The organism is Vibrio sp. Vb1127 (genome assembly GCF_033338735.1).
Lineage (GTDB): Bacteria > Pseudomonadota > Gammaproteobacteria > Enterobacterales > Vibrionaceae > Vibrio > Vibrio alginolyticus.
The window spans coordinates 1-57102 of sequence record NZ_JAWOTF010000003.1; the positions used below are offsets into that span (position 1 = coordinate 1).

A 57102-nucleotide genomic window follows, 5' to 3' on the forward strand; every position below is an offset into this window, starting at 1 on the left:
TGGTGCCGACTACCGGAATCGAACTGGTGACCTACTGATTACAAGTCAGTTGCTCTACCTACTGAGCTAAGTCGGCACACTTTATTCTTTTGTCCGTGTTATAACATTTCGTTAAGACACCAACAAATCAAATTGTGGTGCCCGGAGGCGGAATCGAACCACCGACACGAGGATTTTCAATCCTCTGCTCTACCGACTGAGCTATCCGGGCAACGGAGCGCTATTAAACGGATTTTCCCGCGTTGCGTCAACCACTTTTTTTAAATAATTTCAAAAAAGTGGTTGTTCGAACGCTTTTTATTCAACTATCACTACAAAGTTTGCTTCGAGTTAAATTCCTTTTTGAAATTTGTAACTTTTTCTAGGTAGCGACGCGCTTCTGCGTTCGGGTGTTTCTTGGTTAACGCCCAATAAACTTGGTTGGGTTGCAATGAATTAAGATCTTGCATTGCGCGTTTGCGATCACTGCGATGAAATGTGTTTAAAACTCCTCCAGTACCGCCATTGTAAGCTGAAATCATGCTGTACTCGAGAGAGGTAGGGTGGCGGACTTCTCTTAAATAACGATTTTTTAAGATATAGAAATACGCAGTACCAGTATCTATGTTGTTTTCTGGATTAAACAAATATTCAGGGCTTGGTTGGCCTGAGCGCTTTTTCACGAGTTTGAACACATCTCGTCCCGCGGTTTTAGGTACAACTTGCATTAGGCCATATGCATTTGCCCAACTTACCGCGTATGGGTTGAAACTGCTCTCGGTTTTAATAATGGCGTATATCAAGTCTTCTGGAATGTCGTATTTCTTGGAAGCTCGACGCACGATATCAGCGTATTGGTAGCTGCGTGTTGAAAAGTGGTCTTCAACCATGGGAATTTCGACATAATACGCTTTCTTGAAATCTACATTTTTGGTTTTTATTTTATTTGCGATGAGGTATTCCGCAAATCGGTTTGCCCGCCAAGACCATTGAATTGGCTTATTGTCTTGGTCGACAACTTGTTTATACAGGAATGGTTGCCCCTCTAACGTGATACCTTTAGAGGAGAACAAGTCGACGTGCGCGGGATCGTCTGGTGTTAACAAGGTGGTGACAATCGCGTCTTTTAGGTGTTTTTGGGGCTCGGTCGGTGATACAGTCTCTATCGTGATCACGCCTTTGCGAAAGTCGACCTCGGCGCGGCTAAGGTAGTTATCGATGTACTTAACGTAATTACTCTTGCCAGCGTACTTGATTTCTTTTTTACCCCAGCGCTTTTGAATATTGCCTGAAAAGCTATTGATTAAGGCATCTAGCGCCGCAGTATCTTTTTCAAATTGTCCTGGTAGCTCAGCTAAGTTATTGGCAAAACGGTTTGTTGGCTCGTAGTTGACGTCATAAATCTTTTCGACGAATTCACGGCTACAGCCTGCCATTAAAAGTGCGGCAGCAATAAAGACAATTTTTTTCATAAGTATCAGAGTTATTGAAGGTAATAGAAAAATGACACCACAAATGGTTGTGATGTCATTGTTTAACTCAAGCGACTTTATTCGCTCGGAGGTGTGTAACCTTCGATATGAACGTCTTTTCCTTCAAAGAGGAAATTTACCATTTCTGTTTCGATCAGTTTGCGGTGTTCTGGATCCATCATGTTGAGTTTCTTCTCGTTGATCAACATGGTTTGTTTGTGTTGCCACTGAGCCCACGCTTCTTTCGAGATGTTGTCGAAAATGCGTTTACCTAGTTCACCAGGGTAAAGTTGAAAGTCTAGACCTTCGCCTTCTTTCTTTAGTCGAGCACAAAATACAGTGCGGCTCATAATGACTCCTTGTATTCAATTAACGAAGTTCGTGGGGTAGCGTTTCCAGCAATAGTTTTACTGGCGCGGCTAAACCGACTTCTTCAGGTTTAGATAAGTTATACCAAAGACCTTTGTTGCCTTCCATTATCACGTCCGGTTGCTTTGATAAATCAATCAAAATTGGCGTGATATCTAGGTGGTAATGGCTGAATGTATGACGAAAGGTAATCAGTGTTTGCTTCTGTTTGATATTGCTGGCTTGAATGCCGCGTTGATCCAGTAGCAATTCAATGTCGCTTTCTGCATCCACATGTTCGGTTTGTGGGAAGCAGAATAAGCCACCCCAAATGCCTGTTTGTGGTCTTTGCTCCAACCACACCTCATGACCATTTTCGGTGTTGTGGTGAAGCATCACGAAACGAGTTTGCTTGATTGGTTTATCTTTCTTCGGTTTTTTGCCCGGGTAGTCGAGCACATTACCTTGTTGTTTTGCCACACACAGGTCAGCAACAGGGCAGAGGCTACATTTGGGTTTGCTGCGAGTGCAGACCATTGCGCCCATGTCCATCATTGCCTGGTTATACTTATCTACATCCGTTTGTGGGGTATGCGTTTCGGCAATTTCCCACAGCTGGTTTTCAACCTTTTTTTGTCCTGGCCATCCTGCAACTGCGAAACAGCGGGATAGGGTGCGCTTCACGTTACCATCAAGAATCGCGTGTGGTTGTTTATACACAGACGATAAAATGGCGGCAGCAGTAGAGCGACCAATCCCCGGTAGGGCGTTCATTTTCTCTATATCAAGAGGAAACTCACCATTGTATGTAGAGGCGACCTCTTGTGCTGCTTTGTGAAGGTTACGGGCTCGGGCGTAATACCCTAAGCCAGTCCAAAGGTGTAGGACTTCATCTTGCTCAGCATTGGCAAGATCGATTACGGTTGGAAAGCGCTCCAAGAAACGTTGGTAATACGGAATAACCGTAGTGACCTGAGTTTGCTGAAGCATAATTTCAGACAACCAGACACTGTATGCGGTCTTATTTTGTTGCCACGGAAGATCTTTTCTTCCATATGCGTCATACCATTCTAGGATGGCACTGGCGAAAGGTGTCACGACTTGCTCTGTATTCTATTATTGGTTAGGTGCAAAATTGCACCACATAATGGGCAAGAAGTACAACGGATAAACAGTAGGGATATAAAGAGGTGTTTCGTTGCTTTTGGGTTGCCATAGACCAAGAGCTCAACAAATACTTGCACCTAAGTAAATTCTTTGGATAATCCCCGCTTTGATTAATCAATGTGCAGGCAAAATCAATGAGTGAAGTAACCACTAACGAATACAACGAAGACGGAAAGCTGATCCGCAAAATCCGCAGCTTTGTACGCCGTGAAGGGCGTTTGACTAAAGGTCAAGAGAGCGCGATGAATGAATGCTGGCCTACGATGGGTATTGACTTCAAAGCTGAACTTCTCGATTGGAAAGAGGTGTTTGGCAACGATAACCCAGTAGTGCTTGAGATCGGTTTTGGTATGGGTGCTTCATTGGTTGAAATGGCAAAGAACGCGCCAGAGAAAAACTTCATCGGTATCGAAGTTCATAGCCCAGGCGTTGGTGCTTGTCTTGCCGATGCTCGCGAAGCGGGAATTACTAACCTGCGTGTAATGTGTCACGATGCGGTAGAAGTATTCGAACACATGATCCCAAATGGCAGCTTATCGACACTGCAATTGTTCTTCCCAGACCCTTGGCATAAGAAGCGTCACCACAAGCGTCGTATTGTTCAATTAGGTTTTGCGGAAATGGTGCGTGAGAAGCTTATCCCTAATGAAGGTATTTTCCACATGGCGACCGACTGGGAAAACTACGCAGAGCACATGATTGAAGTGATGAACCAAGCGCCAGGTTTCGAAAACATTGCTAAAGATGGTGATTTCGTTCCTCGTCCAGACGATCGCCCGCTAACGAAGTTTGAAGCTCGTGGTCACCGTCTTGGTCACGGTGTTTGGGATATCAAATATAAGCGTATTGCGTAACCAGAGGAGTTCATGGGATGTACCATTACGCGATATTAGCGAATCCGGGTCATAACCGAATTTACTTTGATAGCGCAATGACCATTGCCTGTTCTGAGCTAAAAGCAATTTTAGCTTCACAAGGCGTGGATGTGACAGAAATTGGTAGTAAAGACGTTGGCTTACCTGCTGCGTTGGTGTTTTCTTGTCAGGAAGCGCTAACCGATGAGCAGGCGCGAAGAATCGCAGCCTCTTCGATTTACTATGCGCTATTTGAAGTGCGCGAAGATGGTTTACTTCGACCAGTTCAAGCGCCCGTATTTAACACTTTCCCGGAAAGTATGAGCCAGATTTTGCGCTACACCGGGAAAACAAACGAACAGTTTACCCGTTTGATGGTGAATATCGGCATTAGTGCGTCCAATACGGGAAGTGAACAACTGACCTTAATGGATCCAATGTGTGGTAAAGGTACAACCTTATTTGAAGGCTTGATCCACGGTTTGAACGTGGTAGGGGTTGAGATCAACGCCAAGTGGGTGCAAGAGATCCAGACCTTTATTGTTAAGTTCATGAAGAATGGCCGCTTTAAGCACAAAGTGAGCAAAGAAAAGCGCACTGCGGGTGGCAAGAAAGTGGCGGATGGTTTCGTGGTTGAAACTGCAGCAAATAAAGAAGATTACAACCAAGGCAATCTTCAGTTTATGAAGCTGTATTCGGCTGATACTCGTATCGCTGATCAAGTCGTGAAAAAGAACTCAGTTGATGTGATGGTGTCTGACTTGCCTTACGGCGTGCAGCACGGCAGCAAAAATGCCAAGGACAGCAAACTGAACCGTAGTCCACTAGAGCTTTTAAAAGAGGCTCTGCCTGCATGGAAAGTGGTATTGAAAAAGCAAGGTTCAGTGGTGTTGTCTTTCAATGAATTCACATTGAAATGGAAAGATGTCGCGGCATTATTTGAAGAGCAAGGTTGGAAGGTACTTTCAGAAGAGCCTTACATCGGTTATCTTCACCGTGTTGATCAATCTATCAACCGCAATATTATTGTGGCAGTAAAACCATAATCGACTTGAGTCGAACGAACCCTATGGAAAAGCCAACGACACGTTGGCTTTTTTTACCTCTGAGCTCAACGAGTTCTCTTGTAAATAGAAGGTAGAGAATGAAACCGACAGTGGAAATTTTGACAGATATTTTGGCGGAAGTACGCCCTTTAATCGGCCAAGGTAAAGTGGCTGATTACATTCCTGCTCTGGCAAAAGTACCCAGCAACAAGTTAGGTATTGCGGTATACACCAACGAAGGTGAGGTTATTAAGGCGGGTGATGCCGATGAACCTTTCTCTATCCAATCTATTTCAAAAGCATTGAGCTTGACGTTAGCGATGTGCTTGTACAAGCAAGAAGAAATTTGGTCTCGAGTGGGAAAAGAGCCTTCGGGGCAGGCATTTAATTCGCTAATCCAGCTAGAAATGGAGCAAGGTATTCCTCGTAATCCATTTATAAATGCTGGAGCGATAGTAGTGGCGGATTTGTTACAAACTCGCTTATCTGCGCCTCGTCAGCGCCTGTTGGAGTTTGTGCGTCAGCTTTCTGGTGATACCCATATTGTGTATGACAAAGTCGTTGCGGCATCCGAAATGATGCATGGTGATCGTAATGCGGCGATTGCATATCTCATGCGTTCGTTTGGCAACTTCGAAAATGAAGTGATTCCAGTACTACAAAACTACTTCCACGCTTGTGCGCTGAAGATGAGTTGCGTCGATTTGGCTAAAACGTTTAGCTATTTAGCAAACAAGGGCACATCGGTACAAACGGGTAAGCCTGTAGTTTCTCCTGTGCAAACCAAACAACTTAATGCACTGTTAGCAACGTGTGGCTTGTATGATGGCGCGGGCGAGTTTGCTTATCGCGTTGGAATGCCTGGTAAGTCTGGTGTTGGTGGTGGCATTATCGCGGTAGTACCTGGTGAAATGACCATTTCAGTATGGTCTCCAGAGCTTGATCCTTCAGGTAACTCGCTTGCTGGTACTAAGGCGCTTGAGCTGCTCTCAGAGCGAATTGGCCGTTCAATTTTCTAAGGTTGGAAATGTGTCAACCTTATTTAGGGTGGTACTGTTTCTAAATAAAAAGCCTCTCAATTGAGAGGCTTTTTTGTTTTGGGGTTGCGTTACTCTTCGCTTTCTTCGGCCATAAAGGCTTCGAGCAAATCATTAAGGAAGAGCTTCCCTTTTTCAGTAATTTGCCAGTGGGTAGGCGTTTCACTCAGGTAGCCCATTTCTATCGCCCAGTTGATGGTTTCTTGAATCGTACTGAGCGGTAAGCCCGTGGTGTCCACGTAATCTTGCTTCGGACAGGCTTCAATTAAGCGGAATCGGTTCATAAAGAACTCGAATGGACGATCTTCATCCGCGACGACATGTTCCGTATGCAGATAAGGTTTGACCATATTTTGATAAGCCGCTAAATAGCCTCGCGGGTGTTTTACCTTTGTCGTTCGAATAATACGTCCGTCGGTAAAACTGAGTTTGCCATGAGAGCCACAACCGATACCAAGGTAATCACCAAAGCGCCAGTAGTTGAGGTTGTGCTGACACTGATAGCCCGGCTTACTGTAACCGGAGATTTCATATTGCACATAACCCGCGGCTGCAAGTTTTTGGTGTCCGAGCTCGAAAATATCCCACAAGTCATCATCGTCAGGTAGCGTTGGTGGCTTGTAGTAGAACATGGTGTTTGGTTCGATGGTCAGCTGATACCAAGACAAGTGCGGCGGTGCCAACTCAATCGCTTTGTCCAAATCTGCCAAGGCTTGTTCGATGCTTTGATCAGGTAAGCCGTGCATGAGATCGAGGTTAAAGCTGTTCAAACCGATTTGGTGCGCCAGCTGAGCAGCGTTGACGGCTTCGTCTTGGCCGTGAATACGCCCCAAACGCTCAAGCTTTTGTTGCTCAAAGCTTTGCACGCCGATAGAGATACGCGTTACCCCGGCTTTACGGTAGCCAACAAAACGCTCTGCTTCGATGGTGCCTGGGTTCGCTTCCATGGTTATTTCGATTTCAGGCTTGAACGGAATACGCGCTTCAATGCCCTTAAGTAGACGCTCGATGCCTTCTGCCGAAATCAAACTCGGCGTACCACCACCAATGAAGATTGAATACAGTGGACGTGGCGCTTCGTTAAGTCGGTATTTCTCAATGTCGGTATCCAAATCTTCTAAAAGGGCACTGATGTACTCTTCTTCTGGAATCTCGGTTTTGAGCGCGTGAGAGTTAAAGTCGCAATACGGGCACTTTTGCACACACCAAGGGATGTGTACATACAAGCTGAGTGCTGGGGGCGTTAACATGGTCTAATTCGCTCGTGATTACTGAGACACTTGCTCAGACAGTTGAGCAAACAACGACTTGAGCGCTTTACCGCGGTGAGACAGTTGTTTCTTACGTGCAGGTTCAAGTTCGGCTGACGCACAGTTGTCTTCAGGAACAAAGAAGATTGGGTCGTAGCCAAAGCCATTTTCACCGTGTGCTTCAGTTAGAATTCGGCCTTCCCATTTACCGTGACAGACGATAGGCGTTGGGTCGTTCTCGTGACGCATGAGGACTAATACACAGTGGAAACGTGCTGTACGCTCTGCTTCTGGTACGCCTTCCATTGCCGCTAGCAATTTTTCTAGATTCTCTTGATCAGATGCGCTCTCGCCTGCGTAACGTGCAGAGTAAATGCCCGGAGCGCCTTTTAAGAAATCGACTTCTAATCCAGAGTCGTCTGCAATGGCAGGAAGCCCTGTTTCTTGTGCGGCATGGCGAGCTTTAATGATTGCGTTTTCAATGAAAGTTGTACCCGTTTCAGGCACTTCCGATACATTGAATTCACTTTGCGCTAATACTTCAAAGCCGAAGTCAGACAACAAATCTGCCATTTCACGAACTTTGCCTTGGTTACCAGTTGCTAGCACAATTTTTTTCATGGGAATCTCTTTTAATAGTGATAGAGGAGAACAAATCGTTCTCCTCTAGATATTCTTTAACTAATAAGTGGTTTTTAGCCTGCTTAGATCCAAAAGCTTTTGGAACATCACAACCCAATTACTCTTCAACATAAAACTTCTGGGTGAATTTAAGCTTACCTGAGCCTTTGTTTCCAGCTTTTACGTCAATATCGAAAGTAAAAGTTTCTTCGTGGGTAATTGGTAGTTCGGCTAAATAGTATATCGCATTGCCTTCTTTGACTTCACGAAAGGTCAAGGTCTGAGTTTGGCCGATAAGGTTCTTCGCGCGTCCAGCAATTTTTGCTTCTAATGCTGGCTTACCCAATGAAGCTCTATCTAACACGCTAATATTAACCACAGCGAGGTATCCATTACGTTTGATATCGTAGCTACGTGCGACTTTGGGTGTTAGGAATGTTGAGTTAAACGCGACATAGTGTACTTCGATATCTTTCATATTTTTAAACTGATCGGCGAAGCTTGGTAACGACAACAGGCTAATCAGTAATGCGGTAATCCATTTGCTCATTGTTACTTCCTCAAAGCACTTGTTATAAAACAACCATAGCTGCAATTTTACCTTGGTCAGGGGGTAAAAAATGCGTACTCAGTCGTTGGTATTAGTAAGTGTGGTACAAAATCGTAAATAAAAAGCCATCATATGATGGCTTTAATTTCTGTCGGTATCTGGGTAGGCGATTCTATCCGAATTTGTTTGTGCCGTCCTAATTCACCTTTTTCTATGTGAACCAAGCCCTTAGCGATTTTAAACTGCTTGGCTAAGAACTTAGTTAGGTGTGCATTAGCTTTGCCATCGACAGGTGGAGCAGTAATGGCGATTTTTAGCTCTTCACCATGCAAGCCAACGATTTTATCGCGGCTAGCTTTAGGTTGAATATAGAGCTTCAGGATGATGTCCTCACCATCTTGCCAAACTGCAGCTGACATTATAGCTGGAACCAAATTGGACCAATGATATCGCCCATTAAGAAGTTCGCGAACTGCAAGCCGATAAATAACACCAGTACGCTTAAATCAAGACCACCAATAGCCGGAAGAATACGACGGATTGGAGCGCACATTGGCTCGGTCAGTTGATGGAATACGTACTCGATAGGGCTGCGGCCTTGGCTTACCCAGCTCAAAATTGCACGGATCAATAGTACCCAGAACAATAGGCCACCTGCGGCTTTGATTAATGATAATAAGCCCAAGAATAAGAAGTCAGCGCTGAAAGAGACGGAACCGTTCGAAGCTATTAGGATAAGCACGACAAATTTAAGCACACACAACACGTAGGCAAACAACACGGTTGCTAGGTCAATATTCCCCACGGAAGGGATAACGCGGCGCAATGGACCAATGACCGGCTGAGTCGCTTTTACTATGAATTGCGAGAATGGGTTGTAGAAGTCTGCGCGCGCAGCTTGCAACCAAATTCGCAAAATTACGACCATGATGTACAGGTCAAATAGGGTTGAGATGAGAAAACTCATTGAATTCATAAGGTACCCTTAACAAGTGATGGATGATACTAAACGGAGTTCATCCAAATAATTAAAACAGTTTTTCCATTTCTTCCGCGCGAGCCACAGCAGCTTGCATGGCTTTAGCGACAATATCTGAAAGTTGATGTTCGTTGAATGTACGCAGTGCTTCTGCCGTTGTCCCACCTTTCGATGTCACGTTCTCACGCAGGGTCGATAGCTCAGTTTCTGGGTTGCTAACCACCATACTGGCCGCGCCCAATGCAGCTTGTTGAACCAATAGTCGAGCAGTCTCTTTATCAAAGCCTTGCGCAATCGCTTCTGCTTGCATCGCTTCCATAAACAGGAAGAAGTATGCTGGAGCACTGCCCGCTGCGGCAATCACATTATTGATGCCAGACTCTTGCTCAACCCAACATACTTTACCGACCGCTTCCATTAACTCTGCGGCAAAAGCTTTGTCGTGCTCGGTTACATGAGTTGGTGCGAATAACCCACTCATACCCAACCCAAGTTGTGATGGCGTATTTGGCATAACACGAACCAAGTTCAATTTGGTGGCTAGCATATCATCCAATCGTGAACAGTTGATGCCTGCGGCAATAGAAATCACCAGTTTATTAGTGAAATCGATCGATTGCAGTGGTTTACAGACATCAGCCATCATTTGCGGTTTTACAGACAATACCACCACATCCGCCTCGGTCGCAGCTTGGATGTTATCGCTGGTGGTACGGATGCCAAAATCTTGTTCTAGCAGAAGGCGGCGAGCCTCTGAAGGAGCTGTCGCGGTAATGTTTTGCGCTGGGTATCCGTTAGCAACCAAGCCTGAAACAATGGCTCTCACCATGTTGCCAGCACCAATGAAGGCGATTTTTTTATGTTCCATTTGTCTGATTTCCATCATGATATTTAGAATTTGTTGTGCGCCCAGGTGTATAATGGCGCCGCTGTTACTTACTGCTCCTATTGGCGAGTAAGATGATTGCGCATTTACGCTCTAACGATTGACGACATAACTTATGTCGCGAGTGAGCGTTTTGTTGATTTAGCTGTAGTCTCGTGCGCCGAAAATAGCGGTTCCAATACGAACCATTGTACTACCAGCTTCGATTGCAGCGGTCATATCACCACTCATTCCCATTGATAATGTATCGATTTCTGGGAACTGTGCTTCGAGTGTTTGCTTCAACGTAGCCAACTTCTGAAATTCACGGAGTTGTGATTCGTAGTCAGACACGTTGGCAGGAATCGACATCAACCCTCTTAAAGTGAGGTTGGGTAGGCGAGAAATCAACTCCGCCAGCTCGAATACTTCCGCTTCAGTGACACCAGACTTAGATGCCTCACCACTGGTGTTAACCTGAATCAGAACTTGTAGCGGTTTAAGTTCGCTTGGCCGCTGATCATTCAGGCGTTGAGCAATCTTGGTTCGATCGATGGTGTGAACCCAATCGAAATGTTCAGCAACAAGTCGCGATTTATTGGATTGAATCGGACCAATGAAGTGCCATTCGATTCGATTATCTGGATAATGCTCGGCAAAGTGCTGAACTTTACTGACGCCCTCTTGAACGTAGTTTTCACCAAAGGCGGTTTGTCCCGCTTGGTAGGCTTCGAGAATTGCCTCGACAGGTTTAGTTTTGCTTACCGCTAGAAGTTGCACTGACTCTGGAGTTCGACCACATTTTTGCTCGTCATATCGAATTTGAGAGGTGATATGTTCAATATTTTGTTGAATACTACTCATAGCTGTACTTTAGACTTAAGGATTTTAAATGGATATCACTGAGTTACTGGATTTTAGTGTAAAACATAATGCCTCGGATCTACATCTTTCTGCAGGTGTCCCACCAATGGTTCGTATTGATGGGGATGTGAGAAAACTAGGCATTCCAGCGTTTACACACCAAGAAGTGCATCGTTTGGTTTTCGAAATCATGAACGATGCCCAACGCAGTGAGTTCGAAGAAAAACTCGAAGTCGATTTCTCTTTTGAGTTGCATAACGTTGGCCGTTTCCGTGTCAACGCTTTCAACCAATCTCGCGGTTGTGCGGCAGTATTCCGTACCATTCCAAGTAGCATTCCAACTCTGGAAGAGCTAGAAGCGCCAGAGATCTTCAAAAAAATTGCGAACGCTGAAAAAGGCTTAGTTCTGGTCACTGGCCCAACAGGTTCAGGTAAATCGACGACCTTAGCAGCCATTGTTGACTACATTAACTGTAATCACAACAAGCACGTACTCACAATTGAAGATCCGATTGAATTTGTTCACAACAACAATAAATGTTTGATCAACCAGCGTGAAGTTCACCGTGACACCCATAGTTTCCAAAATGCTTTGCGTAGTGCATTGCGCGAAGACCCAGACGTTATTCTGGTTGGTGAGATGCGTGACAAAGAAACCATCAGCCTTGCCTTAACGGCGGCAGAAACGGGTCACTTAGTTTTCGGGACGTTGCACACCAGCTCGGCGGCAAAAACCATTGACCGTATTATCGATGTGTTTCCTGGTAGTGATAAAGATATGGTTCGCTCGATGCTATCTGAGTCTCTTCGTTCGGTTATCGCGCAAAAGCTTCTGAAGCGTAATGGTGGTGGACGTATTGCATGCCATGAAATTATGATGGCAACGCCTGCGATTCGTAACTTGATCCGCGAAGACAAAGTCGCGCAGATGTATTCGATCATTCAAACAGGTGCGGCTCACGGCATGCAAACCATGGAGCAAAATGCTCGTCAGTTAATGGCGCAAGGCATGGTTGCTCGTGAAGAGGTCGATAGTAAGATCGGATTAGAAGTGCAGCAATTCTCGTAACGTTCATACAGATAATGGTGAATACGGAAGATGGATCTAGATAAATTTCTCGAAGGCATGCTGGCGCTGAAAGCGTCGGATCTTTACATCACGGTTGGAGCGCCAATTCTATTTCGTGTGGATGGCGAATTGCGTCCGCAAGGGGAAAAACTTACCGAGAGCGATGTGGCTGCATTACTCGACAGCGCTATGGAACCAGATCGGCGTCAGGAATTTCGTAAAAGTCGCGAGTCGAATTTTGCCATTGTGAGAGATTGTGGTCGCTTCCGTGTGAGTGCCTTTTTTCAACGCGAGTTACCAGGCGCAGTGATTCGTCGTATTGAAACTAATATTCCTACTTTTGAGCAGTTAAAGTTACCGTTAGTGTTGCAAGATTTGGCGATAGCTAAGCGTGGTTTGGTGCTGGTGGTCGGTGCTACTGGTTCGGGTAAATCGACCACTATGGCGGCGATGACAGGTTATCGAAACAGCAATAAAACCGGGCACATTTTGACGGTCGAAGATCCGATCGAGTTCGTGCATGAACACAAGCGCTGTATCGTGACTCAACGTGAAGTTGGGTTAGATACGGAAAGCTATGAAGTTGCGCTTAAAAACTCGCTGCGCCAAGCACCAGATATGATTTTGATTGGTGAGATCCGTAGCCGTGAAACAATGGAATACGCGATGACCTTCGCCGAAACGGGTCACCTGTGTATGGCAACGTTGCACGCCAATAATGCCAACCAAGCTTTAGAGCGCATTCTTCACTTGGTACCGAAAGATCAAAAAGAACAATTCTTGTTCGATTTGTCGATGAACCTAAAAGGCGTGGTTGGTCAGCAGTTGATCCGAGATAAAAATGGGCAGGGACGTCATGGTGTATTTGAGATCTTGCTAAATAGCCCACGTGTGTCGGATTTGATTCGTCGCGGAGATTTACATGAGTTGAAGTCAACCATGGCTCGCTCAAATGAGTTTGGTATGCTGACGTTCGATCAATCTCTCTATAAGTTAGTGATGCAAGGTAAGATCAGCGAAGAGGATGCACTACATAGTGCCGACTCGGCAAATGATCTGCGCTTGATGTTGAAAACGCAGCGTGGTGAAGCATTCTCTACGGGCAGTTTGGCGAACGTTAAGATCGATATGGATTAATCCAATCCAGAAACAAAAAAGGTTGGCAGGAGCCAACCTTTTTTCATTGTGCTTGAAGTGTTTACTCACCCCAAAGGGCTTCAAACCAGCTTTCTAGAATCACCACTGCCGACTGGCAGTCAACATTACCTTTCGATAGGGCTTTGTAGCCGCCCATGCTGAACAACTCCGCACGAGCTTCTGCAGTAGATAAACGCTCATCATGCAGTTCAACAGGCAACCCGTATCGGCCTTGCAGACGCTTAGCAAATTTTCGTGCACGAGGGGTTATGGTCTCAAGGTCTTTACCATGCAGATCGGTCGGTAAACCGACCACTAGCAAATCTGGTTGCCACTCTTTGATTTGCTTTTCGATATCGTCCCAGTTTGGAATACCGTCATTGGCTTTAAAGGCTTTTAATGGGGAAGCTGTACCAGTAATTTCTTGGCCAATAGCGCTACCAATGCTTTTGGTTCCAAAGTCAAAAGCCATAATTGTGCGTGACATAAGGTGTCTCTATCTAATGTAACTGTATATTTGGACTAAGCATGTCCAGAGTCTGCTGAAAGGTGACTTGGGTCGATGCCCAGCTTTTCGACCGCTTTCTTCCAACGCTCGTTGATTGGTGTATTAAAGATAATTTCAGGCGTCGCTTCAATGGTGAGCCAAGAGTTTTCGACCAGCTCACTTTCTAATTGGCCTGCACTCCAACCGGAGTAGCCAAGTGCCACTAGGTAATCACTTGGTTCTGCTTCTGTTCCTAACACCGAAAGAATATCTCGCGAAGTGGTTACCGCGAGGTCGTCGGTCATTTGGACGCTGGACTCGTAGTAATCTTTGGGTTTATGCAAAATAAAACCACGATCTTCCGAGATTGGGCCGCCATTGTAGACTGGTCTATCTAGACTGGCTTCAAATAGGCGCGGGTGTACTGGCTGAACTTCCACCTGCTTGAGCATGTTGCCGACGGTGATATCAACAGGAGCATTGATCATCAGCCCCATAGCGCCGTCTTCGTTGTGCTCACAAACGTAGATCACGCTGTTTTGAAAGTACGGATCTTTCATCCCAGGCATGGCAACCAAAAAGTGATTTTTGAGATTCATACTCATATTGACCCTTAACTCTCGTAAATGCCCTTAAGCAAACATCATACAGTTTACCATCTAGGTATGTGCATGAGTTTGCTTAAGTTAATGTACTACGCTCTCTATTAACTGTAATACAGTTTGAGTTATTCGCCTTTTACTCGACGCTCAATCGCATTCATCAGCTTGCCTGTGATTGAGATATCAAAAGCCGCTTCAATTTCGCGAATACAGGTTGGGCTGGTGACGTTGATTTCTGTTAGCTTGTCGCCAATTACGTCAAGGCCAACAAAGATAAGGCCTTTTTCTTTCAGTGTCGGAGCAACGGTTTGCGCAATTTTGAGGTCGGTTTCGCTTAGCGGACGAGCTTCACCAGTACCACCAGCGGCTAGGTTGCCGCGCGTTTCGCCTTTAGCAGGAATGCGTGCTAGACAGTAAGGCATAGGTTCGCCATCTACCACTAAGATACGTTTGTCACCGTTGCTGATGTCTGGCACGAAGGTTTGCGCCATTGCGTAGTTTTGACCGTGGTTAGTCAATGTCTCGATGATCACAGAGACGTTTGGATCGTTTTCTTTCACACGGAAGATGGACGCGCCACCCATACCATCAAGCGGTTTCAGGATGACATCACCATGTTTTTCACGAAATTCTTTAATTTTTTCTGCTTTTCGCGTCACGATCGTTGTAGGTGTCAGCTCTGGGAACCATGCTGTAAACAGCTTTTCGTTACAATCACGTAAGCTTTGAGGCTTGTTAACGATCAGTGCACCTTGTTCTTCTGCACGCTCAAGGATGTACGTCGCGTAGATGTATTCAGTATCAAACGGAGGATCTTTACGCATTAGCACCGCGTCTAGCTCAGACAGTTCGATAGTTTGCTCTGATTTGAACTCGTACCAACCGTTTGGATCTTCTTTTAGTTCCACCACTTTAGTATCTGCAATGGCAACGCCTTGATCGAGATGCAGATCATTCATTTCCATGTAGTGGATTTCATAGCCGCGTCGTTGCGCTTCAAGCATCATGGCAAAGCTAGAGTCTTTTTTGATGTTAATGGACGAGATTGGGTCCATTACGATACCGAGTTTGATCATTATTTTTCTCCGTTTAACCAAGATCGCCGAAACGAACTTGTAAGGCTGTAATTGCTGTCAGAGCCGCTGTTTCGGTGCGCAGAACGCGAGGGCCGAGTAGCGTTTCTTCAAATTGGTATTCTCGAGTCATCTCGATTTCTTCAGACGATAAACCGCCTTCAGGACCGATCAGTAGGCGCACTTTTTCAACCGGGGTTGGCAAAGTGTTGATTGAGTATTTAGCACGAGGGTGAAGGTTAAGCTTTAAACCATCGTACTCTTCTTTACACCACTCTTCCAAGCTCATAATTGGACGAATTTCGGGCACGACATTACGCCCACATTGCTCACAGGCACTGATGGCGATTTTCTGCCATTGCGCGAGTTTTTTCTCAAAACGCTTTTGGTCAAGCTTGACACCACAACGTTCAGAAATCAGAGGAGTGATGGTATTGACGCCAAGTTCAACAGACTTTTGGATGGTGAACTCCATCTTATCGCCACGTGAAATGACTTGACCAAGGTGCAGATCTAAAGGGGATTCAATACTGCTTTCTACACGCTCGGTGATGTTAACCAAAACTGATTTCTTGCTGACTTCACTGATAACCGCTGGGAACTCTGCGCCACTGCCGTCAAAAAGGAGAACGTCTTGGCCTTCTTTCATGCGCAAAACACGACCGATATGGCCTGCTGCGTCGTCACTTAAAGCAAGTGAGCCAAGTTGATGAATAGTTTCTGGATGATAAATTCGAGGGGTACGCATGAGATTTCCAGCAAGAGAATAAACTTAAACCCTAACATGGATGCTTTGCACCGAAAAAACAAGGGGCAAGAAGCGTTTCAATATCAGTAATTGAAACGCTTCGAGGTCGGAGGTTACAGTGCGCGGCAGGCTTCTTGAACAAATGGGTTGTGATTGCCCTGTACTTTTGCAATGCGCTCGTCACGCTCACATTCCCATTTATCGGCAGGATAGGTTTTGTTCCAAGCACTCATTAATTGCGTTTGCTGCTTCGACAGTTTGAAACCGTACTCTTTGCTCATGTATAGATAGGTACGAGCAATTGAACCACGCGCACGGTCTGGTGGCATGACTTTACGCTGCTTAAAGTTCACTTGCATTTCACAGCGACCATAACTCACGCCATCCATACCGTTCCATTGGCTGAAGTTGTAGTTCGAACGGTCACCGTTTACTTCACCAATAGCAGGAGTTAGGTTGTGCAAGTCTGCTTCCATCAAACGAAAAGTTTTGTCTTTTTTCTTACAGTTTTTACGTCCGCCATCTTGCCAGCATTGACGCTGGTGGCCAAATTGCCACGCAGGAACCACATGCTCCCATTCGATTCGTGCAGCCCGTTTTTCTTGTTTACGGACTTGGTAACCGCAAGAGGCTAAATCGGGTAAGCCTTTCTTGCCTTGCCATTGAATGTTACAGCCACAGTAAAAGCTTGTTGGGTGGTCTTGATAAATTTTGACCGCCTCACGTTTGGCTGCAGAGAATGAGCTCGGTGGCGCGGCAATCGCAGTGCTAGAAAGCGCGATAAGCAACAGAGAGAATAAGTATTTCATGATAAAAGTCTTTATAAAGTATGACTTTATTCATGATAACACGCATAAAATAGCTTTAGTGATGAGTAAGTTAACAATAGTTGGCGAAGGGAAGGTTTTGATCAACTCGATCTTTATTTTGGGAACGCAATTAACACTATGAGGTAAGGGCTACGATAATTGAATGCCGGTGAAGTTAAGTGGTTGGCGGCATTTTTGACAAGAGTACGTCGCCTCTTTGCGCAGCACTTTATTATGACGGTGAATCGATAGAGGGTAGGTCATACAACCACAACGATACTCAAAGGTTTTACCTTGAACGGATTTTACTTCAAAGCTGTGAGTGGTTTTGGCTGGTACGTTAAATACGGCTTCCATGACGCCTTTCCATTCTTTACCGTGAGGCCTAACTCGCCCGTAAACCTGATAAGTAATCAGGTGTGCTACTTCATGAGGAATGACTTCATCTAAGAATGCTTGGGTGTTTTCGCGAAATAAAACAGGGTTTAGGCGTACTTGATTTAATTGAAGGTAGGCTTTTCCTGCCGCTTTCCCACGGACGTCGAAGGTGATTGTTGGAATCGGGAAAGAACGTTTGAAAGCTTGTTCCGCCATCGCGATACATCCCGCCATCACTTGCTTGGCTTTATAGCTGAGTTCTATATCCACAATTCACCTCGATAAATCAAATAAAAAAGCCCCCGCATTGCGAGGGCCAGATCATAGCATCAGTTAATTATGGTGTGTGTTTTTTCTTGATGGTGGCATGGTAAGCGTGCCATGTACCGTAGCCTAGAATTGGCATGGTAAACAACATTCCGATCCCGTAGGTCGCAAAGCCGATAAGAATACCGCCACAGATGATCGCTGCCCAAACAATCATTGCTGGAATGTTGGATTTCACGGCATTAAAGCTGGTAAACACAGCGGTCATCATGTCTACGCGACGCTCCATCATGAGCGGAATAGAAAAGGCTGAAATGCTAAACACCACACAAGCCAAAACAAAGCCAACTAAAGAGCCGATGACAAGGAAGGGTAGGAACTCACTTAAAGGTGCCCCTTGAACAGAAGGGTAGAGTGCATGAAGTAGAGCGGCAATGCGCATCCAAAATATCATACACACTGCGAGTAACACGGCGAACGCCCATTGAGATGTTGAGTTACGACCGATCGCTTTCATTGAATGGAACAAGCTTGCTTTGTGTCCGCGCTCTCTCTCCCAACTGGCATCATACAAGCCCAGCGCGAGAAACGGACCGATTAACATGTAAACAATCAAACTGGGCATGACGACTAAGTGTGTGCCTTGCCACTGTACGAGCAAAACAATGCCTATCGCAGCAGCCATAAAACAGATGCCATAGAAAGCACTAATAAGCGGCATTCGCACGAAATCATGCAGACCTAATGCGAGCCAATGAAAAGGTGCAGAAAGATTGACCGTATTGCACGGTATGGTTCTGGCGTATTCGTTGTCTGGCACTTCCTTTCGTTTGTTGTGGAAGTCCGATGGATTAACAGTTCGAGGCATAACTCCTCCTTGATTTATTCCCACATTATCCGCTTATACCAACTGACAGCGGTTTTTGTTCAGTCAAACTTGAAGCGACTTTTTCAAGTTTACATCTGAGCATTGGCTTAGTTTGGTATCGGCCATAAAGATGCCTGACTCATGTCTTTACTTAAGTGTTGCTTCCACAGTCGCCAGCATCCGACGTCTCTATTTAAATTGGAGTTAACAATATTTTAACTATTGGCGGAGATGGGATAATTTACAAATAATTGCTTAAAATTTATTCGGTATAAAAATGAGGGAGAAACAGGACTGCTTTGTGGGGCAGGGCGGTATGAGCCGAAATGGCTGGATAAAAGTTGCTGAAAATAAAAAGCCCCCGCCATAGGCGAGGGCTTGATTGATTCTTGCTTGGCTTGATTATTTGATGCCAGCGAAATCGCGTAGAAGTGCAGCTTTGTCTGTCGCTTCCCACGGGAATTCTTCACGACCGAAGTGACCGTAAGCCGCTGTCTTCTTGTAGATAGGTTGAAGAAGGTTAAGCATTTCTTGTAGACCGTATGGACGTAGGTCGAAGAATTGACGAACCGCTTCAATGATGATGTCGTGAGATACTTTCTCAGTACCGAACGTTTCCACCATGATAGACGTTGGATCAGCAACACCGATTGCGTAAGAAAGTTGGATCTCACAACGGTCAGCCATGCCTGCCGCTACGATGTTTTTCGCTACGTAGCGTGCTGCGTATGCTGCACTACGGTCAACTTTTGATGGATCTTTACCAGAAAACGCACCGCCACCGTGACGAGCTGCGCCGCCGTAGGTATCTACGATGATCTTACGACCAGTTAGGCCACAGTCACCCATAGGACCACCGATTACGAAGCGACCGGTTGGGTTAATGAAGAAGTTTGTTTCTTTGTTTATCCACTCAGAAGGTAGCACTGGCTTAATGATCTCTTCCATTACCGCTTCACGCAGGTCTGAAGTTGAGATTGAGTCACAGTGTTGAGTTGAAAGAACAACCGCGTCGATACCAACGATGTTACCTTGATCGTATTGGAATGTTACCTGAGATTTTGCATCAGGACGCAACCAAGGTAGTGTGCCGTTTTTACGAACTTCTGCTTGCTTTTGAACAAGACGGTGAGAGTAAGTAATTGGCGCTGGCATTAGTACTTCAGTTTCGTTACAAGCGTAACCAAACATGATGCCTTGGTCGCCTGCACCTTGTTCTTTAGGGTCAGCTTTATCAACACCTTGGTTGATATCTGGCGACTGTTTACCGATTGTGTTTAGTACCGCACAAGAATCTGCGTCAAAGCCCATATCTGAATGTACGTAGCCGATTTCACGAACGGTTTCACGAGTTAACTCTTCGATGTCTACCCATGCTGAAGTCGTGATTTCACCACCCACCATTACCATACCGGTTTTAACGTAAGTCTCACATGCAACACGAGCCTTTGGATCTTGCTCTAGAATCGCGTCAAGAACCGCATCAGAAATCTGGTCTGCAATTTTATCTGGATGACCTTCTGATACTGACTCAGAAGTAAACAGGTGCTTAGCCATGTTAGCTCCACTATATCTGGTTTAAAACTGGGGAATGATAAACTCTCCAGCGCAAATTAATACTAATTTTTGTAGGTGTATCTACATCTAGACGTCTATTCTAAATTTGATTGCTCGAATTACAAGCTCTTTTTTGGTTTTTGTTATAACCAAACGTTTGCCTGATTTATTGATAATTTTAAGAACTTCGAACGATTTGGCGCGAAAGGTGCAATATTTGTGAGGTTTTGGACTGGAAAACGTTTGCACACCCAACAGGGCTTTGAGAGAATTATGACCTACTTTTCGTTTCGCTTAATGTACTCAGGAGCAGACATGTCGTCTCGTAAACATCTTGCCAATGCAATTCGTGCTCTAAGCATGGATGGTGTTCAACAAGCTAACTCAGGCCACCCAGGCGCACCAATGGGTATGGCTGATATCGCTGAAGTTCTTTGGCGCTCTCACCTAAACCATAACCCTTCAAACCCAGAGTGGGCCGACCGCGATCGCTTTGTGCTGTCAAACGGTCATGGGTCAATGCTTATTTACTCTCTACTGCACTTAAGCGGTTACGAGCTATCTATTGACGATCTGAAAAACTTCCGTCAATTGCACTCAAAAACCCCAGGTCACCCAGAGTACGGCTACGCGCCTGGTATCGAGACAACAACGGGTCCTCTAGGTCAAGGCATCACTAACGCTGTTGGTATGGCGATCGCAGAGAAAGCACTAGCGGCACAGTTCAACAAAGAAGGTCACGATATCGTTGACCACTTTACGTATGTGTTCATGGGTGACGGCTGTCTAATGGAAGGCATCTCGCATGAAGCATGCTCTCTTGCAGGTACTCTTGGTCTAGGCAAGCTGATTGCATTCTGGGATGACAACGGCATCTCTATCGACGGTCACGTTGAAGGTTGGTTCTCTGACGATACACCTAAGCGTTTTGAAGCGTACGGCTGGCATGTAATCCCAGCAGTCGATGGTCACGACTCAGACGCGATCAACGCAGCAATTGAAGCAGCAAAAGCGGACCCACGTCCTACGCTTATCTGTACCAAAACAATTATCGGTTTCGGTTCTCCTAACAAGTCTGGTTCGCACGACTGTCACGGTGCACCACTAGGTCACGATGAAATCCAAGCGGCTCGCGAATACCTAGGTTGGGAGTACGGCCCATTTGAGATCCCGGCAGATGTTTACGCTGAGTGGGATGCAAAAGAAGCGGGCGCCGCGAAAGAAGCAGCTTGGAATGAAAAATTCGAAGCATACGCTGCAGCTTACCCTGCTGAAGCGGCAGAGCTTAAACGTCGTCTAAACGGCGAACTTCCTGCACAATGGGAAGAAAAAGCGAACCAAATCATTGCCGATCTTCAAGCAAACCCAGCGAACATTGCATCACGTAAAGCATCGCAAAATGCACTAGAAGCGTTTGGTCAAATGCTTCCTGAGTTTATGGGTGGTTCTGCTGACCTAGCGCCTTCTAACCTGACCATGTGGTCTGGTTCTAAGTCTCTAGAAACGGAGGACTTCTCTGGCAACTACATCCACTACGGTGTACGCGAATTCGGTATGACTGCTATCATCAACGGTATCGCATTGCACGGTGGTTTCGTTCCTTACGGCGCAACATTCCTAATGTTCATGGAATACGCTCGTAACGCAATGCGTATGGCTGCGCTGATGAAAATTCAGAACATCCAAGTTTACACGCATGATTCGATCGGTCTTGGCGAAGATGGCCCAACTCACCAACCTGTTGAGCAAATGGCGTCTCTACGTGTAACTCCAAACATGAGCACATGGCGCCCATGTGACCAAGTTGAGTCTGCAGTTGCATGGAAACTAGCGATTGAACGTAAAGATGCACCAACTGCACTTATCTTCTCTCGTCAAAACCTAGCGCAACAAGAGCGTACTGCTGAACAAGTCGCAGACATCGCGAAAGGTGCTTACATCCTGAAAGATAGCGAAGGTAAGCCTGAGCTAATCCTTATCGCAACAGGTTCTGAGGTTGAGCTTGCAGTGAAAGCCGCTGAGCAACTAACTTCAGAAGGCAAGAAAGTACGCGTTGTTTCAATGCCATCAACAGACGCATTCGACAAACAAGACGCTGCTTACCGTGAATCTGTACTGCCATCAGACGTAACGGCACGTATCGCTATTGAAGCGGGCATTGCGGATTTCTGGTACAAGTACGTAGGCTTCGACGGTCGCATCATCGGTATGACAACATTCGGTGAATCTGCACCTGCTGGTCAGCTATTCGAGATGTTTGGCTTCACGACTGAAAACGTAGTGAACACAGCAAAAGAATTGCTAGCGTAATTGCAGGACCGTCTAAACAGTCGAACGTAAACGACGATTGTTAAACGCTAAAGTTAGAAAGGCCATCATTATGATGGCCTTTTTATTTTTGTCAGTTTTTCCAACCTTGTGGAATGCTTTGGTGAATGCAGTCTAAAAGTACGGATAAGCGCAGTGGTGGTCGTCCTGCTGGTGTATAGCAGTTAATGGAAATAGGCTCAGAAAGCCAACCTTCTAAGCAAGGTGTGATTCGCCCTGGGTGATGTTTCTCATAGCCGCATGCTGTCCAAGTCGGCAGCAGTCCAATACCATGACCATTCGCGATACTGTCTATTTGCATTGCTATGTTGTCGCTGTATAAGCGACTAACAAAGGGCTCTAAAAAGAACTCACCGTGTTGAGGGTGTGCTAGCATCAATCCATTTTCTTGCACTGAACCAAAATCGATCCATGGATGTGCTTCAAGTTCTTTGGGGTGCGGTATAGGCCCATGTTGTTTTAGATAATTTGGAGAGGCAAAAGGCGTATAGCGAAATACCCCCAGCACTTCTTTTCGCCAGTCTAGCTCTTTACGTTCACCGAGCCAGATGAACAAATCTGGGTCATGATGCGCCTCAGAAAAGTCACTGGTAAGTTGAACTCTAACATCGGGATTATCAGCAAGAAAACGATTGAGTACGCCGCCGAGCCAGCTTCTAACTAAGGCAGTGTGACAAACAATATGCAGTGGCCCTGAAACTTGGTTCGTTAAACCTTGAAGTGCATCATAACTCTCTTCACTTAACTCAAGAATCTGGCGGCTGTAGTGGGCAAAGATTTCTCCAGCTCTTGTCAGAACTAATCGATTACCTTGTCTGGCGGTTAGAGCCTGACCGAAGTCTTCTTCTAATTGTGCCAAGCGACGACTTAGCGTTGATTTTGGCTGATTAAGGGCTTTAGCAGCGGCTGTCAAACTTTTATGCTGATTGAGCGCATCAAAGGCTCTAATTGATGCTAAGTCGTGCATATTTCTTTTACTCCTTACTGCGTTATGTACGAGTTCCATAAATGGAAAGAACCGTTCCATAACTCTCACTATGCATCTCATTCTATTTGTGAATAATTCACTTTCGAAAATAATAATCATTATCAATTATGGAGATGTAGATGTCTACTCTTAGACTGCCAGTTATTACCGCAACTGGTATTTTAGCCTTCGTCAGTGTCCCTCATGTTTTTGCCAATGATGCAGTTTCTAAAATGGAAACAGTGGTTGTAACTGCATCAAGTTATGAGCAATCTCAAGCGGACGCGCCTGCAAGTATTAGTGTGATTTCACGTGAGGAGTTGGACTCTCGTTATTACCGCGATGTGACTGATGCACTAAAAAGTGTGCCAGGTGTCGTCGTGACAGGTGGTGGTGATACCACCGACATTAGTATCCGTGGTATGGGTTCTAAATACACTTTGATACTGGTCGACGGTAAACGTCAAAGCACGCGTGAAACTCGTCCAAATAGTGACGGTCCTGGTATCGAACAAGGTTGGTTACCTCCTCTTCAAGCGATTGAGCGAATCGAAGTTATTCGTGGCCCAATGTCGACGCTTTACGGTTCTGATGCGATTGGTGGTGTGATTAACGTCATCACACGAAAAGATGCGCTAGAGTGGACGGGTAATGTTCAACTGGGCACGGTAATACAAGAGAATAGCCGCTCAGGTGGAGAGCAGAGCGCGAATTTTTTCGTTAATGGTCCGTTGGCTGAAAATTTATCTCTCCAAGTATATGGTCAGTACACAACCAGAGAAGAAGATGACATCGAATACGGTTATGAAGATAAAGATATGCAGAGTATCTCTTCAAAGCTGACTTACCAGATTAATGAGCGCCACTCGGTGCAATTAGAAGGTGGCACCTCGGCACAAAGTCGTCGTGGTAATGTGGGCCTTTCAGTGCCGACCACTGGGTGTCGTGGTGGGTGTGAAGATTCACTGAATGAATATCGTCGTAATTACGTAACGGTAAGCCACAACGGTGATTGGGATTCGGTGGGAATTTCAGATACTTACTTACAGCGAGAAGAGAGCGAGAACAAATCTCGTGAGATGACGATCACCAACACCACGTTCAAATCGAGCTTGGTGACTGGTATTGGAAACCATACGTTGACGACGGGTGTGGACGCTACTCATGCAGAGCTTGAGGATTTCACCTCCAACAAAGCGTCATCGAAGACTGAAACATCGAATACGCAGTGGGCTGTTTTCATTGAAGATGAATGGAGAATTGCTGATCCGTTTAGCGTTACGCTTGGCGGCCGTCTAGATCATGACGAAAACTATGGCGCGCACTTTAGTCCGCGTGTCTATGGTGTATGGCGAGTTGACCCGTCTTGGACTGTGAAAGGCGGTGTGGCAACAGGTTTCCGTTCTCCGCAATTACGTGAAATTACTCCTGGTTGGGCGCAAGTCAGTGGCGGCGGTAATATCTACGGTAACCCAGACCTTGACCCTGAAACGTCGCTAAACAAAGAAATCAGTGTCTTGTATCAAGGTGACTCTGGTTTAGATGTCTCTTTGACTGCGTTCCATAATGAGTTCAAAGACAAGATCACACGTGTTGTTTGTCCAGATACCATCTGTACAGATGGACCAAACCAATGGGGTGCAGATCCAACGTACCGCATTAACGTGGACGAAGCGGTCACACAAGGTATTGAAGCGACCTTAGCATCGCCATTAACGGAAACCATTTACCTCAGCTCGAGCTACACATTTACCGACTCAGAGCAAAAAACAGGTGAATACAAAGGCATGCCGCTGCAGCAGTTACCAAAGCATCTGTTTAATGTGGATGTGACTTGGCAAACGACAACAGATCTAGAGAGCTGGGCGAAAGTCACGTACCGAGGTAAAGAAATGGATCCGGTTACTGGCCCATCAAGAAACAGTATCGTAGAGCCAGCTTATACCTTTGTGGACGCCGGTGTGACATACCAGTTAACCGACAATACTCGTATTAAAGGCGCTATCTATAACTTGCTGGACGAGGAAATCAGTTACGAAGAATACGGATATATTGAAGATGGTCGTCGCTACTGGTTAGGTTTAGACGTCGCATTTTAATTATCTATCGTTGTAATAAGGTCGAGCATAGTCTCGACCTTTTTTTAATCCTGCTTTACTTTGATTCAACAGGTGCGTTTGTCAGCCTGATCAGGTAGTATCTGTGACACGAAATTTTTGGTAGGGCGAAGGATAAATGCTAAAGGTTGCGATCAATGGATTTGGACGTATAGGTCGTAATGTTCTGCGAGCGGTGTATGAAAGCGGAAAACACCAGCAGATCAAGGTTGTGGCGGTAAACGAACTTGCACAGCCAGAGGCGATGGCACACCTACTGCAATATGACACCAGTCATGGTCGCTTTGGTAAAAAAATTTCCCATGACCAAGAACATTTGCATGTTCATCATGACAGCGGTGAATATGATTCCATTCGCATTCTCCATCTCTCCGAAATCGAATTACTTCCTTGGCGTGATTTAGAAGTTGATATCGTCTTGGATTGCACTGGCGTATTTGGTTCGCAAGCGGATGGGCAAGCGCATCTAGAAGCAGGCGCGAAGAAAGTACTGTTTTCGCACCCGGGCGCAAACGACCTAGATAATACGATTATCTATGGCGTGAACCACGAAACTCTGAAAGACGAGCACCGTGTTGTCTCCAATGGCTCTTGCACCACCAACTGTATCGTTCCCATCATTAAAGTACTAGACGAAGCCTTCGGCATAGAGTCTGGCACCATTACCACAATTCATTCGTCCATGAACGATCAACAAGTAATTGATGCGTATCATAACGACTTACGCCGTACCCGTGCTGCAAGCCAATCTATTATTCCGGTGGACACTAAGTTGCATAAGGGGATTGAAAGGATCTTCCCGAAATTTTCCAACAAATTCGAAGCAATTTCTGTTCGTGTTCCAACGGTTAACGTCACTGCAATGGATTTAAGTGTCACAATTAGTACAAATGTGAAAGTTAATGACGTAAATCAAACCATTGTTAACGCATCTCAGTGTACATTACGTAACATTGTTGACTATACTGAATCGCCACTCGTTTCCATCGACTTTAACCACGACCCCCATAGTGCGATTGTGGATGGAAGCCAGACTAGAGTGAGTAACGGGCAACTCGTAAAAATGCTCGTTTGGTGCGACAACGAATGGGGCTTTGCTAACCGGATGCTGGATACTGCCTTAGCAATGCAAGCTTCTTCGCAAGTGGAACAGTAATGACGAAGAAGTGATGGAGAATTTTTATTTCTAGCCTTGAAATAAATCCATAATATCTCCATATCTATAACCAGTTTGAAGAATTAACAGGCTTGGCAGGGTTGCCGAGTTTTCAAAAACTTTAATTATTAAATATTTGAGAGGACACATCATGTCTGTAATCAAGATGACTGACCTGGATCTTGCAGGTAAACGTGTATTTATCCGTGCTGACCTAAACGTGCCAGTAAAAGACGGTAAAGTAACTTCGGATGCACGTATCATCGCATCTCTTCCAACTATTAAGCACTGCCTAGAAGCAGGCGCTAAAGTAATGGTTACGTCTCACCTAGGTCGCCCAACTGAAGGTGAATACGCTGAAGAGTTCTCTCTACAACCAGTTGTTAACTACCTAAACGACGCACTAGATTGCGAAGTGAAGCTAGCAAAAGACTACCTAGATGGCCTAGAGCTAAATGCGGGTGAACTTGTTGTTCTTGAAAACGTTCGCTTCAACAAAGGCGAAAAGAAAAACGACGAAGAGCTATCTAAGAAATACGCAGCACTATGTGACGTATTCGTAATGGACGCATTCGGTACGGCTCACCGTGCTCAAGCATCTACTCACGGCGTTGGTATGCACGCAGACGTAGCATGTGCTGGTCCTCTACTAGCGAACGAACTAGAAGCGCTAGGCAAAGCAATGGACAAGCCAGCTCGTCCAATGGTTGCTATCGTAGGTGGTTCAAAAGTTTCTACTAAGCTAACGGTTCTTGAGTCTCTATCTAAAATCGCTGACCAACTCGTTGTTGGTGGTGGTATTGCTAACACATTCATCGCAGCTGCTGGCCACAACGTTGGTAAGTCTCTATACGAAGCAGACCTAGTTGAAACAGCTAAGAAGCTAATGGACGAGTGTGCAATTCCAGTAGCAACTGACGTTGCATGTGCGAAAGCATTCGACGAGAACGCAGAAGCTGAAATTAAGCACGTTTCTGAAGTACAAGACGACGACATGATCTTCGACCTTGGTCCAGATTCAACAGCTGAACTAGCTGAAATCCTTAAAAACGCCAAGACTATTCTATGGAATGGTCCAGTAGGCGTATTCGAATTCAAGAACTTCGAAGCAGGTACTAAAGGTATCTCTGAAGCTATCGCAGCTTCTGAAGGCTTCTCTGTTGCAGGCGGTGGTGACACGCTAGCAGCTATCGACAAGTTCGGTATCAAAGCGGATGTATCTTACATCTCTACTGGCGGCGGCGCTTTCCTTGAGTTCGTAGAAGGTAAAGTTCTTCCAGCAGTAGAAATGCTAGAAGCACGCGCTAAGTAATTAAAGCAAAGCGGGGGAGTGATTCTCCCGCTTTCTTGTTTGCTGCAACGTGTGAGGAACTCTGCTAGAATAGCCTCAGTTGTGAGCAAACGTTTGCAAGATTTTCAACTTAACAAGTTTTGTTTAAAAACGACAGATAAATAGGATTACATCCATGTCTAAGATCTTCGACTTCGTAAAACCAGGTGTTATCTCTGGCGATGACGTTCAGAAAGTATTTGAAGTTGCAAAAGAAAACAGCTTTGCACTTCCAGCAGTAAACTGTGTGGGTACTGACTCTGTAAACGCAGTACTTGAAGCAGCTGCAAAAGTTAAAGCTCCAGTTATCGTTCAGTTCTCTAACGGTGGCGCTGCTTTCTTTGCTGGTAAAGGTCTAAAACTTGAAGGTCAAGAAGCTCAAATCCTAGGTGCTGTTGCTGGTGCGAAATACGTTCACGCTGTAGCTGAAGCTTACGGTGTTCCAGTAATCCTACACACTGACCACGCAGCTAAGAAACTACTTCCTTGGATCGACGGTCTACTAGACGCTGGCGAAGAGTACTTCGCGCAAACTGGTAAGCCACTATTCTCTTCTCACATGATCGACCTTTCTGAAGAGTCTCTAGAAGAGAACATCGAAATTTCTGCTAAGTACCTAGAGCGCATGGCTAAAATGAACATGACTCTAGAAATCGAACTAGGTTGTACTGGTGGTGAAGAAGACGGCGTTGACAACTCTGATATGGATGCGTCTGAGCTATACACTTCTCCAGAAGACGTTGCATACGCATACGAGAAACTAAGCGCAATCAGCCACCGTTTCACTATCGCAGCATCTTTCGGTAACGTACACGGCGTATACAAGCCAGGTAACGTTGTACTAACTCCAACTATCCTACGTGATTCTCAAGCGCACGTTTCTGAGAAATTCGGTCTTCCAGCGAACTCTCTAAACTTCGTATTCCACGGTGGTTCAGGTTCTTCTCTAGAAGAAATCCGTGAATCTATCGGCTACGGTGTAATCAAAATGAACATCGATACTGATACACAGTGGGCTACTTGGGATGGTATCCGTAAGTTCGAAGCTGAAAACCACGATTACCTACAAGGTCAGATCGGTAACCCAACTGGTGAAGATGCACCAAACAAGAAGTACTACGATCCACGCGTATGGCTACGTGCAGGCCAAGCTTCAATGGTTACTCGTCTAGAGCAAGCATTTGCTGACCTTAACGCAGTTGACGTACTATAATCGTTACTGATTAAGTTACTTAAAAACCCGCTCTTTGAGCGGGTTTTTTTTATATCTATCATTTTCTTCCCCTCTGCTTTCTCCCGATATTTTTATGCGTTAGGTTGTATTTGCTAGTGAGATATCTCACCTTTAACGTTTTTTTTAAAGAAAACATGGGAATATCAGTCTTAAGAGTGGCGAAATCAGAGTGCATTGCGTAACCTGTAACAAGTCAGTGTCAGAAAGCTCTGATAAAGTCTTGTTTTGCATATCTTTGCGAAACTCTGACTTTGAAAAAAGTCAGAGTTGGGATATTGTGCCAAAAATCTGACACTGTTCAGTGGAGCAATAGGGATGTTGTTTTAGAAAAGAGCCTTTAAAAAAACAAGGTTCATAAATTAACGGCAATTGGATTTATATCTCTTTATTTTTGAGGATAAGAATTATGGCAGGTGAATCGGTGGGTATCGATACCACTTTAACGGATGGTCTAACTCAGGCTGAAACTTGGCTGACAAACAATTCAGATCTACTGGTTCAGTACGGTGTGAACATTATCTCTGCGGTGCTTATTCTGTTTATCGGTAATCTTATCGTTAAGGCAGTCGCTGGTAGTGTTTCTAAAGTACTAGAAAAGAAAAACATGGATAAGGCCGTCGTTGAATTTATTCACGGTCTTGTTCGTTACTTGCTATTTGTAATCGTGCTAATCGCGGCTCTTGGTCGATTAGGAGTTCAAACCGCTTCTGTTGTTGCTGTGATTGGTGCGGCAGGTCTTGCTGTTGGTCTTGCACTACAAGGTTCACTATCAAACTTTGCAGCAGGCGTACTTATTGTTGCGTTCCGTCCATTCAAATCAGGCGACTACGTAGAAATCGGTGGTGTAGCGGGTAGTGTTGAAGCAATTCAAATCTTCCAAACAGTTCTAAAAACACCAGACAACAAAATGGTTGTTGTGCCTAACTCTTCAGTTATCGGCGGTGCCATTACTAACTACTCTCGCCATGCGACACGACGTGTCGACCTAGTGATTGGTGTTTCATACAAAGCAGACCTTAAACTAACGAAGAAAGTGATTCGTGAGACGCTAGAGAAAGATCCACGTATCTTGAAAGACCCAGATATCACAATTGGTGTACTTACGTTAGCAGACTCTTCAGTTAACTTTGTGGTTCGTCCATGGGTGAAAACTGCAGATTACTGGGGCGTATACTTTGATGCAATGCAAGGTATTAAAGAAGCATTGGATGAAAATGGTATCGAGATTCCATTCCCACAAATGGATGTTCACCTGAACAAAGTCGACGCTTAATCAAAAGCAGTCGATATTCAAAAGCGAGGCCAATAGGCCTCGCTTTTTTATACTTCGTAAAGGGTGTGATGACCAGCAAGTAAGAGGCGTTTTAGATGTTTACCTGCAAATCCAAATGTGAACTCAGGTAAGCCAGGCGTATAGAGCAACTCTTGATGTTGATAGAGATTGGTATCAACAATGATAGTGATGTATTCCGGTAAGCCTATTGGGCAAACCGCGCCGGGTACGCAACCTAACACTTCGACCATTTCATCGTCATTACAAATAGAGGGACGTTTACCTGTAATCGCTTTAATCTGCTTGGCATCGAGGCGCGAGTCCTTATCTGTCAGATAAACTGCGTAACCTTGTCCTTTGAGTGTTAAAAAGAGGCTTTTGGTATGCGTACCCGTCCAACCAAGCTCTCTCGCAATGCGTATATCTGTCTCAAAGTCTAAGATGGCTTCGTGCTGCCATTCCCGAAAAGGAATAGAGAGCGCGTTGAATCGCTCTCTATTGTTGTTATAAATACGTTTTAGTGACTCCATGTCTCTGCTGCCTTACTACCTTATGATTACCAATACTTATCAATAAGCTCACTCGCTAAGATATACGCTATTGTGAACATCATCATTGCGATTGCAATGTCGATGGTTTTTTTCACTTTTGGTTTAGAGAGTGTTGGACCTAGTTTGGCGGCTCCTATCGATAAAGTGTAGAACCAAACAAAGGAAGCCATAATCGTACCTAGTGCAAAAGCAATGCGATCATGGCCTTCAAATTGTCCACCGATCGAACCTAGAATAACGACTGTATCTAAATATAAGTGCGGATTAAGCACAGTGACGGCTAACGCACCTAGAATAACCGTTCGACGACCTCGAGCTACGATCTCCCCTTTTGATTCCGATTCACTCTCTGGCTTAAAAGCACTTTTTAGTGAGAGCAGTCCATAGAAGCTCAAGAAAGCAATACCACCAAGTGTCACCGACGTCAGTAAGATTTCATTTTGAGACAGAATTGCACCACAACCAAAAATACCTAGAGAGATGAAAATCATATCTAGCACGCTACAAATAGTGGCGGTTGTTAGGTGGTGGTTACGCTTTATGCCTTGATTCAAAACATACGCATTTTGCGCGCCGATCGGAATGATCATTGATGCTCCTAAACCAAAACCTTGCAATAGAACCCACAAGCTCACACTTCACCTCACTTCAAAATAACAAATACATTTACAGAAAAGGGAAAGATAAAGCGTTTATCTAAATAAGTATAATTAATGATTTTAATCTTACATTAGATAGACTAATTTAACGGGAGGCGTTTGATCAAGAGTGAGAGGAAAGGTATGCGAGGGTTAGATTACAAATGGATTGAGGCATTAGACGCTATAGTTTATCAGGGTAGCTTTGAGCGTGCTGCCGAGCATTTATTTGTTTCTCAATCCGCCATTTCTCAACGTATCAAGCAGTTAGAGAAGTTTCTCGCGCAGCCTGTTTTAATTCGAAGCCAGCCACCTAAGCCAACGCTAATTGGTAAAAAATTGTTGGGTCTTTATCGGCGAGTACGCTTGCTAGAGCATGAAATTCTCCCCGAATTAAAAAATGATACCAGTACGCGACCTGTGCAACTCTCTTTAGCGACTAATGCAGATAGCCTTGCAACATGGCTACTGCCAGCGCTGCAAAATGTTATGAAGCAGCGTCAAGTTGAACTAAAACTGACTATCTATGGTGAATACCGCTCTATTGAAAAACTCAAAAGTGGCGAAGTGACAGGAGCGATCAGCTTGGAGTCCCAGCCAATCCCCGGATGCAGAGCAGACTATTTAGGTCGCATCGATTATGTTTGTGTCGCGAGCCCAGAGTTCTATCAGCGTTATTTTTCTAAAGGCGTAAATAATCAGACATTGGCAAAAGCACCGGCCGTTTCATATGACCAATATGATGATCTACATAAAACATTTCTTACCGAGCATTTTAACGTCAATCCTGACAGCGTTATTCATCACAACATCAGTAGTTCTGAAGCGTTTCTAAAAGTGGCGTTAGCTGGTGTTGCTTATTGCTTGATCCCCCGCTTGCAAATTACCGACGAATTAGACAGAGGTGTGTTGGTTGATGTGACTCCAGGTTTTTTAATGTCCCATCGGATTTATTGGCACCACTGGCAGTTAGAAACTGGGGTATTACAAGAAATCTCACACGCGATAGTGGGGTATGCGCAGCAGCATCTACCTCAATAAGTTTGTCAGAGCTGCATATCGTTAACTTAAGTGTGTTTTGTTTAAAAATTACGCCAATGTTACATAGTCAAAGTTGTGTTAGAAGTCACTATGGGTGCTTGGATAATCGGCGGAAGTTTCTATTATGAAACCACACGCTTTCTCAGCCATGATAGTGATGTTGGAATCTGAGATTAAGTACTTAATTTTGTATGGATGGATTTATTGAATGAAATTGTATTCATTTTTGCTGGCTTCAGCACTCAGCCTTACCAGTGCTTCAGTTTTGGCGAATACGCCAGAGTTTGCTCATGTTACGACAACGGGGTATGGCGAAGTGACGGCCACACCTGATATGGCTACGTTTTCTGTAAAAGTAGTCGATACGACAATGACGGCCGAACAAGCGAAATTGTCCGTAGATAAAACCGTTGAAGAGTTTCTAAAAAGCTTATCGGATGCCGGCTTGTCAAAAGACAATATTACTAGCTCGAATTTATACCTTGCTCCTCAGTACCATTACCCTAAATCAGGAAAAGCAGAACTTGTTGGGTATCGAGCATCTCGCAGTATTGATGTCACGGTGACGGATCTGAAAAACCTTAACCAATACCTAGATATGGCGTTAGAAGCGGGAATTAATCAGGTTGATAATATTCAACTTAAGGTAAGCAACCAAGCCGAGTATCAGCAAAAGGCACGAATGGCTGCGATTAAGGACGCAAGAGAAAAAGCAGGGTCATTAGCGACTGGTTTTGAGAAAAAGTTGGGCGATGTATGGCAGATCAATTACAGACAGATGCACGTTCAGCCTGTGTTAATGCGTTCAATGGCGATGGATAGTAAAGAAGGAGCGAATAGCTACCAAGATTCAACCATGATCATTCGCGATCAAGTCGATGTCATTTATAAGCTAAAGTAAGGCTTAGCAAACAGTAAAAAGCAAAAGGCAGGGAGTTACAACCCCTGCCTTTGTCATTTCTATTTCACAGTTTAATGCAGGATACGAGCACGGATTGTGCCTTCAATGTTTTTGAGCTTTGTTAGAGCTTCTTCTGCTCGTTCAGTTTCAACGTCGATCACTACGTAGCCTATTTCAGCGGCTGTTTGTAGGTACTGCGCGGCAATGTTAATGCCTTCTTCAGCAAAGATGGTGTTGATCTGAGTTAGAATACCAGGACGGTTCTTATGGATATGAAGCAGACGAGAGCACTCACCACTGTGTTCTGGCAATGACACTTCAGGGAAGTTTACGCTTGAAAGTGTCGAGCCGTTATCAGAGTACTTAGCCAGTTTGCCCGCCACTTCTAAGCCGATATTCTCTTGTGCTTCTTGCGTTGAACCACCAACGTGTGGAGTGAGAATGACGTTATCGAATTTTTGTAAAGGAGACTCGAACGGGTCAGCATTTGTTTTTGGTTCAGTTGGGAATACATCAATTGCAGCGCCGGCAAGGTGACCAGCTTCTAAGCTATGGCAAAGTGCAGGAATATCCACAACGGTGCCACGTGCCGCGTTGATAAAGATGGAACCTGGTTTCATTCGAGCAAATTCAGCTTCACCCATCATGTTTTTCGTTTCCGGTGTTTCGGGAACGTGCAAAGAAATCACATCACATTTGTTCAATAGTTCACTCATGGTATGTACTTGCGTCGCATTACCAAGGGACAGTTTGTTCTCAATATCGTAGTAGTAAACGCGCATACCTAAGTTTTCGGCAATAATACCAAGCTGCGTACCAATGTGACCGTATCCGATAATGCCAAGGCACTTACCACGAGCTTCGTAAGAGTTGTCTGCACTTTTCTTCCAAATACCGCGATGTGCAAGAGCATTCTTTTCAGGAATACCACGCACTAGTAAAAGGATTTGCCCAAGTACAAGCTCTGCCACGCTTCGAGTGTTAGAGAATGGTGCATTAAAGACAGGAATACCGCGTTTTGCTGCTGCGTCTAGGTTTACTTGGTTAGTGCCAATACAAAAACAGCCAATTGCAACCAGCTTGTTCGCCGCATTGATTACCTCTTCGGATAGGTTCGTACGGGAGCGGATACCAATGAAGTGCACGTCTTTTACTGCTTCAATTAGTTCTTCTTCCGGAAGGGAACCTTTATGGTATTCAATGTTGGTATAACCAGCTGCTTGAAGAACTTCAACTGAAGAAGGGTGGAGTCCCTCTAACAAGAGGATCTTAATCTTTTCTTTTTCCAGTGAAACTTTGGCCATTTTTTCTCGTCCTTAAATGGAAAGGTGGGCTAATGTGGCGCACATTGGGCAAAACTATTAAAAAGGGGATAATTAACAGTTTTGTAGGAAGACAAACGTTTCCCTGTGCGTCTTCTGTTCAATAAAGTAACAAAAAAAAATTGCTTTGGGTAAGAAAATTACGGAATAAGAGATAATTTTCTTATAGAAAGGAATAAAAAACGGTGCCTTTCAGCACCGTATGTAATGAAATAACAGAAAAGTGAACCAGATAGGTTCATTTTTGGCTGTTATTTACTCTTCAATTTTTGCACCTTCTGGTGTGCCAGTGATCACTACGTCTGCACCACGATGAGCGAAAAGACCCACAGTCACCACACCAGCGATGCCGTTTATTTTGTCTTCCATTTCTTTCGGGTTGGTAATTTGCATATTGTGCACATCCAGAATCACGTTGCCGTTGTCAGTCACAACGCCTTCACGGTAAGCTGGATCACCACCTAGTTTTACCAATTCACGAGCCACGTAAGAGCGTGCCATTGGGATTACTTCAACAGGCAATGGGAACTGGCCAAGTACGTCAACTGCTTTAGTGCCGTCAACGATACATACGAACTTATCAGAGATTGCTGCGACAATTTTCTCACGAGTCAGAGCCGCGCCGCCGCCTTTGATCATTTCACGTGCTGGGTTGATCTCATCTGCGCCATCAACATACACATCCAGCTTCATTACATCGTTGCACTCGTATACTTCAATACCAAGCTCTTTAAGGCGCTCAGTTGAAGCGACAGAGCTAGACACTGCACCTTTAATATCATCTTTGATAGTGCCTAGTGCATCGATGAAGTGATTCACGGTAGAGCCAGTACCAACACCGACAATGCTGCCTTTCTCAACATATTTTAGTGCTGCCCAACCAGCCGCTTTTTTCATTTCATCTTGAGTCATGCCAATCTCCTGAATAGATGTTCGTTAACGTTTGCGGGCGTGATTATAGCGGCTTACTTGTCACTTTCCCATTGCCATATTTGGCTTGGGGTCACGATCTTAGGTAATGGAATGTCCCAGCTTTCAATTGGTAAGCGTTCTACATGTTGGCAGTCATGAGCGATACCGACAGGTTTAGCACCCTCTCCAGTTATAAACCAACGTGACAGAGTACGATCGTAGTACCCCCCGCCCATGCCTAAGCGGTGTCCGATGCTGTCGAACCCAACTAAAGGCGTGCAGATTAAATCAAGCTGGCGAACGGGTTTGAGGTGTCTGATATCGAGCTTGGGCTCTAAGATGCCGTACTTGTTGTAGACGAGCTGTTCATCATTTACATACTGAAGAAACAGTAACTGACCTTTAGAAAAGGGATGGATGACGGGCAGATAAACCGATTTTCCCTGTTGCCATAACCATTCAATGAGCGGTTTAGTATCAAGCTCACCGTCTGCAGAAAGGTAGATGGCAATATGTTGCGCCTGATCGATTTCAGGAAGTTGGGAAAATTGAGTAATAAGGTCGATTCCCGCTTGGTATTGCGTATCACTGCACAGAGCGTTGCGCTTTTCACGAATCAGTTTGCGGAAGTCTTGTCGAGAGAGGTCTGACATAGAGAGAATACCCCAGGGTGCCGTTGAGGATTGTGGCCCTTGAACCAGCTGGTTCAAGGCGGATCAGCAATGACAACCGTAGGCTTCTCGGTGCATGCCGAGCTTGCTCAATAGTTACCAAATACTAACCCTTAGGTATTGCTTATCGGCTCAGGGACTTAAATCCTGCTGACGCACACCCCAGGGTAAATTTTGTATTTACTGCTGTCCTTGCGTAACTTTGCTTAGTGCGTTCTCTAAAGACGCGGTGAGCTTTTCCATTCGCTCAGTAATTTCTTGCTGTTGACCATTGGATTCGTATGACTTGGTGTGCAACTCATAGCAAATATTCAATGCAGCAAAGGTCAGCAGTTGGATTTCATTGGTTACCTTAGTACGTTCGCTCATTTCTTTCAATCGGCGATCAAGATCTTTTGCCGCTGCAACAAGAGACTCTTCTTGTCCTGTCGGACAATTCACACGTGTAAGTTTGCCTAATATTTCAACGTCGATCGCTTGATTGCTCATGATGAATAAACTCTATATTCGCGCTATCTAAGGTGTTGCTTCATACAACTACCGAGGAGCAAACTATAGGAAAACCGCTATTAAGATTCAAGCATTTCCCATCACAGAAAGAGAAATGATGACGAGATCACACAGGAATTGGGCAAATTGAACAAATGCTGTCCAAAATTGAATTTGATAGCCGTTTCAGACCACTAACCTTGATGGTAGGATATACCAATACATTATTACGCAAGAATGAGCCAAGTTATGAGTGAAATCACCCTTCCTGAATACCAATCTATTGCTGCTGAACTGCAATCGGCAAGCCTGGCTGTGACACCGGCGGAGTTACATGGCTTATTTGTTGGCATGTTAAGTGGTGGATTGGCGATCAATGATCAAACTTGGCAGCCGATTCTTTTTGACTACACCAATGATGGGATGGGGTGGCCCTCGACAGCACTCACTTTTGCTCAGAGCATATTCAACGTTACTGTTAATGAGCTTACTGGCACATCAATGGAGCTGTCTTTACTATTGCCAGATGAGCCGGGCGAAGAAGGCTTATTCGCATTAGCCGACAGTGTGTCCGACTTTGTAAACCACTTTATTTCTGGGCTAGGTCTAGCAGGCGTTGCGCTTAACAAAGCATCTGATGACGCTAAAGAAGCACTGGCTGATCTAGAAGAGATTGCCAAATTAGGCATTGATGAAGATGACGATCTTGGTGAACAAGCGCAATTGCTAGAGCAAGTGATTGAGCACATCAAAGCTTGCGTACTAACGATTCATGCTGAATTTGGTGTTCGTCCTGAAAGCAGCGACAAAAAACCTACTATTCACTAATCGTAGACCGTCCAGAGGTTAGTATGAAGCAATATGATGTAGTCATTGCTGGTGGTGCCATGGCTGGTGCAACGTTAGCATTGGCGATTGACCATTTGTCTCAGGGAAAGCTCCGCATTGCCGTCGTTGAGCCTTTTAAAGCACAATCAGATATGCACCCTGGTTTTGACTCTCGCTCAATCGCATTGTCTTACGGTACTGTCAATCTGTTGCGTCAACTACAGCTCTGGACGTCAGTAGAACCGTTTGTCACACCCATTGAACATATCCACGTTTCTGACCGTTCTCATGCTGGGATGACGGAGATTACCAAGCAAGAGGTTGGGGTTGAAGCTCTAGGGTATGTTGTAGAATTAGCCGATGTTGGGCGTGTATATCAAGAATTATTAGACAGTAGCGAGTCAATTACGCTGTTTTGTCCTGACTCCGTTACCGATATCGAGCGCGAGCAAAACTGTACCCATGTGACGTTGAAAAGTGGTGAGCAACTTGAAGCAAAACTGCTGGTGGCTGCAGATGGTGCTGTTTCGACCTGTTGTCAGAAAATTGGTCTAGAACTTTCTGAGCAAGATTTTGAACAAGTGGCTGTCATTGCCAATATTGTGACTCAAGAACCTCATCAAGGTAGAGCCTTTGAACGTTTTACTGAGAATGGCCCAGTTGCTTTATTGCCAATGAGTGACAATCGAATGTCCTTAGTTTGGTGTTTGCACCCTGAAGAAGCCCAAGCCGTTCTTGAGTTATCTGATCAAGCATTTCTCCAGCGTTTACAGAACGATTTTGGTTGGCGTTTAGGCGCGATGAAAAAAGTGGGGCGCCGTGCAAGTTACCCATTGCTTCTTCGCCATCGAAAGCAAAATATTTCACATCGCTTTGCGATTGTTGGAAATGCGGCGCAAACGCTGCACCCGATAGCTGGACAAGGCTTTAATCTCGGTATTCGCGATGTAGTCTCACTAGCAGAAGAAATTGTGCAGCAAAGTGAGGATGTGGGTCTTTATCAAGGCCTGATGCGCTTTAGTCAACGTAGAGAAGCAGATCGAAGCGAAACTATTTGGCTAACCAGTGCCTTAGTGCATGTTTTTTCAAATGATTTACCCGCGATGCGAATTGGCCGAAATACTGCCTTAGCAGCGATGGATAACCTTTCTATTTTTAAGCAGCCGCTACTACGCCATACACTTGGCTTGGTAAAACGATGAACGGCCGCACTGAATTAGGTAATAAAAAGCAATGATGCAAAGTGTAGATATCGCCATCATCGGCGGAGGGATGGTTGGGTTGGCACTTGCTGCCGCGTTCAAAGACAGTGATCTGCGTGTCGCCGTTATTGAAGGTAAAGTGCCAGATGATTCGTTGAAAGAATTACCCGATGTTCGTGTGTCTGCGCTGAGCCGCTCTAGTGAGACGATTTTGCGTAAACTTGGTGCTTGGCAGGGCATAGAACAGCGCCGAGCTTCACCTTACCATGGCATGGAAGTATGGGAACAAGATAGCTTTGCCAGCATTGAATTTAATGCACAAAGTATGGCACAACCTGATTTAGGGCATATTGTTGAGAATCGTGTGATTCAACTTGCGCTGCTTGAACAAGTCCAAAAGCTCGATAACGTCACTATGTTTATGCCTGCACGTTGCGCGACTCTCGCGGTCGGTGAGCAAGAAAGCTGGCTGACGCTCGATAATGGCCAAGCCATGACCGCTAAATTAGTGGTCGGAGCCGATGGGGCGAATTCGTGGCTTCGCCATCAAATGGATATTCCATTAACGCATTGGGACTATGGTCATCATGCTTTGGTCGCGAATGTCAAAACTGTTATGCCACACAACAGCATTGCGCGCCAGATATTTACTCCTCACGGACCGTTGGCATTTTTGCCAATGTCGCAACCAGATATGTGCTCTATTGTTTGGTCCACGGAGCCAAATCGAGCAGAGCAGTTAGTGGCGATGAGTGAACATGATTTCAATAAAGCGTTGACGAGTGAGTTTGATGCTCGACTTGGTCTATGTGAAGTAGTGGGAGAGCGTGCTGCGTTTCCTTTGAAAATGCGCTATGCGCGAGATTTTGTTGTCGAGCGAGTCGCGCTGGTTGGTGATGCGGCCCATACCATTCACCCATTAGCGGGGCAGGGTGTGAATTTAGGTTTATTAGATGCGGCCAGTCTTGCTCAAGAAGTATTAGCACTTTGGAAGCAGGGTCAAGATATCGGCAGTAAACGCAACCTAAGAAGCTACGAGCGTTGGCGAAAAGCGGAAGCGGCAAAGATGATCGCTACTATGCAAGGGTTTCGAGATTTGTTCTCTGGCGAGAACCCTGCTAAGAAGCTTGTTCGTGGCATTGGCTTGAGTTTAGCGGGGCAACTGCCGGGAGCGAAAGATGAGATCATGAAGCGCGCGCTTGGTTTAAAGGGACACTTGCCGGATCTGGCGCGTCAGTAAGTGCAAAGCGAACTTCAAATACACAAAAGGCTGGTTAATCCAGCCTTTGTTTTATCAACATTTTGCTAAGCATATGCGCATCGGAGTTTCATTATTTCTTGATTGATCTCTTTGACCGCTCGGAAATGGCGTTGCTCTGCTTTCTCCGGCAGTATTAACTTACCGTTATCAAACTCGAATCTACCGACCCCGTAAATATAAATTCTTCCTTTAAAAAGACGACTTATATGTTTAGCAATCATACTTGGTGTATAGCGCTTAAACAGTCTCATATTTACTTTCCTTTTATCTAACCTAGCCTAGGTATTCTACGTTCTGGACGCGAAAATTATTGTGACAGCAATAGTATTAAATACAGATGTAGGGTGTTGCGTCAGAGAATTGTGTTGTCTTAGACAATTTGACAGTGTCATCTCTTAAATAGCGTGAGGATTACCCCAAAAATAACCTCTCTAAAGGAACCCTTACGCCAATACACTCCTTTTTACGTGACGCATTAAGCAATAGTTTTGTTACAGAATTAAGAATAGAACGAAAACGGTTGTTTGCTAGTTGTTTCTATTAAGGTCGTGCTTGGCGTAACACACTTTACGTTCTAACGATTAGAGGAAATGAAAGAGAAAAAGTTCCACGTAAAAAAAAGCCCGCTTCAGCGGGCGAATAGTCACAGATGCATTACACAAAAGTGGATAACTAACTGCATGAATGCTGTCACTCAGCTAGCTGACTCACTTTATATTGGTTAAGTGCTTGTTTGAAACTTAACCAACAAATTCAGCATATACGAGTTTTATCTTTGTGACTATTTATGTTTTATATGTGATTAAAAATTCTCATGTCTATTTTTGTGGATATGAGCGAGATCACACAGTGATAGAAACACTACGTGTCATTACATTGTTTTTAGACGATTAACGACAGATCTCAGCTACGGTCGGCTGGCACAATTGGATAAGATCTTGAATAGAAAGCGCCAGCCCAGCCATTCGATCGCCACTGCTGATCGTGACTTCCTGTTCTTCTAGTAAGCTAGGGTCGAACACGATTGGCATATGACGTTTGAGTAGCAGAGGAGTGACAGTACCAATTTTGTAACCAGTGATGGACTCAACGTCGGCTTGATCAACACAAGTCATCCGGCGACATTTCAGTAACGAGCGCACTTTTTTGGGATCAACGCTACGATCACCTGGCGCACAGGCGAGTGCATATTGATTACCCATGTCTCGTAGCAAGATTGCTTTCACCATTTGAGAGGGGCGAATGCCGCGTTGGTGCGCGGCATCCTCAATGGTCGTTGCTGGTCTTTGATGCGGTAACAGACGAAACGGAATGTGTTGGTCTGTGAGAAATTGCATCAAAGGAGTATTGATTGTATTACTCATCATCAAGACTGTAAGGCAGTGATTCGATTGTCCATTCACACTCTGGTTGCGCAACCAAACGAAGACGAGTGTCCTCATCGAGATTATTAGGCAGCACGATCAGGCCAATCGCGTGATTGTCACTGAACTGGTAGTGATTTAATAAAGCACCTACTGAACGCCAGTTTTCACCTACGCTGCGTTCGAGCTCAATTGGTTCGTCACTGAATGGAGCAGAAGTCGCACCTTTTACGATATACATCGCACGTTTATTGGTACCGCGATACTTCGCTCGTGCTACCGTTTCTTGTCCCGTGTAGCAGCCCTTTGTGAAGCTTATGCCTCCTAAAGCTTGAACGTTGAGTGCTTGTGGAATGTGAGCATTCTGCGCGGATGCAGAGACAAATGGTAAACCTGCCTCAATATCGAAACGATTCCAAAGCTCATTTGTCGTAAAGACCGCGTCGGTAGTTTCAACGATTTGCTGTGCTTCTGGCGCACTTAATATCAGTAACCAGCGATCTTGTGCAACTTGCACGGCTGTGCCACCGTCAACTGGGCGAACGCTGCCAGTTGTCTTGCTCATTGTTGAAATGAATTCGTCGGCTTTAACGCCAGCAACGCCTAAGATAACGTCATCAGAAGCTTCAATCGTTACTTTAGAGAAAATGGCGTATTTCTTTATTTCATTAAGTTCTACGTCAATCGCCGATCTTGGTTGGATCATGCCGTAGCCATCATGATGATGGAAAAGGCGGAACACGCTCCACACTTTGCCTTTTGCATCACAATGTGCGCCCAGTGTTGATTGGTCTTGTTCTAAAGAAACAACATCGCAGGTAACCTGACCTTGTAAGTATGATTTTTTATCGTCACCGATCATGGTGATCATGCCGAAGTTATCCAGCAGTGAGATAGATAACTCTGGAAGTGCGTCTTGAGTTGAGAGAGGTAATGCTGAAAAACGAGTTTGCCATTCCATAATTACAATGCCTTTTGAAGATATTTTTCCGCTATGTTATACCCAAATAACCTTGAGATACTAGGGGAGCGATTTACGAATCAACATTTGTCTGCTTTCACTATCGTATTGTGACCCGCACACTAGTGACGTAGCACATCCCTTGTTACACTCCGCACTAACAACAAGACATCTATGAAGGAATAGTGAATGTACACTCCGGAAGAAAAAGCGCGTATTAAATGGGCTTGTCGTCGAGGCATGCTTGAGCTTGACGTAGTAATTATGCCGTTTTTTGAAGAGTGCTTTGATACTCTGAGTGAACAAGAGCAGCGTGACTTTGTTTCTTTACTTGAATGCGATGATCCTGATCTGTTTACTTGGGTAATGGGGCATGGCCGTAGCGAAAATTTAGGTCATGCAGCAATGGTTGATAAAATTGTCGCCCATAACCTCAGCAAAGTTCGTTAATTTTACTGCTTCTCCCTCTCTGACTGCCCGAGTCTTCAATGTTGTACTTTTCTTATTGATGACTTGGGCTGTTATCCTCTCTAGCATTCCGCTCGTATTATCGACTTATTTGTTATTACTGATTGTGAAGGCTTTCTCAAACCAAAGTCTTGTTCAACCTACAAGTCATGGGCATTGGTATGTGCACTGCGATGGCTCGGTTAGGTTTGATGCCCTTGAGTGTGGCGAATACTCGGAAGATATTGAGTCCGAAAAGGGTCATTTACAGCGAGTTGATACATCGGCATCACCATTCAAGATAACATTCCAATTGCAATCTGGCCGTAGTGTTACGATTTGGCGTGATAGCTGTGACGATGAGCAGTATCGTCAATTATCTTTGGTATTACGCCAATGGGAAATGAAACAGGGAGCTAATGCTCCCTGCTGATGTAATAGTTTACTTGGTAAAGTTAAAGCTGTTTAGCTGGAACCAAAATCGTTGGGCCGCTGTTTTCCAGTTGGTTCGGATAGTCAAGCGTGTAGTGCAAACCTCGACTCTCTTTACGCTGCATCGCACAACGAACCATCAACTCTGCTACTTGTAAAAGGTTACGCAGTTCTAATAAGTTGTTCGACACTCGGAAATTGCTGTAGTACTCGTGTGTTTCTTGTTGCAACAGTTGGATACGGCGTAAGGCGCGCTCTAAACGCTTGTCAGTTCGCACAATGCCCATGTAGTCCCACATAAACAGACGAAGCTCGTGCCAGTTGTGCTGAATAATCACTTCTTCATCACTATTGGTTACTTTGCTTTCATCCCAACATGGCACCTGTGAAGGTAGCTCAACGTTAGTGTGATGTTTTAGAATATCTTTTGCCGCAGACCAAGCATAAACCACGCATTCGAGAAGTGAGTTTGATGCCATGCGGTTAGCACCATGCAGCCCGGTGTAGCTAACTTCACCAATCGCATACAAATTTTTCAGATCGGTGCAGCCATTTCTATCCACCATGACACCGCCACAAGTGTAGTGTGCAGCAGGTACGATTGGGATTGGCTCTTTAGTCATGTCAATGCCCAAGTCCATCAAACGTGAATAAATGGTTGGGAAGTGTTTCGTAATAAAGTCAGCAGGCTTATGGCTGATGTCGAGATACATACAGTCGGCACCTAAACGCTTCATTTCGAAGTCGATAGCACGAGCCACGACGTCACGCGGAGCAAGCTCTTTACGTTCATCGAAATCCGGCATAAAGCGAGAGCCATCTGGACGACGCAGGTAAGCACCTTCGCCACGCAACGCTTCAGTCAGCAAGAAGTTACGTGCTTCTGGGTGATATAAACACGTAGGGTGGAACTGGTTAAATTCCATATTCGCCACACGACACCCTGCACGCCAAGCAATCGCAATACCATCACCAGACGACACATCTGGGTTAGAGGTGTATTGATAAACCTTTGAAGCACCACCTGTAGCGAGAACCACAAATTTGGCTCGCACGGTTTCGACATGCTCTTCGTTGCGGTTCCAAATATAAGCACCGATAACTTTGTTTTTATCACCGCCAATTTTGTCTTCGGTGATTAAGTCCAGAGCATTGTGACGTTCGAGAACATGAATGTTTGGATGGTTATGAGCGTTATCTTGCAGGGAGGTTTGCATCGCCATACCTGTCGCATCTGCCGCGTGAAGAATACGACGACGGCTATGACCACCTTCACGAGTTAAGTGGTAGCGAGGTTCATCGTCAGAGTCATCTTCTTCACGATCAAATGGGACACCACCGTCAATCAACCACTGTACACACTCTTTTGAATGCTCAGCAATGAACCTTACGGTCTCCTCATCGCAAATACCATCCCCGGCGATTTGCGTGTCTTCAACGTGTGAATCAATGGTGTCTGACTCATCAAATACGGCAGCGATACCGCCTTGAGCATAGTAGGTTGCCCCTTCGCTGCGTGGTCCTTTACTCAGCACCATCACCTTACAGTGGTTAGCAACGCGCAAAGCCAACGACAAACCTGCCGCGCCACTCCCTACCACTAATACATCACACTCATGTTCACGATTTGTGTTCATATAACTTTTATAATCCCAAGCTAAAGTAACAAAGTTACCTTGTGTATTATTTGCACACCATGTGCATTCCATTATCGCGACATCTGTCGCTAAGGGCTAAGTTGGGAGACCTATCGACGTCCGTGTTACGGCGGTGACTGAGCCACTCTTCTTTTTCATGCAGAGCATGAGCATGCTTCCTAAGTTATAATTTGTAACGCGGTGTTCAGATAGCCATTAGCCATGCAAATGAAAAGTAATAGTTTGTCAATGCCATTGCTTTTCCATGCCCGACCCAGCACAATCTGGGACAGAGATCATTCATTATACCCATTTCCCTCCAAGATGCTCGCTTGTCAAACTTAGACTAAAGTCAGGCAGCGGTGGTCATTTGGGTATAGACATCACATTGTGAAAAAACAATGACAAAAAACTTGAGAAACCATGGAACTTTCTCATTCACGTTAGGGTCACAATAGTGCTCAAGTAAGCAGTGGTGTCAATACTACGTTTTGCATAATTAGTACCCATATCTGAGAAGAGTAGGGGCATAACAAATAGGAGTATCCGCTCGAATGAACGAGCAGCTGACCGATCAAGTATTGATTGAGCGAGTTCAGAATGGCGATAAGCAAGCATTCAACCTGTTGGTAACAAAGTACCAGAATAAGGTATGTAATCTTATTTCCAGATACGTTAGTAATCCTGGCGATGTACCAGATGTAGCACAAGAAGCGTTTATTAAAGCTTACCGAGCTATCCCTAGCTTTCGTGGGGAAAGTGCGTTTTATACGTGGCTGTATCGCATTGCAGTGAATACTGCGAAAAATCACATTGTTGCTCAAGGGCGTAGACCTCCAGCGACAGATGTCGATGCTGAAGATGCTGAATTTTACGAAACAGGTAGTGCACTTAAAGAAATATCGAACCCTGAGAACTTAACGTTGTCCAAAGAATTGCAACGGGTGGTGTTCAGTGCAATCGAAGCTTTACCTGAAGATTTAAAAACCGCAATGACATTACGAGAGCTCGATGGCTTGAGTTATGAAGAAATTGCAGAAGTGATGGATTGCCCGGTAGGAACGGTACGATCGCGTATCTTCCGTGCTCGTGAGGCGGTGGAAAAGAAAATCAGACCTCTTTTGCAACGCTAGTACAAGTAATAACTATGGTGAAAATAATGGCTGACAAAGAAAAACTTTCAGCTCTCATGGATGGAGAATTGGTCGATAAGGCTTTAATTCAAGAGTTAGAGCAAGACCAAGAGAGCCGTGATGCTTGGCAGAACTATCACCTGATTGGTGATGTGATGCGAGGCGAAGCGCCAGCAAAACCTGAGTGGAATATTGCTGAAAGCGTGGCGTTAGCGTTAGAAGATGAACCTGCACACCGTGCGTTTGATTCGCACAGTGCAAATGTTATCTCAATTGCGGATACGCCAAAAGAGTCGCAACCAGAACCGCAAAAAGCAAAACGTCAGTTGCCAGGTTGGTTGACGCAGTTTGGTCAAGTTGCTGTTGCTGCATGTGTATCGCTTGTTGTTATTTTAGGTGTACAGCAGTACGGTGGTAGCGATTCAATGTCGCCGCAAACAGATCAATTACCTGTATTGCAGACGGTTCCGTTTGCTGGCAGCGCAGAACCAGTGAGTTTGACTCGTGAGTCTGTAGAACGTTCTGTAGGCGAGGCAAATATGCAAGAGCAGCGCAAGCGTGTTCATGCTATGCTGCGAGACTACGAATTGCAGTTACGAATTAACAGTGATGCATCTCAACAAGATGCAAATCTGAATCCGGATATTGAATGAAAAAATTTCTGATCAGCGCTTGCGCTCTGTTCAGTATGATGTCTTCTCAAGCCTTTGCTGGTGATAAGCCAGCGGAGGCTTTATTGCATCAAATGAGCGAGGCGAGTAAGAATTTAAGTTACGAACTCTCTTATATCCTTATCAAAAAGAACAGCATTGAGCCGTTGCTGTATCGTCATGCCACGCATGGTGACGATCAATATGCTCATCTTGTCTACTTAAGTGGCCCTGTGCGTGAAGTGATTCGTCGCGGAACTGAAGTAAGTTATATCGAAACGGGTTTAGAACCGTTCACCATCGAGTCAGGTAAAATGGTCGCTCCGACTATGCCTATGCTCAACACCAATATCGATGAGCTAAACTTGTATTACGACTATGTAAAAGTGGGCAGAGCTCGTGAAGCTGGTGTGGCAACACAAGTGCTGCGTATTGTTCCTAAAGACGGTCTGCGCTATTCATACGTACTATGGATCGATGAAAAGAGTAAATTGCCGTTACGTGCCGACCTTGTGGACCGCGATGGTGAAATGCTTGAACAATATCGCACTATTTCTTACACGGTAAACCCAAAAATCGCAGAGTTAATGAGTGGCCTGCAAGATGTTCAATTACCTGCTGTTCTCACCATGCCAAAAGGCGATATTGGGACCAGTAATTGGCAGGTTGGTTGGATCCCTGAGGGTTTCGAGCCGAACGAGCTCAACCGCTATCGTATGGCCGTTACTAACCAAATGGTGGAGAGCCAGCTGTATTCTGATGGTCTGTTTAGCTTCTCTGTTTACGTAGCAAACAAGGATGAGCATTCGTTAAAAGGGCAGTTGGTTCGCCAAGGCAGAAGAACGCTACACAGTTTTGTGAGCGGTCAACATGAAATCTCTGTTGTAGGAGACATTCCACCGACCACAGCACAGCGTATCGCCCAATCAGTCACATTTAATGTAACAAAGAGTAAATAACAATGATGACCGCGTTGGCTACCGTGACAGACGTGCATCGTCGCGGCAAGCAATACGAAATTGATTTAAGTTGCGAACAGCAGACCAGTTGCAGTAGTTGCTCTTCACAGAAAAGCTGTGGAACGGGCGTTGTTACTAAAGCCATTGGTAACAAGAGTTTATCTTGGCACCTGCGCACGGATAAATCGGTGAAAATAGGTCAAGTCGTCGAGATTGGTTTTCCTGAGTCGAGCCTAATAAAATCAGCAATGGCGGTTTATTTACTGCCATTGTTTGGTTTGATTATCGGTGCGATGTTTGGTCACTTCCTATTAGCGCCGCTGACAGCCGGCGGGGAAGGCATCATCATATTGGCATCGGTATTGTTTGCCGCTGGTGGAATGTGGATCGCAAAACGTGTTTCTCGTCCGTTAGAAGATGAATCCAAGCGCCAAGTTACCCTCGTTCGGGTACTTGGAGAGCCAATCCAGTAAGTGCTGTCCCCCTCCACTAAAGGTTATTTGGGTATGTACTTTAAATTACGTGCGCCCGTTAACGAAATTCGGTAGAATCTGCCAACTTGATTGAAATGCCGTCAGTAGATGGCGTTTCTTACTGTCCCTATTTGTAAAGAGTTAGTCACCCTAAATCTATGAAGCACATTCGTAACTTTTCGATTATCGCCCACATCGACCATGGTAAGTCGACCCTATCAGACCGTCTAATCCAAGTTTGTGGCGGGTTAACCGATCGTGAAATGGCCGCACAGGTTCTGGATTCTATGGATCTTGAACGTGAGCGTGGCATCACCATCAAATCTCAGAGTGTGACGCTAAACTACACCGCTAAAGACGGTGAGACGTATCAGCTGAACTTCATCGATACTCCGGGGCACGTTGACTTTGCATATGAAGTATCACGTTCTCTAGCGGCTTGTGAAGGTGCGCTATTGGTTGTGGATGCGGGTCAAGGTGTTGAAGCTCAAACACTGGCTAACTGTTACACCGCGATCGAAATGGATCTAGAGGTTGTGCCAATCTTGAACAAGATTGACCTACCAGCAGCCGATCCTGAGCGTGTAGCGGAAGAAATTGAAGAAATCGTTGGTATCGATGCAATGGAAGCAACCCGCTGTTCTGCGAAGACAGGCATTGGTGTTGATGACGTTCTAGAGAACATTGTGTCAGCGATTCCAGCACCGGAAGGTGATCCAGATGCGCCACTACAAGCGCTGATCATTGACTCATGGTTTGATAACTACCTTGGCGTTGTTTCTCTAGTGCGTATTAAAAACGGCGAACTGAAGAAGAACGATAAGATCAAAGTGATGAGTACGGGCCAAGTTTGGGGTGTAGACCGCCTTGGTATCTTTACGCCAAAACAAGTAGATACCGATACCCTTCGTACTGGTGAAGTAGGTTGGGTTGTTTGTGGCATCAAAGACATTCTTGGTGCCCCTGTTGGTGATACGCTGACTCTAGCGAAGAATGGTTGTGATAAACCGCTACCAGGCTTTAAGAAAGTTAAACCTCAGGTTTACGCAGGTCTGTTCCCTGTATCTTCCGACGATTACGAAAACTTCCGTGACGCACTAGGCAAACTAAGCCTTAACGACGCATCGCTATTCTACGAGCCAGAAAACTCTGCGGCACTTGGCTTTGGTTTCCGTTGTGGTTTCCTTGGCATGTTGCACATGGAAATCATCCAAGAGCGTCTAGAGCGTGAATACGACTTGGATCTTATTACCACAGCACCAACGGTAGTTTACGAAGTTGAGAAGACGGATGGCGATCTGCTGTATGTTGATAGCCCAGCAAAACTACCAGCGATCAATGATATTGAAGAAATTCGTGAACCGATTGCGCGTTGTAACATCCTTGTGCCTTCAGAGTACCTAGGTAACGTAATCACACTGTGTGTTGAAAAGCGAGGCAGTCAAGTTGATATGGTTTACCACGGTAACCAAGTCGCTGTGACTTACGATATTCCAATGGCTGAAGTGGTACTGGATTTCTTCGATCGTCTGAAATCAACATCACGCGGTTACGCATCTTTGGATTACAACTTCCAGCGTTTTGAAGCTTCGAACATGGTACGTGTAGACGTTCTTCTTAACGGTGATACTGTTGATGCATTGGCGATGATTACACACAAAGATCAGTCTCAGACTCGCGGTCGTCAGTTGGTAGAGAAGATGAAAGAATTCATCCCTCGCCAAATGTTTGATATCGCAATCCAAGCGGCAATTGGTAACCACATTATCGCTCGTTCAACGGTAAAACAGTTGCGTAAGAACGTTATTGCGAAATGTTACGGCGGTGACGTAAGTCGTAAGAAGAAACTTCTGAAGAAACAGAAAGAAGGTAAGAAACGCATGAAGCAGATCGGTAACGTTGAGCTGCCTCAAGAAGCGTTCCTAGCCATCCTTCACGTAGGTAAAGACTAAAGTTGAACTTTGTCTCACACTTGTCGGTCTTAAGACGTTAGATATTAAAATAAGTGAAAGGGTTTCGGCTCTTTCACTTTCGTATTTTTAGATAAGGGAATTTAATGGCGAATACATTCTCACTGATGTTGGTTATTGCGACTTTGGTAACTGGCGTGGTTTGGCTATTGGAAAAGCTGGTTTTCGCGAAAAAGCGTCAGGAAAAACTGGCTGAGATTCAAGCTCAGACGTCTAATGGTTTGGATGCAGTGACCTTGCAAAAAGTTGAGCGTCAGCCTTGGTGGGTTGAAAATAGCGTCTCTATTTTCCCTGTGATCGCGTTCGTTTTAGTATTACGTTCTTTTATCTACGAACCATTTCAAATCCCATCAGGCTCAATGATGCCTACCTTGCTGGTTGGCGATTTCATTTTAGTTGAGAAGTACGCGTACGGTCTAAAAGACCCAGTATGGCGTACTCAGCTAGTGGAAACTGGTAAGCCTGAGCGTGGTGATATCGTGGTATTCAAATACCCACCACAACCAAGTGTGGACTACATTAAGCGTGTAGTTGGTTTACCTGGTGATATCGTGCGTTATTCAAGTGATAAGCAGCTTTGCGTGCAAAGCCAAGGCGAATCGGCATGTAAGCCAGTTAAACTGAGCAATGTTGAAGAAAGTCAGTTTAGCTCGAACGGTATTCCAATGATCCAACTGGATGAAAAATTGGGTAACGTTGAGCACAATATTTTGGTTAACCCTCTTGTGCGTAACCGCGTGGAGCAATATTTCCCACGCAGCGGAACGACAGAGTGGGTTGTACCACAAGGTCAGTATTTTGTGATGGGTGATAACCGTGACAACAGTGCTGACAGCCGTTACTGGGGCTTTGTTCCAGAAGCAAACTTAGTCGGTAAAGCTGTCGCGATCTGGATCAGCTTCGAGTTTGATCGTGGCGCAGATAGTGTTCTACCTTCATGGATTCCAACTGGTGTGCGTTTTAACCGCATCGGTGGCATTCACTAACCATTCAAATATCGAGAGAGTATGAATTCTCCAATTGATAAACTAGAGAGAAAGCTCGGCTACCAGTTTCAAGATGCCGGGCTTATCAATTTGGCGCTGACGCACCGCAGCGCCAACAGTAAGCACAATGAACGTCTTGAGTTTCTGGGCGATTCAATTTTAAGTTTTGTCATCGCTGATGATCTGTACCATCGTTTCCCAAAAGTGAACGAAGGTGACATGAGCCGCATGCGTGCTACTTTGGTTCGCGGACATACATTGGCGGAACTGGGTCGTGAATTCGATCTAGGAGATTATTTAAAATTAGGTCCAGGTGAATTGAAGAGTGGCGGTTTTCGCCGAGACTCTATTTTAGCCGATGCGGTTGAAGCCATTATTGGCGCAATTTACCTAGACAGTGATCTTGAAGTTGTGCGAGGCATTGTACTGAGTTGGTATCAGTCACGCCTTGAAGCCATTAAACCAGGCGTTTCACAGAAAGATCCGAAAACTCGCCTACAAGAGTTCCTACAAGGCAGAAGAAAACCGCTGCCTGTCTACACAGTGACTAATATTAAAGGTGAAGCGCACAACCAAGAGTTCACGGTTGAGTGCGAAGTAGCAGGTGTGGATAAGCCTGTAATCGGTAAAGGCACCAGCCGCCGCAAGGCAGAACAAGCGGCTGCTGAAACAGCACTTGAGCAATTAACAAATGGCTGATAACGAATTCGATATCGATGCGTTTTTCGCATCACAAGGTGAGCCAAGCTCGCCAGAAAACCAACACTGTGGCTTTATTGCTATTGTTGGTCGTCCAAACGTAGGTAAGTCGACACTTTTGAACAAGATTTTGGGTCAGAAGATTTCGATCACCTCTCGTAAGCCGCAAACGACACGCCACCGTATTATGGGTGTGGATACGGACGGCGATTACCAAGCGATTTACGTCGACACGCCTGGACTTCACATTGAAGAAAAGCGTGCGATCAACCGTTTGATGAACCGTGCTGCTAACTCGTCATTGAGTGATGTAAACCTTGTGTTCTTCTTAGTCGATGGTACGCATTGGACTAAAGACGATGAGATGGTACTGACCAAACTTCAAAAATCGAACTTCCCAGTTGTGCTTTGTGTAAACAAAGTCGACAACGTACAAGATCGTAACGACGTGATGCTACACATGGCGGAGATGTCGAAGAAGATGGACTTCGTGGATGTTGTGCCAATCTCTGCCAAGCAAGGTAAGAACATTGACGTACTACGTAAGCACGTGCGTAATCACTTACCTAAAGCAACGCATCACTTCCCAGAAGAATACGTGACTGACCGTTCTCAGCGTTTTATGGCGTCTGAGATTGTGCGTGAAAAGCTGATGCGCTTTACTGGTGAAGAGCTGCCATACTCAGTAACGGTTGAGATTGAACGTTTTGATTACAACCCAGAAACCGACGGTTTCCACATCAATGCCTTGATTCTTGTTGAGCGTAATGGCCAGAAGAAAATGGTGATTGGCAAAGGTGGCGAGAAGATTAAAACCATTGGTCGCGAAGCGCGTTTAGATATGGAAGAATTGTTCGGTCGTAAGGTTTACCTAGAAACTTGGGTAAAAGTGAAATCTGGCTGGGCAGACGACGAACGAGCGTTGCGATCGTTGGGTTATATAGACGATTTATAATCTTGGCTGCGAAGGTGCTTCGCTCCAACATCGATGAAAAATCAGTATCGATTAAAATAAGGAGCCGCTCGGCTCCTTATTTTTTATTTCACACTTTTTAGGCACAATGACTTAGATGAGTAATCTGTCTTCCGAAGGTTTACAGCGCTGTTTTGTATTGCACCGACGCCCTTACAGTGAATCGAGCTTAATCCTTGATGTATTTAGTGAGGAATATGGCCGAATGACTTTAATGGCCAAAGGCGCGCGCAGTAAGCGTTCGAACTTAAAAGGCGCATTGCAACCTTTTACCCCGCTATTACTTAAATGGTCGGGGAAAGGCTCAATGAAAACTTTGCGTCAAGCCGAGCCGATAAGTCTAGGTTTGCCGTTAACGGGCATTAATCTCTACTCAGCCATGTACGTCAATGAACTGATTGGCCGTATTTTGATGGCTGAAGTGCCGATGCCAGCACTATTTCATGATTATTTGCATGCGTTAACCGAGTTGGCGCACAACGAGAACCCTGAGCCTGCACTGCGTCGTTTTGAGTTAGCCTTGCTGTCTTCGATGGGGTATGGCGTGGATTTTTTGCATTGTGCAGGTACCGGCGAGCCCGTCGACCCAGAAATGACCTATCGTTACCGGGAACAGAAAGGGTTTATTGCTTCTGTTAGGCGCGATAACCTCACGTTTTTAGGGAATGAACTGATTGCTATCAGTGAGCGGCGGTTCGTCACTAAAGAGCAGCTAAAAGCGGCAAAACGCTTTACACGTATAGCCTTAAAGCCGTATCTTGGCGGCAAACCTTTAAAAAGTCGTGAATTTTTCATTCAGACCCCCAGAGCACGGAGTAACGGAAAATGAGCTCAATTTATTTAGGCGTCAATATCGACCATATTGCCACTCTACGTAATGCACGTGGTACAAAATACCCAGATCCTGTTCACGCTGCTGAAATTGCTGAGCGTGCAGGCGCGGACGGTATCACTATCCACTTACGTGAAGACCGTCGCCATATTTTGGATCGTGATGTACGTATTCTGCGTGAAACCATTCAAACGCGTATGAATCTAGAGATGGCAGTGACGGACGAAATGGTTGAGATTGCGCTGCAAACTAAACCAGAGTTTGTGTGTTTAGTGCCTGAAAAGCGTGAAGAACTGACGACGGAAGGTGGCTTAGATGTAGTAGGGCAGCTTGAAAAAATTAAAGCTGCGACGAAAAAGCTGACAGATGCAGGCATCAAAGTTTCGCTCTTTATTGATGCTGACCGTCAACAGATTGAAGCTGCGAAAAAGTGTGGCGCTCCGTTTATTGAGCTACATACTGGCCATTATGCAGATGCGACGACAGAAGACGAGCAACAAGCTGAACTGAAGAAGATTGCCGCTGGTGCTAGTTATGCACATGATCTAGGTATTATTGTTAATGCCGGGCATGGCCTGACTTATCACAATGTCGCACCAATTGCTGCATTACCAGAAATTTACGAACTCAACATTGGTCACTCAATCATTGGTCGCGCGGTATTTGATGGTTTAAATAAAGCGGTTGCTGACATGAAAGCATTGATGATTGAGGCTCGCCAGTCATAGGGCTATCTAGATGGCGATTATAGGGTTAGGGACCGACATTGCAGAAATTGAGCGTATTGAAAAAGCGTTAGCTCGTAGTGGTGAACCTTTTGCTCAGCGGATTCTTTCAGAAGAAGAAATGGCCAAATTCTCACAGCTTAAGCTGCAAGGTCGTTATCTTGCTAAGCGCTTTGCTGTTAAAGAAGCTGCCTCAAAAGCATTGGGGACAGGGATCGCAAAAGGGGTCACGTTTCACGACTTTTCCATCTCGAACGATGAGCTTGGAAAACCAGTACTCGCATTGACGGGCACAGCCAAGCAAATAGCGGATGCGATGGGTGTTAACCACATTCACCTGTCCATTTCCGATGAGCGTCATTACGCTGTGGCGACGGTCATTTTTGAATCCTAGCTTGTAAGTCTTAAACAAAATACTAAAAAGCCAGAGCATTTGCTCTGGCTTTTGTTTCTCTTCAATAGATCACTGTTCAAGGTATAACTTTGCGGTTGTTGTTACTTTAATCATTTCATCTTGCAGCTCGAACATTTCAGGCTCAACCTCCTCAAGACTGATCCCTGAGCGCAGTGCTTGCTCAAGCGTCGCACAGAGTGACTTCAGTCTTGGAACGCCACAATATGAACTACTGCCGTGCAGCTTATGTATGACATGAATTAGGTCATCACGAGAGATATCTTCTTGCTCCAGAGCTTGGTCAACGACTGCTTCTACTTCAGGGATGAACTCAATCAACATGCGTAGCATGTCTTTAGCGAGATCCTCTTTATTCGCGCTCTGTTTCAAGGCTGCTTGCCAATCAATAATCACATCCTGCTGAGGCGAAGAAACGGATTGTGGTGCGCTTCCTTCAGGTTCATCAACGTATGAAGGGGCGACTTTGCCAATGCTCTCTGTACAAGCATTTGGGTTCCAGTGAACCAAAACCTGTTGTAGCACATGCTCTTCAATAGGTTTGGTCAAGTAGTCATCCATTCCTGCCGAGAGCAAGCGGTCTCGTTCCCCTGCCATGGCATGTGCCGTTACCGCAATCACTGGCGTGTCTTTATTTAGCTCCAACTCTTTAATGTGCTTACAAGCGGTCACCCCATCCATTTGTGGCATTTGAATATCCATGAAGATTAAATCGTACTTTTTCTCTGTCGCCAGGTTCACCGCTTGCTGGCCATTGCTACAGGCGGTGACGGTTTCTACTCGTTCGCGGAGCAGTGCAGAGATCAGCTTCAAGTTTGCAGGGTTGTCATCCACTGCTAGTACAGTGAGAGGTAAACGGTCCCCTTCGCTTGGCGTAATTGGATCGCTTAATACCGGTGGCGATTCTACATGTTCGCTAATCAGGCTTTGTAGCAACTTACGGCGAGACAATGGTTTCGTCAGGCACTGGACGTGATGCTCTGTCATTATTTGGTCCGCAAGCGCCAATTCGGTACTCGGTGTCCCTAGGAGAACACTCGGAGCCATGCGTTTCGCTTGTTCTATCCAAGGTGTAATAACTTCCGCATCGTGAGTCTGGTTGGCCGCTAAATTCAACAGTACATAATCATATTGTTCTTCGTTGTTTGGTAGCGAAGAGCGGTAGGTTACTAAAATACCCTCCTGACTTAGAATCTGTTGGGTTACGGATGCGGCTTGCATGTTTGGTTCAATCAGCAGTAACTGCTTCCCAGTCAGAAGTTCCACTTCAATCAGTTCGCTCATTGGCATCTCAGTTGAGTGCAAGCGCACCGTAAACCAGAAGGTTGAACCTTGGTGTAGACGGCTGGTTAAACTGATTTCGCCGCCCATCTGGCTCACCAGTTTCTGAGTGATAACCAGACCAAGACCAGTACCGCCGTAACGACGTGAAATACTTGCATCTGCTTGGCTAAAGGCTTGGAACAACTGCGCTTGCTGACGCTCAGAGATACCAATACCGGTATCACGCACCATGAATTGCAGTTCGACGGAGTCTCCTGATTGAGAGCGCATTTCTACGCTAACATCAATGTTGCCTCGCTCGGTAAACTTGATTGAGTTACCGACTAAGTTCGTCAAAATTTGCTGGATACGTAGTGGATCCCCAACTAAACCTGGTGGAATTTTAGGGTCCACTTTTAGGGTGATTTCTAACCCTTTCTCATGTGCACTTGTGGCTTGTAGGTTAATTACCTCTTCTAAACTTTCTCGGAAATCAAAAGGAATGTTTTCGAGTGCCAGCTTACCCGCTTCAAGTTTCGAGAAGTCGAGAATGTCATTGATGATATTCAGCAGGTTGTTCGCCGATTTCTCAATCGTCTGTAGGTAATCCGTTTGGCTGTTAGAAAGCTGCGTTTTAAGCATTTGACGAGTAAAGCCAATCACCCCATTGAGCGGAGTACGCAGCTCGTGCGACATGTTCGCCAAGAACTCTGACTTAACCCTGGCCGCTTCTTGCGCGCGTTTCTTCGCGATATCCAACTCAACGTTCTGAATTTCTAGCTGCTCAAGCGTTTCACGTAAGTCGGACGTGGCTTGGTCTATACTGTGCTGCATCTCCACGTGATATTCTGATAACGATACCGCCATGGCGTTGATGCCATTTTTTAGCTGGTCTAACTCACCGTGCATTTTGCCTTCGATACGCACATCCAGATGAC

The 57102-nt window shown here is 45.2% G+C and carries 59 protein-coding genes, 2 tRNA genes and 1 other RNA gene (1 of these 62 only partly in view); 29 read left to right on the forward strand and 33 right to left on the reverse strand.

The features are described from left to right. The 5 genes from R7H07_RS06115 to mutY all read right to left on the reverse strand — a co-directional run bounded on the left by R7H07_RS06115 (window position 1) and on the right by mutY (window position 2897). A tRNA-Thr gene (locus tag R7H07_RS06115) sits at window positions 1-76 on the reverse strand. 59 nt (window positions 77-135) lie between these two features. After that, window positions 136-211, reverse strand: a tRNA-Phe gene (locus tag R7H07_RS06120). 100 nt (window positions 212-311) lie between these two features. Continuing rightward, on the reverse strand, window positions 312-1451 hold the full coding sequence (gene mltC, locus R7H07_RS06125) for a membrane-bound lytic murein transglycosylase MltC (RefSeq protein ID WP_005381001.1): 1140 nt from the start codon (window positions 1449-1451) through the stop codon (window positions 312-314). 77 nt (window positions 1452-1528) lie between these two features. Further along, window positions 1529-1801, reverse strand: coding sequence for an oxidative damage protection protein (locus tag R7H07_RS06130; RefSeq protein ID WP_005381002.1), 273 nt, complete (start codon window positions 1799-1801; stop codon window positions 1529-1531). Between the two features lie 19 nt (window positions 1802-1820). Further along, a complete protein-coding gene (mutY, locus tag R7H07_RS06135) occupies window positions 1821-2897 on the reverse strand; it encodes an A/G-specific adenine glycosylase (protein ID WP_017635575.1) in 1077 nt (358 codons plus the stop codon). A gap of 203 nt (window positions 2898-3100) precedes the next feature. On the opposite strand from mutY, the gene trmB reads away from it, so the two are divergent. From trmB to glsB, 3 genes are all read left to right on the forward strand, one after another. Beyond that, entirely contained in the window at window positions 3101-3820 is a 720-nt protein-coding gene (gene trmB / locus R7H07_RS06140; protein ID WP_005384506.1) for a tRNA (guanosine(46)-N7)-methyltransferase TrmB, read from the forward strand. 17 nt (window positions 3821-3837) lie between these two features. Beyond that, window positions 3838-4866 (forward strand): TRM11 family SAM-dependent methyltransferase, encoded by a 1029-nt coding sequence (locus R7H07_RS06145; RefSeq protein WP_025768826.1) that lies wholly within the window; start codon window positions 3838-3840, stop codon window positions 4864-4866. Between the two features lie 98 nt (window positions 4867-4964). Then, a complete protein-coding gene (gene glsB, locus R7H07_RS06150) occupies window positions 4965-5885 on the forward strand; it encodes a glutaminase B (RefSeq protein ID WP_005381007.1) in 921 nt (306 codons plus the stop codon). Window positions 5886-5974: 89 nt separating this feature from the next. Here the strand turns inward: glsB and hemW are convergent, their stop codons facing one another. From hemW to R7H07_RS06185, 7 genes are all read right to left on the reverse strand, one after another. Then, window positions 5975-7153, reverse strand: coding sequence for a radical SAM family heme chaperone HemW (hemW, locus tag R7H07_RS06155; protein WP_170897430.1), 1179 nt, complete (start codon window positions 7151-7153; stop codon window positions 5975-5977). Between the two features lie 18 nt (window positions 7154-7171). Next, window positions 7172-7774: an XTP/dITP diphosphatase gene (locus R7H07_RS06160; protein ID WP_025768828.1), complete on the reverse strand. Its 603-nt coding sequence runs from the start codon at window positions 7772-7774 to the stop codon at window positions 7172-7174. Between the two features lie 118 nt (window positions 7775-7892). Further along, on the reverse strand, window positions 7893-8324 hold the full coding sequence (locus tag R7H07_RS06165; RefSeq protein ID WP_005381010.1) for a DUF4426 domain-containing protein: 432 nt from the start codon (window positions 8322-8324) through the stop codon (window positions 7893-7895). A 128-nt stretch (window positions 8325-8452) separates the two neighbouring features. Continuing rightward, the gene (yggU, locus tag R7H07_RS06170) at window positions 8453-8743 is read right to left on the reverse strand and encodes a DUF167 family protein YggU (RefSeq protein ID WP_005381011.1); all 291 of its coding nucleotides are present in this window, start codon (window positions 8741-8743) and stop codon (window positions 8453-8455) included. After that, window positions 8743-9300 carry a YggT family protein gene (locus R7H07_RS06175; protein WP_005381012.1) on the reverse strand — a complete coding sequence of 186 codons (558 nt, stop codon included), beginning with the start codon at window positions 9298-9300 and terminating at the stop codon, window positions 8743-8745. The genes yggU and R7H07_RS06175 overlap by 1 nt, the downstream gene beginning before the upstream one ends. Window positions 9301-9352: 52 nt before the next feature. Continuing rightward, window positions 9353-10171: a pyrroline-5-carboxylate reductase gene (gene proC, locus R7H07_RS06180; RefSeq protein ID WP_005381013.1), complete on the reverse strand. Its 819-nt coding sequence runs from the start codon at window positions 10169-10171 to the stop codon at window positions 9353-9355. Window positions 10172-10330: 159 nt separating this feature from the next. Further along, complete coding sequence (locus R7H07_RS06185; protein ID WP_005384521.1) at window positions 10331-11032, reverse strand: YggS family pyridoxal phosphate-dependent enzyme; 702 nt, start codon at window positions 11030-11032, stop codon at window positions 10331-10333. Between the two features lie 28 nt (window positions 11033-11060). Here R7H07_RS06185 and R7H07_RS06190 point away from each other — a divergent pair, with 28 nt between their 5' ends. Next, window positions 11061-12101, forward strand: a complete 1041-nt coding sequence (locus tag R7H07_RS06190) for a type IV pilus twitching motility protein PilT (protein WP_170897431.1) — start codon at window positions 11061-11063, stop codon at window positions 12099-12101. Between the two features lie 30 nt (window positions 12102-12131). Beyond that, complete coding sequence (locus tag R7H07_RS06195; protein ID WP_005381016.1) at window positions 12132-13238, forward strand: PilT/PilU family type 4a pilus ATPase; 1107 nt, start codon at window positions 12132-12134, stop codon at window positions 13236-13238. 61 nt (window positions 13239-13299) lie between these two features. On the opposite strand, the gene ruvX is transcribed toward R7H07_RS06195, so the two are convergent. The 8 genes from ruvX to metK form a co-directional block, all read right to left on the reverse strand. Then, window positions 13300-13725, reverse strand: a complete 426-nt coding sequence (gene ruvX, locus R7H07_RS06200) for a Holliday junction resolvase RuvX (RefSeq protein ID WP_005381017.1) — start codon at window positions 13723-13725, stop codon at window positions 13300-13302. A gap of 35 nt (window positions 13726-13760) precedes the next feature. Beyond that, on the reverse strand, window positions 13761-14324 hold the full coding sequence (locus R7H07_RS06205; protein WP_170897470.1) for a YqgE/AlgH family protein: 564 nt from the start codon (window positions 14322-14324) through the stop codon (window positions 13761-13763). Between the two features lie 128 nt (window positions 14325-14452). Beyond that, the gene (gshB, locus tag R7H07_RS06210; RefSeq protein ID WP_170897432.1) at window positions 14453-15403 is read right to left on the reverse strand and encodes a glutathione synthase; all 951 of its coding nucleotides are present in this window, start codon (window positions 15401-15403) and stop codon (window positions 14453-14455) included. Window positions 15404-15416: 13 nt separating this feature from the next. Then, window positions 15417-16148 (reverse strand): 16S rRNA (uracil(1498)-N(3))-methyltransferase, encoded by a 732-nt coding sequence (gene rsmE, locus R7H07_RS06215; protein ID WP_017821890.1) that lies wholly within the window; start codon window positions 16146-16148, stop codon window positions 15417-15419. Window positions 16149-16261: 113 nt separating this feature from the next. Continuing rightward, the gene (gene endA, locus R7H07_RS06220; RefSeq protein WP_170897433.1) at window positions 16262-16957 is read right to left on the reverse strand and encodes a deoxyribonuclease I; all 696 of its coding nucleotides are present in this window, start codon (window positions 16955-16957) and stop codon (window positions 16262-16264) included. 150 nt (window positions 16958-17107) lie between these two features. Continuing rightward, the gene (locus tag R7H07_RS06225; protein ID WP_054577166.1) at window positions 17108-17605 is read right to left on the reverse strand and encodes a SprT family zinc-dependent metalloprotease; all 498 of its coding nucleotides are present in this window, start codon (window positions 17603-17605) and stop codon (window positions 17108-17110) included. A 67-nt stretch (window positions 17606-17672) separates the two neighbouring features. Beyond that, window positions 17673-18470, reverse strand: coding sequence for a DUF2189 domain-containing protein (locus R7H07_RS06230; RefSeq protein ID WP_005381026.1), 798 nt, complete (start codon window positions 18468-18470; stop codon window positions 17673-17675). 402 nt (window positions 18471-18872) lie between these two features. Continuing rightward, entirely contained in the window at window positions 18873-20027 is a 1155-nt protein-coding gene (gene metK / locus R7H07_RS06235) for a methionine adenosyltransferase (protein ID WP_005381027.1), read from the reverse strand. Window positions 20028-20342: 315 nt separating this feature from the next. On the opposite strand from metK, the gene tkt reads away from it, so the two are divergent. Then, window positions 20343-22337: a transketolase gene (tkt, locus tag R7H07_RS06240; RefSeq protein ID WP_005381028.1), complete on the forward strand. Its 1995-nt coding sequence runs from the start codon at window positions 20343-20345 to the stop codon at window positions 22335-22337. 91 nt (window positions 22338-22428) lie between these two features. Here the strand turns inward: tkt and R7H07_RS06245 are convergent, their stop codons facing one another. After that, window positions 22429-23322 carry a LysR family transcriptional regulator gene (locus tag R7H07_RS06245; protein WP_054701881.1) on the reverse strand — a complete coding sequence of 298 codons (894 nt, stop codon included), beginning with the start codon at window positions 23320-23322 and terminating at the stop codon, window positions 22429-22431. Window positions 23323-23462: 140 nt separating this feature from the next. Here R7H07_RS06245 and R7H07_RS06250 point away from each other — a divergent pair, with 140 nt between their 5' ends. From R7H07_RS06250 to mscS, 5 genes are all read left to right on the forward strand, one after another. Beyond that, window positions 23463-25421: a ligand-gated channel protein gene (locus tag R7H07_RS06250; protein WP_017633560.1), complete on the forward strand. Its 1959-nt coding sequence runs from the start codon at window positions 23463-23465 to the stop codon at window positions 25419-25421. A 136-nt stretch (window positions 25422-25557) separates the two neighbouring features. After that, window positions 25558-26595, forward strand: coding sequence for an erythrose-4-phosphate dehydrogenase (gene epd, locus R7H07_RS06255; protein WP_017633559.1), 1038 nt, complete (start codon window positions 25558-25560; stop codon window positions 26593-26595). 151 nt (window positions 26596-26746) lie between these two features. Beyond that, a complete protein-coding gene (locus tag R7H07_RS06260; RefSeq protein WP_005384547.1) occupies window positions 26747-27907 on the forward strand; it encodes a phosphoglycerate kinase in 1161 nt (386 codons plus the stop codon). A gap of 154 nt (window positions 27908-28061) precedes the next feature. Next, window positions 28062-29138 (forward strand): class II fructose-bisphosphate aldolase, encoded by a 1077-nt coding sequence (fbaA, locus tag R7H07_RS06265; protein WP_005380996.1) that lies wholly within the window; start codon window positions 28062-28064, stop codon window positions 29136-29138. A 427-nt stretch (window positions 29139-29565) separates the two neighbouring features. Further along, on the forward strand, window positions 29566-30432 hold the full coding sequence (gene mscS / locus R7H07_RS06270) for a small-conductance mechanosensitive channel MscS (protein ID WP_005384548.1): 867 nt from the start codon (window positions 29566-29568) through the stop codon (window positions 30430-30432). A 47-nt stretch (window positions 30433-30479) separates the two neighbouring features. Here the strand turns inward: mscS and R7H07_RS06275 are convergent, their stop codons facing one another. Next, window positions 30480-30962, reverse strand: a complete 483-nt coding sequence (locus R7H07_RS06275) for a YbaK/EbsC family protein (RefSeq protein ID WP_017633558.1) — start codon at window positions 30960-30962, stop codon at window positions 30480-30482. Window positions 30963-30988: 26 nt separating this feature from the next. Further along, the gene (locus R7H07_RS06280) at window positions 30989-31618 is read right to left on the reverse strand and encodes a LysE/ArgO family amino acid transporter (RefSeq protein WP_170897434.1); all 630 of its coding nucleotides are present in this window, start codon (window positions 31616-31618) and stop codon (window positions 30989-30991) included. Between the two features lie 147 nt (window positions 31619-31765). Here R7H07_RS06280 and R7H07_RS06285 point away from each other — a divergent pair, with 147 nt between their 5' ends. Further along, window positions 31766-32662 (forward strand): LysR family transcriptional regulator ArgP, encoded by an 897-nt coding sequence (locus R7H07_RS06285; protein WP_025768836.1) that lies wholly within the window; start codon window positions 31766-31768, stop codon window positions 32660-32662. A 208-nt stretch (window positions 32663-32870) separates the two neighbouring features. Continuing rightward, window positions 32871-33563: an oxidative stress defense protein gene (locus R7H07_RS06290; protein WP_005384550.1), complete on the forward strand. Its 693-nt coding sequence runs from the start codon at window positions 32871-32873 to the stop codon at window positions 33561-33563. A gap of 71 nt (window positions 33564-33634) precedes the next feature. On the opposite strand, the gene serA is transcribed toward R7H07_RS06290, so the two are convergent. The 5 genes from serA to R7H07_RS06315 form a co-directional block, all read right to left on the reverse strand. Beyond that, window positions 33635-34867 (reverse strand): phosphoglycerate dehydrogenase, encoded by a 1233-nt coding sequence (serA, locus tag R7H07_RS06295; protein ID WP_017821632.1) that lies wholly within the window; start codon window positions 34865-34867, stop codon window positions 33635-33637. Between the two features lie 273 nt (window positions 34868-35140). Continuing rightward, on the reverse strand, window positions 35141-35797 hold the full coding sequence (gene rpiA, locus R7H07_RS06300; RefSeq protein ID WP_005380982.1) for a ribose-5-phosphate isomerase RpiA: 657 nt from the start codon (window positions 35795-35797) through the stop codon (window positions 35141-35143). Window positions 35798-35850: 53 nt separating this feature from the next. After that, window positions 35851-36450 carry a 5-formyltetrahydrofolate cyclo-ligase gene (locus R7H07_RS06305; protein ID WP_054701889.1) on the reverse strand — a complete coding sequence of 200 codons (600 nt, stop codon included), beginning with the start codon at window positions 36448-36450 and terminating at the stop codon, window positions 35851-35853. A 5-nt stretch (window positions 36451-36455) separates the two neighbouring features. Beyond that, window positions 36456-36640, reverse strand: a non-coding RNA gene (gene ssrS, locus R7H07_RS06310) — 6S RNA. An 8-nt stretch (window positions 36641-36648) separates the two neighbouring features. Continuing rightward, window positions 36649-36957, reverse strand: a complete 309-nt coding sequence (locus R7H07_RS06315) for a cell division protein ZapA (RefSeq protein ID WP_005384553.1) — start codon at window positions 36955-36957, stop codon at window positions 36649-36651. 249 nt (window positions 36958-37206) lie between these two features. Here R7H07_RS06315 and R7H07_RS06320 point away from each other — a divergent pair, with 249 nt between their 5' ends. Genes R7H07_RS06320 through R7H07_RS06330 form a run of 3 tightly spaced genes read left to right on the forward strand, consistent with a single transcriptional unit; the run spans window position 37207 to window position 40227 of the window. Next, window positions 37207-37785, forward strand: coding sequence for a YecA family protein (locus R7H07_RS06320; protein WP_005380976.1), 579 nt, complete (start codon window positions 37207-37209; stop codon window positions 37783-37785). 23 nt (window positions 37786-37808) lie between these two features. Further along, on the forward strand, window positions 37809-38987 hold the full coding sequence (gene ubiH / locus R7H07_RS06325) for a 2-octaprenyl-6-methoxyphenyl hydroxylase (protein ID WP_005380974.1): 1179 nt from the start codon (window positions 37809-37811) through the stop codon (window positions 38985-38987). 31 nt (window positions 38988-39018) lie between these two features. Next, window positions 39019-40227: an FAD-dependent 2-octaprenylphenol hydroxylase gene (locus tag R7H07_RS06330; protein ID WP_054701892.1), complete on the forward strand. Its 1209-nt coding sequence runs from the start codon at window positions 39019-39021 to the stop codon at window positions 40225-40227. A 65-nt stretch (window positions 40228-40292) separates the two neighbouring features. On the opposite strand, the gene R7H07_RS06335 is transcribed toward R7H07_RS06330, so the two are convergent. The 3 genes from R7H07_RS06335 to ygfZ all read right to left on the reverse strand — a co-directional run bounded on the left by R7H07_RS06335 (window position 40293) and on the right by ygfZ (window position 42573). Then, window positions 40293-40499 (reverse strand): DUF1107 domain-containing protein, encoded by a 207-nt coding sequence (locus R7H07_RS06335; protein WP_005380970.1) that lies wholly within the window; start codon window positions 40497-40499, stop codon window positions 40293-40295. A gap of 639 nt (window positions 40500-41138) precedes the next feature. Continuing rightward, window positions 41139-41612, reverse strand: a complete 474-nt coding sequence (locus R7H07_RS06340; protein ID WP_005384562.1) for an aminoacyl-tRNA deacylase — start codon at window positions 41610-41612, stop codon at window positions 41139-41141. Further along, window positions 41605-42573 carry a tRNA-modifying protein YgfZ gene (ygfZ, locus tag R7H07_RS06345; protein WP_065274852.1) on the reverse strand — a complete coding sequence of 323 codons (969 nt, stop codon included), beginning with the start codon at window positions 42571-42573 and terminating at the stop codon, window positions 41605-41607. The genes R7H07_RS06340 and ygfZ overlap by 8 nt, the downstream gene beginning before the upstream one ends. 189 nt (window positions 42574-42762) lie before the next feature. On the opposite strand from ygfZ, the gene R7H07_RS06350 reads away from it, so the two are divergent. Beyond that, window positions 42763-43023: a succinate dehydrogenase assembly factor 2 gene (locus R7H07_RS06350; protein ID WP_005380951.1), complete on the forward strand. Its 261-nt coding sequence runs from the start codon at window positions 42763-42765 to the stop codon at window positions 43021-43023. Then, window positions 42992-43453 carry a protein YgfX gene (locus R7H07_RS06355; protein ID WP_235429224.1) on the forward strand — a complete coding sequence of 154 codons (462 nt, stop codon included), beginning with the start codon at window positions 42992-42994 and terminating at the stop codon, window positions 43451-43453. The genes R7H07_RS06350 and R7H07_RS06355 overlap by 32 nt, the downstream gene beginning before the upstream one ends. Before the next feature lie 22 nt (window positions 43454-43475). On the opposite strand, the gene nadB is transcribed toward R7H07_RS06355, so the two are convergent. Beyond that, complete coding sequence (gene nadB, locus R7H07_RS06360; protein ID WP_005380947.1) at window positions 43476-45089, reverse strand: L-aspartate oxidase; 1614 nt, start codon at window positions 45087-45089, stop codon at window positions 43476-43478. A 554-nt stretch (window positions 45090-45643) separates the two neighbouring features. On the opposite strand from nadB, the gene rpoE reads away from it, so the two are divergent. From rpoE to acpS, 11 genes are all read left to right on the forward strand, one after another. Then, window positions 45644-46222 carry an RNA polymerase sigma factor RpoE gene (gene rpoE, locus R7H07_RS06365; RefSeq protein ID WP_005380946.1) on the forward strand — a complete coding sequence of 193 codons (579 nt, stop codon included), beginning with the start codon at window positions 45644-45646 and terminating at the stop codon, window positions 46220-46222. A 26-nt stretch (window positions 46223-46248) separates the two neighbouring features. Further along, window positions 46249-46875: a sigma-E factor negative regulatory protein gene (locus R7H07_RS06370; protein WP_005380944.1), complete on the forward strand. Its 627-nt coding sequence runs from the start codon at window positions 46249-46251 to the stop codon at window positions 46873-46875. Beyond that, the gene (rseB, locus tag R7H07_RS06375; RefSeq protein WP_005380941.1) at window positions 46872-47831 is read left to right on the forward strand and encodes a sigma-E factor regulatory protein RseB; all 960 of its coding nucleotides are present in this window, start codon (window positions 46872-46874) and stop codon (window positions 47829-47831) included. The genes R7H07_RS06370 and rseB overlap by 4 nt, the downstream gene beginning before the upstream one ends. Before the next feature lie 2 nt (window positions 47832-47833). After that, window positions 47834-48304: a SoxR reducing system RseC family protein gene (locus R7H07_RS06380; protein ID WP_005384575.1), complete on the forward strand. Its 471-nt coding sequence runs from the start codon at window positions 47834-47836 to the stop codon at window positions 48302-48304. Window positions 48305-48462: 158 nt separating this feature from the next. Next, window positions 48463-50256, forward strand: coding sequence for a translation elongation factor 4 (lepA, locus tag R7H07_RS06385; protein ID WP_005380934.1), 1794 nt, complete (start codon window positions 48463-48465; stop codon window positions 50254-50256). A gap of 104 nt (window positions 50257-50360) precedes the next feature. Next, window positions 50361-51260, forward strand: coding sequence for a signal peptidase I (lepB, locus tag R7H07_RS06390; protein WP_005380933.1), 900 nt, complete (start codon window positions 50361-50363; stop codon window positions 51258-51260). A 21-nt stretch (window positions 51261-51281) separates the two neighbouring features. Continuing rightward, window positions 51282-51959, forward strand: a complete 678-nt coding sequence (gene rnc, locus R7H07_RS06395; RefSeq protein WP_005380932.1) for a ribonuclease III — start codon at window positions 51282-51284, stop codon at window positions 51957-51959. Continuing rightward, window positions 51952-52914, forward strand: a complete 963-nt coding sequence (gene era, locus R7H07_RS06400) for a GTPase Era (RefSeq protein ID WP_005380931.1) — start codon at window positions 51952-51954, stop codon at window positions 52912-52914. Before rnc ends, era begins: the two co-directional genes overlap by 8 nt. 115 nt (window positions 52915-53029) lie before the next feature. Further along, complete coding sequence (gene recO / locus R7H07_RS06405) at window positions 53030-53761, forward strand: DNA repair protein RecO (protein WP_006743310.1); 732 nt, start codon at window positions 53030-53032, stop codon at window positions 53759-53761. Further along, the gene (pdxJ, locus tag R7H07_RS06410; RefSeq protein ID WP_005384579.1) at window positions 53758-54492 is read left to right on the forward strand and encodes a pyridoxine 5'-phosphate synthase; all 735 of its coding nucleotides are present in this window, start codon (window positions 53758-53760) and stop codon (window positions 54490-54492) included. Before recO ends, pdxJ begins: the two co-directional genes overlap by 4 nt. A 10-nt stretch (window positions 54493-54502) precedes the next feature. Beyond that, window positions 54503-54883: a holo-ACP synthase gene (gene acpS, locus R7H07_RS06415; RefSeq protein ID WP_005380927.1), complete on the forward strand. Its 381-nt coding sequence runs from the start codon at window positions 54503-54505 to the stop codon at window positions 54881-54883. Window positions 54884-54952: 69 nt separating this feature from the next. Here acpS and barA read toward each other — a convergent pair whose 3' ends face one another. After that, window positions 54953-57102, reverse strand: the 3' portion of a protein-coding gene (gene barA, locus R7H07_RS06420; RefSeq protein ID WP_206959988.1) for a two-component sensor histidine kinase BarA. Its footprint extends 649 nt past the window's final position; only the last 2150 of its 2799 coding nucleotides appear in the window; the start codon falls outside the window, past its right edge; its stop codon occupies window positions 54953-54955.

Bases quoted from the DNA above. Each gene is read 5' to 3' on its own strand.
- fbaA (WP_005380996.1), top strand. From the start codon at position 28,062: ATGTCTAAGATCTTCGACTTCGTAAAACCAGGTGTTATCTCTGGCGAT.
- R7H07_RS06370 (WP_005380944.1), top strand. From the start codon at position 46,249: ATGGCTGACAAAGAAAAACTTTCAGCTCTCATGGATGGAGAATTGGTC.
- R7H07_RS06285 (WP_025768836.1), top strand. From the start codon at position 31,766: ATGCGAGGGTTAGATTACAAATGGATTGAGGCATTAGACGCTATAGTT.
- R7H07_RS06315 (WP_005384553.1), bottom strand. From the start codon at position 36,957: ATGAGCAATCAAGCGATCGACGTTGAAATATTAGGCAAACTTACACGT.
- R7H07_RS06250 (WP_017633560.1), top strand. From the start codon at position 23,463: ATGTCTACTCTTAGACTGCCAGTTATTACCGCAACTGGTATTTTAGCC.
- rnc (WP_005380932.1), top strand. From the start codon at position 51,282: ATGAATTCTCCAATTGATAAACTAGAGAGAAAGCTCGGCTACCAGTTT.
- R7H07_RS06175 (WP_005381012.1), bottom strand. From the start codon at position 9,300: ATGAATTCAATGAGTTTTCTCATCTCAACCCTATTTGACCTGTACATC.
- R7H07_RS06335 (WP_005380970.1), bottom strand. From the start codon at position 40,499: ATGAGACTGTTTAAGCGCTATACACCAAGTATGATTGCTAAACATATA.
- acpS (WP_005380927.1), top strand. From the start codon at position 54,503: ATGGCGATTATAGGGTTAGGGACCGACATTGCAGAAATTGAGCGTATT.
- R7H07_RS06380 (WP_005384575.1), top strand. From the start codon at position 47,834: ATGATGACCGCGTTGGCTACCGTGACAGACGTGCATCGTCGCGGCAAG.
- R7H07_RS06320 (WP_005380976.1), top strand. From the start codon at position 37,207: ATGAGTGAAATCACCCTTCCTGAATACCAATCTATTGCTGCTGAACTG.
- epd (WP_017633559.1), top strand. From the start codon at position 25,558: ATGCTAAAGGTTGCGATCAATGGATTTGGACGTATAGGTCGTAATGTT.
- serA (WP_017821632.1), bottom strand. From the start codon at position 34,867: ATGGCCAAAGTTTCACTGGAAAAAGAAAAGATTAAGATCCTCTTGTTA.
- tkt (WP_005381028.1), top strand. From the start codon at position 20,343: ATGTCGTCTCGTAAACATCTTGCCAATGCAATTCGTGCTCTAAGCATG.
- metK (WP_005381027.1), bottom strand. From the start codon at position 20,027: ATGGCTAAGCACCTGTTTACTTCTGAGTCAGTATCAGAAGGTCATCCA.
- R7H07_RS06165 (WP_005381010.1), bottom strand. From the start codon at position 8,324: ATGAGCAAATGGATTACCGCATTACTGATTAGCCTGTTGTCGTTACCA.
- glsB (WP_005381007.1), top strand. From the start codon at position 4,965: ATGAAACCGACAGTGGAAATTTTGACAGATATTTTGGCGGAAGTACGC.
- R7H07_RS06195 (WP_005381016.1), top strand. From the start codon at position 12,132: ATGGATCTAGATAAATTTCTCGAAGGCATGCTGGCGCTGAAAGCGTCG.
- era (WP_005380931.1), top strand. From the start codon at position 51,952: ATGGCTGATAACGAATTCGATATCGATGCGTTTTTCGCATCACAAGGT.
- hemW (WP_170897430.1), bottom strand. From the start codon at position 7,153: ATGTTAACGCCCCCAGCACTCAGCTTGTATGTACACATCCCTTGGTGT.
- gshB (WP_170897432.1), bottom strand. From the start codon at position 15,403: ATGATCAAACTCGGTATCGTAATGGACCCAATCTCGTCCATTAACATC.
- R7H07_RS06275 (WP_017633558.1), bottom strand. From the start codon at position 30,962: ATGGAGTCACTAAAACGTATTTATAACAACAATAGAGAGCGATTCAAC.
- R7H07_RS06290 (WP_005384550.1), top strand. From the start codon at position 32,871: ATGAAATTGTATTCATTTTTGCTGGCTTCAGCACTCAGCCTTACCAGT.
- recO (WP_006743310.1), top strand. From the start codon at position 53,030: ATGAGTAATCTGTCTTCCGAAGGTTTACAGCGCTGTTTTGTATTGCAC.
- proC (WP_005381013.1), bottom strand. From the start codon at position 10,171: ATGGAACATAAAAAAATCGCCTTCATTGGTGCTGGCAACATGGTGAGA.
- ubiH (WP_005380974.1), top strand. From the start codon at position 37,809: ATGAAGCAATATGATGTAGTCATTGCTGGTGGTGCCATGGCTGGTGCA.
- R7H07_RS06190 (WP_170897431.1), top strand. From the start codon at position 11,061: ATGGATATCACTGAGTTACTGGATTTTAGTGTAAAACATAATGCCTCG.
- endA (WP_170897433.1), bottom strand. From the start codon at position 16,957: ATGAAATACTTATTCTCTCTGTTGCTTATCGCGCTTTCTAGCACTGCG.
- R7H07_RS06340 (WP_005384562.1), bottom strand. From the start codon at position 41,612: ATGAGTAATACAATCAATACTCCTTTGATGCAATTTCTCACAGACCAA.
- rpiA (WP_005380982.1), bottom strand. From the start codon at position 35,797: ATGACTCAAGATGAAATGAAAAAAGCGGCTGGTTGGGCAGCACTAAAA.
- R7H07_RS06350 (WP_005380951.1), top strand. From the start codon at position 42,763: ATGTACACTCCGGAAGAAAAAGCGCGTATTAAATGGGCTTGTCGTCGA.
- R7H07_RS06230 (WP_005381026.1), bottom strand. From the start codon at position 18,470: ATGCCTCGAACTGTTAATCCATCGGACTTCCACAACAAACGAAAGGAA.
- mscS (WP_005384548.1), top strand. From the start codon at position 29,566: ATGGCAGGTGAATCGGTGGGTATCGATACCACTTTAACGGATGGTCTA.
- rseB (WP_005380941.1), top strand. From the start codon at position 46,872: ATGAAAAAATTTCTGATCAGCGCTTGCGCTCTGTTCAGTATGATGTCT.
- mltC (WP_005381001.1), bottom strand. From the start codon at position 1,451: ATGAAAAAAATTGTCTTTATTGCTGCCGCACTTTTAATGGCAGGCTGT.
- pdxJ (WP_005384579.1), top strand. From the start codon at position 53,758: ATGAGCTCAATTTATTTAGGCGTCAATATCGACCATATTGCCACTCTA.
- lepA (WP_005380934.1), top strand. From the start codon at position 48,463: ATGAAGCACATTCGTAACTTTTCGATTATCGCCCACATCGACCATGGT.
- ruvX (WP_005381017.1), bottom strand. From the start codon at position 13,725: ATGTCACGCACAATTATGGCTTTTGACTTTGGAACCAAAAGCATTGGT.
- ygfZ (WP_065274852.1), bottom strand. From the start codon at position 42,573: ATGGAATGGCAAACTCGTTTTTCAGCATTACCTCTCTCAACTCAAGAC.
- rpoE (WP_005380946.1), top strand. From the start codon at position 45,644: ATGAACGAGCAGCTGACCGATCAAGTATTGATTGAGCGAGTTCAGAAT.
- R7H07_RS06260 (WP_005384547.1), top strand. From the start codon at position 26,747: ATGTCTGTAATCAAGATGACTGACCTGGATCTTGCAGGTAAACGTGTA.
- nadB (WP_005380947.1), bottom strand. From the start codon at position 45,089: ATGAACACAAATCGTGAACATGAGTGTGATGTATTAGTGGTAGGGAGT.
- R7H07_RS06330 (WP_054701892.1), top strand. From the start codon at position 39,019: ATGATGCAAAGTGTAGATATCGCCATCATCGGCGGAGGGATGGTTGGG.
- lepB (WP_005380933.1), top strand. From the start codon at position 50,361: ATGGCGAATACATTCTCACTGATGTTGGTTATTGCGACTTTGGTAACT.
- yggU (WP_005381011.1), bottom strand. From the start codon at position 8,743: ATGTCAGCTGCAGTTTGGCAAGATGGTGAGGACATCATCCTGAAGCTC.
- R7H07_RS06145 (WP_025768826.1), top strand. From the start codon at position 3,838: ATGTACCATTACGCGATATTAGCGAATCCGGGTCATAACCGAATTTAC.
- R7H07_RS06305 (WP_054701889.1), bottom strand. From the start codon at position 36,450: ATGTCAGACCTCTCTCGACAAGACTTCCGCAAACTGATTCGTGAAAAG.
- rsmE (WP_017821890.1), bottom strand. From the start codon at position 16,148: ATGCGTACCCCTCGAATTTATCATCCAGAAACTATTCATCAACTTGGC.
- trmB (WP_005384506.1), top strand. From the start codon at position 3,101: ATGAGTGAAGTAACCACTAACGAATACAACGAAGACGGAAAGCTGATC.
- R7H07_RS06205 (WP_170897470.1), bottom strand. From the start codon at position 14,324: ATGAATCTCAAAAATCACTTTTTGGTTGCCATGCCTGGGATGAAAGAT.
- R7H07_RS06160 (WP_025768828.1), bottom strand. From the start codon at position 7,774: ATGAAAAAAATTGTGCTAGCAACTGGTAACCAAGGCAAAGTTCGTGAA.
- R7H07_RS06130 (WP_005381002.1), bottom strand. From the start codon at position 1,801: ATGAGCCGCACTGTATTTTGTGCTCGACTAAAGAAAGAAGGCGAAGGT.
- R7H07_RS06185 (WP_005384521.1), bottom strand. From the start codon at position 11,032: ATGAGTAGTATTCAACAAAATATTGAACATATCACCTCTCAAATTCGA.
- R7H07_RS06245 (WP_054701881.1), bottom strand. From the start codon at position 23,322: ATGCACGACTTAGCATCAATTAGAGCCTTTGATGCGCTCAATCAGCAT.